Below are 55,073 nucleotides of genomic sequence, written 5' to 3'. Positions count from 1 at the left end.
TCCAGCACGACCGGGAGTTCGTCGTAGTCGACGTCGACCGCTTCCAACGCGTCGTGCGCCTCCGCGGCGGACCGCGCGACCACGACCGCGACCACTTCACCCGCGAAGTTCACCTCGTCCACGGCCACCGCCGGCGCGGGCGGGGCCAGCATGTCCTCGGTGATCGGCCACGCGCACGGCAGGCTGCCCTGCTCCTCGGCCAGGTCCCGCCCGGTGAACACGGCCAGCACACCGGGCATCCGCACCGCCGCCGTGACGTCCACGGACGTGATGCGCGCGTGGGCGACGGGACTGCGCACCAAGGCCATGTGCAACATGCCCGCGAGCCGGATGTTGTCGGTCCACCGCGCCGCGCCGGTGATCAACCGCGCGTCTTCCTTGCGCCGCCGGGCTTTGCCGACTTCGACCGTCATTCCCCACCGCCCAGGTGCAACGGAGTCCGGTCCACCAGCGAGCGTTCGTCGACCTGCTCGGCTTCCGGGCCGGCTCCGGGGCTCATCCGCCGGGCGGCGTCGCGGACGGCTTTCACGATGTTCTGGTAGCCGGTGCAGCGGCAGAGGTTGCCCTCCAGCCCGTGCCGCACGGCGGCGTCGTCGGGGTCGGGGTCGTCGGCGAGCAGGTCGAGGGCCTGCATGATCATGCCGGGCGTGCAGAAGCCGCACTGCAGCGCGTGGTTGTCGTGGAACGCCTGCTGGACCGGGTGCAGCTGCCCGTCGCGCGCCAACCCTTCGACGGTGGTGACCTCACACCCGTTGGCCTGCACCGCGAGCACGGAGCACGACTTGACGCTGTGGCCGTCCAGGTGGACCGTGCACGCCCCGCAGTTGCTGGTGTCGCAGCCGACCACGGTTCCGGTCTTGCCGAGCGCGTCGCGGAGGTGGTGCACCAGCAGCGTCCGGGGCTCGACCTCGTCGCTGTAGCTCACCCCGTCCACGGTGACGGTGATCCGCATGAACCCTCCAAGCCCGTTGGTGATGGGGGTCACACGCGAGCCTGCTACCACTTGCCACGTCAAACAACCCTCGCCCCCGAACACCACACCGCCGGGCGCACACCGCCACCGTCATCCGGCGGCGAGGCCGATCGGCAGTGCTCCAAGAGCCCTAGGGCAAGCGGTGGATGGCGCCATCGGTCCGGGTCAGCCGCTCGCCACCGCCGCCCCACCGCAGTGCGATGATCTCCGCCGCGATGGACACCGCCGTCTCCTCCGGCGTCCGCGCCCCCAGGTCCAACCCGATCGGCGAGGACAGCCCGGCCAACTCGCTCTCCGTCATCCCGGCTTCCCGCAACCGCCGCATCCGGTCCTCATGGGTGCGCCGAGACCCCATCGCGCCCACGTAACCGAGCTTCAGCCGCAGCGCGACCTCCAACAACGGCACGTCGAACTTCGGGTCGTGCGTCAACACGGCGACCACGGTCCGCTCGTCCACCCGCCCGGCGTCGGCCTGCGCCCGCAGGTAGCGGTGAGGCCAATCCACCACGACCTCGTCCGCTTCCGGGAACCGGGTCTTGGTCGCGAACACCGGCCGCGCGTCGCACACCGTCACCCGGTAGCCGAGGAACGCGCCCAGCCGCGCCACGGCGGCGGCGAAGTCGATGGCGCCGAACACCAGCATGCGCGGCGGAGGTTCGAAGGAGTTCACGAACACGGCCATGCCCTCGCCGCGCCGCTGCCCGTCCGGTCCGTAGTGCAGGGTCGCGCTCCGGCCGGCGGCGAGGAGTCCCCGGGCGTCGTCGGCGATGGCGTCGCGCGCCCGTGCGGACGGCACGTCACCGGCCACCCGGTCGGGCCACACGACCAGCCGCCGGCCGACCCACTCCGGGTGCTCGACGACGGTCGCGACGGCCACCGGCTGCTCCGCCCGGACCGTGTCCAGCACGTCCGGCAGCTCCGGGAAGGTCTCCCGCGACACCGCCTCCACGTAGACGTCGATGATCCCGCCGCAGGTCAGACCCACCGCGAACGCGTCGTCGTCACTCACCCCGTACCGCTGGAGGACGGGCGTCCCCTCGCGCACGACGTCCTGGGCCAACTCGTAGACCGCGCCCTCGACACAGCCGCCGGACACGCTGCCCACGACCTCGCCGTCGGCGCCCACCAGCATCGCCGCGCCGGGCGGCCGGGGCGCCGAGCTGAACGTGGCGACCACCGTGCCGACGCCGACGGTCTCCCCCGCCGCCACGCGCCGGGCGAGTTCGACGAGCACATCACGCACCGCTTACCTCCTCGAGCAGGTGCCGCAGGGCGTCCAGGCTATGCCCGACGATCAACCGGTCCAGGCGGGGCCGGGCGGCGACGACGCCGGACCGGACCGGCGCGCACCCGTCCTTGCCGGCGTGCGGGTTCACCCCACCGCGTCCCGCCCTCGGGCCGGGCACGGCCCGCGCGGCGGCGACCGGCCGGCTGCTCGGGGTCGCGGCGCGACAGTTGTCGGGTGGTGTCAGCCGGGTGCCGAGCGTGCGCACCTCCGCCCCTGGGAGCACCCGCACCCGGTCCGGCCCGCACTCGACCCCGTCCGCGCGCAAGGCGTGCGCGAACCCCACGAGCCCGTTCAGCGGCCCGGTCACCCTGCGATTGTGCGCTCGGCGGGGGTAGTCAGCAGACTGGCCGAAACGACCCGCTGGACGTCCTGCCGGTACTTGGGGACGGTGCCGGGCTACCGGGAAGCTTCGGCTTCTTCGGCGTTCACCGGCCCCGCGGCTTCGAGAGCCCGAAGGTGGAGGACAGCCGCCGGTGCATGCGCAGGAGGACACCAGGCCGGCAGCGGACGCGCCACCAGCAGAGGCCGCTGGGCCCGCGGGCTCGGCGAGCGCGGGCTCGGCACCTGCGGCGTCAGCGCGCGGGCTCGGCGAGCGCGGGCTCGGCACCTGCGGCGTCAGCACGCGGGCTCGGCGAGCGCGGGCTCGGCAGGTGCTGAGGCTGAGCGGGGCTGGGTGGGAGGGGGTTGAGGTTGGGAAGTGGCCCCCGGTGGGTTGGGGGGTGTCCTCGGGCTTCACCGCTCGGACACAGCTCGTCGGAAGCGGCCCGGCGGGAGCCCGTGTTCGCGCTTGAACGCCGCCGCGAACGAGAACTGCGACGCGTAACCCACCTCCCGCGCCACCGCAGACAACGTCAAATCCGTGTCCCGCAACAACTTCGCCGCCGTCACCAACCGCCACCACGACAGGTACGCCATCGGGGTCTGCCGCATGACGTGCGTGAACCGCTCCGCGAACGCCGCCCGCGACATCCCCGCCTCCGCCGCCAGCGCCGCCACCGTCCACGGCACCCCCGGCATCCGGTGGATCGCGTGCAACGCCGGCGCCAGCGACCGGTCCCGCAGCGCCGCCAACCAGCCCCGCCGGTCCCCCGACGCCTCGAACCACGCCCGCAGCAGGTGCACCACCACCGCGTCCAGCAGCCCGGCCACCAGCGCCGACGACCCCGGACCCGGCGACTCCAGCTCCCCCACCAGCAGGTCGACCGTCCGCAGCAGCTCCGGACCACCCCGGTGCACGGTCGCCGACAACCCCCGCAGCAACGGGTGGACGTCCGCCAGCTCGTACGCTCCGCACAGCGTCACCGTCGTCGGGTCCTCCGGCTGCTCGTACGCCACCCGCGAACCCGGCGCGCACGCCTCGGCGGTCACCGGCGTGCCCACCCGGTCCGCCAGCACGTGCCCGCGCCCGTCCGGCAGGAACACCACGTCCCCCTGCCGCAGCCGCACCGGCAGGTCGTCGTCCGGGATCAGCCACGCCTCCCCGCGCACCACGACGTGGAACCCGGACGCCCCCGGGACCCGGTCGAACCGCTGCGCCCACGGCGCGCGCCACCCGACCCGGGCCGCGACCGGCCGTCCGGTCCGCATCACCGCGATGACGTCGCTGAGCATGTCCACGGTGTCAGACGATCACACAAAAAATCGGACTCGAACGCATTGAGCGTCCAACTGTGGATACCTAGCGTCCGGACCCATGAGAAGCGCGCGCATCCACGAGCACGGCGGTCCCTCGGTCATCCGCATCGACGACGTCCCGGTGCCGGTACCGGGCGAAGGCGAAGTGCTCGTCCGGATGGCGGCGACGTCGTTCAACCCCACGGAGATCGCGGTGCGCGAGGGGCGGTTCCCGGTCGCGTTGCCGCACACGCTCGGGTGGGACGTCGCGGGCACGGTCGACGGCCGGGCGGTGGTGGGGTGGGTCGAAGGGCCGCCGCGGAGTACGTCGTCGCGCCGGCGGACCGCCTGGTCGACGCGCCCACGAGCATCCCGCTGGCCGACGCCGCCGCGCTGCCGCTGGCCGGGCTGACCGCGTGGCAGATGGTGTTCGAGCACGCGGAAGTCCAAGCGGGGCAACGGGTTCTGGTCAACGGGGCGGGTGGCGGGATCGGCGGGTTCGCGGTGCAGTTGGCGCGGCGCGCGGGGGCGCACGTGACGGCGACCGCGAGTGCCCGGTCGGTGCGCGCAGTGACCGCGCTGGGGGCGGACGAGGTCGTCGGGTACGGGCCGCGGGGGCGGTTCGACGCGGTGGTGAACCTCGTGCCGGACGCGCAGATCGCGCACCTGGGCGGCCGGGCGGTGTCGGCGACCCTGAGCGACGTGCCCGGCGCCCACGTGGTCGTGCGGTGGGACGCCGGGCAGTTGGCCGCGCTGGTCGGGCTGGTGGACGCGGGTGTCGTGCGGGTCGACGTGTCCGAGCGGCGCACCCTGGAGGAGCTGCCCGAGGTGCACCGCCGGGCGGGCGCGGGGTTGACCCGGGGGAAGGTCGTGGTTGAACCCTGAGGGTGGGTTCAGGGTGTGTCCCCGATGTGCGGCAAGGCGCTGAACAACACCATTGAGCTATGACGCACGACGTGCTCAACCAGGCCACCGACAAGGTCAAGAAGCTCCGCCGCAGCCGGAACGACCGGATGGTCGCGGGTGTGTGCGGTGGCGTTTCCGAGCTCATCGGGGTGGACGCGGCCATCCTGCGGATCCTGCTGGTCGCCGCGACGCTCTTCGGGGTGGGCGCCGGTGCGGTGCTCTACCTCGCCATGTGGATTCTCGTGCCGGAGAAGGAGGTCGACCAAGCGCACTAACGGGGGCAGGCGTACCAACCGGGGAGGCGTACCAACCGGGAGGCGTACTAGCGGGGGTGGCCTGGCACACCGGGGAGCATCTGCCACGGGCGCGGGCCGGACAGGGGCCGGTACTCGACGCCCAGGGCGTCCAGCCTCGGCAGGTGGTGGTGGGTCAGGCGGGAGCGGAACTCTTCGGCGTCGCGGAGCGCGGGGGTGCTCGGGGACGTCACGGGGGACAAGGGGGTTGCCGGGGTGGTGTGGGGTACGGGGCTCCACACCACCTCGGCGAAGGCGCACAAGCGGGGGAAAGCCGCGTAGTCCAGCCGCCGCGGGGAGTCGAGGTGCTCGGTCCACAGGTTCGCCTGCGCGCCGAGCACCCGATCCGCGGCCGCCGGTTCGTAGGCGTAGACGTCCTCCCAGGTCAGGACGGTGCCGACGGGGATGGGTTCGTCGTCGCGGTCGGACTGGCGGTAGTCCAGGTACACGTGCTTCTCCGGGCACATGACGACGTCGTGGCCCCGCTCGAGGGCGGTCAGGCCGGCTTCCTCGCCGCGCCAGGACGCGATCACCGTCTTCGTCGGCAGCGGTCCGACGCCGAGCACCTCGTCCCAGCCGTACGGCCGCCGGCCGCGCCGCACCAGGTGCTGGGCGATGCGCCGGACGAACCGGCCGTCGCCGCCCTCGGCCTCGTCGCCGCCCAGCCCGATCACCTCTGCCGGGAAGACGTCCAGCAGCTCGTCGAAAACCTGCCGGTAGAAGTCCACAGTGGACTCGTCGGCCTTGAGGACGTTGGGGTTGACGCCCCAGTCGGTCCAGACGCCACCGCCTTGCACGCCCAGTTCCGGGTAGGCCGCGATGGCTGCCTGGCTGTGGCCCGGGACGTCGATCTCGGGCACCACCGTGATGTGCCGTTGCGCCGCGTAGGCGACGACTTCGCGCAGGTCGTCCTGGGTGTAGTAGCCGCCGTGTGGTCGGTTCGTCCGGCCGCCGTAGCGCCGGTCACCGTAGCGGGAGGACGGGCGCCAGCCGCCGATCTCGTGCAGGCGCGGGAACTTCTTCGACTCGAACCGCCAGCCCTGGTCGTCGGTCAGGTGCAGGTGCAGGACGTTGAGCTTGTGCACGGCCAGGAGTTCGACGTAGCGCAGCAGGTCCGGCTTGGGCAGGAAGTGCCTGGCCACGTCGAGCATCACGCCGCGCCAGGCGAAGCGGGGACGGTCCTCCACCACGCACACCGGCAGGGTCGGCGGGCCGCCGATCGGCGCGGCGCGGAAGGCGTCCGGGCCGCCGAGCTGGCGCAGGGTCTGCCGCGCGTAGAACTCGCCGGCCGCGTCCGCCGCCTCGACGGTGACGCCCTCCGACGAGACGGTCAGGCGGTAGGACTCGGGTGGGCCGTCGTACGGGCGGACGTCGACCGTGCCGTCGAAGACGAGGGAACCCTTGCCCTGGTTGAAGGACACCGGCTTGGGTATGATCACGACTTCACCGCTCCCGCGAGTCCCGCGACGAGTCGCCGCTGCACCAGGACGAAGAACACCAGCACCGGGATCGTCATCAGCGTCGACCCGGCCATGATCGCGCCCCAGTCGTTCTGGTCGGGCTTGATGAACACCTGGAGCGCCAGCGGCAGCGTCTGGTTCTCCGCCGCCGAGATGATGAAGGTCTTGGCGAACAGGAAGTCGTTCCACGCGTGGATGAACGACAGCACGCTCGTCGCCACCAGGCCCGGCGCGACCAGCGGCAACAGCACCTGCCACAGGAAGCGGAAGCGGGACGCGCCGTCGAGGGTCGCGGCCTCCTCCAACTCCACCGGCACGGCGGCGACGAACCCGCGCAGCATCCAGATCGCGAACGGCAGGCTGAACGCGAGGTGCACCAGCACCAGCGAGCCCAGGTGGTTCAGGCCGAACGCGGGCGCCACGTCCCGCACCGACTGCATGACGAAGAACAGCGGAATGGTCAGCGCCTCGACCGGCACCATCTGCACGACCAGCAGCATCACCAGCAGGGTCGTGCGGCTGCGGAACCGGAAGCGGGTCAGCGCCGTCGCCGCCAGGAACGAGATCAGCAGGCTCAGCAGCACCACGGCCAGCGCCACCACCAGGCTGTTCACCAGGTACCGCCCGAAGCTCTGCACGGTCAGCGCCCGCACGAAGCTGTCGAACGTGGGCGCGAGCGTCCACGGCCGCGGGTCGGCGGAGATGACCTCGTGCTCGGGTTTGAGCGCGGTGAGCACCATCCAGTACAGCGGGAACGCCACCACGCCCGCGATGAGGACCGTGACGCCCTCGACCAGTCCGCGCCTCACAGCTGTTCCCCCGACTTCCGCAGCGCCCGCAGGTACCCGAGCGTGATGAGCAGCAGGAGCACGGTCGTCACCACGCCGATGCTCGCGCCCAGCCCGTACTCCGAGGCGGCGAACGCCTGCTGGTAGGCGTAGACGTTGAGCACGAGGTTGCGCCCGGCGATGCCGCCGCCGCTGGTCATGATGTAGATCTGGGTGAACACCTTGAAGTCCCAGATGATCGACTGGATGGTCACCACGATCAGCAGCGGGCGCAGCAGCGGCAGGATCACCGAGCGGGCCGTGCGCAACGTCGACGCGCCGTCCAGGGCCGCCGCCTCCAGCACCTCGCCCGGGATCGACTTGATGCCCGCGTACAGGGTCACCATGACGAACGGGAACGAGCACCAGATCACCTGCGCCGCGACCAGGCCGAACGCGATCCAGCGGTCGTAGGTCCAGGAGAACCCGGTGGTGCCGAGGAGTTCGTTGACGAAGCCGAAGTTGGCGTCGAACAGGAACAGCCAGATCGTCGAGCCGGCCACCGCCGGGGTGGCCCACGCGCCGAGGGCGGCGAGGAACAGCGTCATCCGCGCCCACGTGCGGACGCGGGTGGCCAGCACCGCCAGCGCGGCGCCGACCAGCAGCGTCCCGACCACGCACACCGCGGCGAACCCGACGGTCTGGCCCAGGACGGTCCAGAACTTCGCGTCCGACAGCAGGGTGGCGTAGTTGGCCAGCCCCAGGAAGGTCAGCGGCGCGCCACCGCTGACCTGCTCCTGGCCGTAGTCGAACAGCGAGATCAGGACGAGCTGGTAGATCGGGTAGCCCATGAGGCCCACCAGCACCAGCAGCGCCGGGGTCAGGTAGGCGAAGGCGATCGGGCCGTCGCCCCGTTTCCTCTTCCACCGCGGCCGGCGCGGCGCTTCGGGGTCGACCCGCACCCCGGTCGCGGGGCGCGGGTCGAGGTGGACGTCGGTCATGAAGCGAACGCCGCGTTCATCGCGTCGGCCGCCTTCTTGGCCGCGACGTCGAGGTCGTTGCCCGCGGCGGCCACCTCCTGGATGAGGGTCGGCAGCACGGCCTGGGCGTCGATCTTGGCCCAGTTCGGGGTGACCGGGACGAACTTGGTGCCCGCGTTCAGGGTCTTGATGAACGGCTCGACGGCGGGCTGCGACTCGGCGACCGCCTTCTGCACGTCGGCGAAGGTCGGCATGTTGCCCATGGCGTCGAACATCTTGCGCTGGTAGGTCTTGCCGCCCAGGAGCTGGACGAACTCCTTGGCCAGCGTCTTGCGCTCACTGCCCTTCATGACGCCGAGCAGGTTGCCGCCGGAGAACGCGGGCGCGATGGAGCCGGCCGTCTTGCCCGGCAGCGGCACGACCGCGTACTTGCCCGCGGCGCTGGAGGCGTCCACGGACTTGCGGTTGAAGTCGCCGCCGATGACCATCGCCGCCTTGCCCGCGCGGAACGCCTCGACGCTGGCGTCGCCGCCGTTGCCGGCGCACTGGGCGGGCGGGCAGATGTCGTCGGCGATCAGCTCGGTGTACTGGCGCAGGCCCGCCTTGGACTCGGCGCTGTCGATGGTGGAGACGTACTTGTCGCCGTCCTTGCGGGCGATGTCGCCGCCGTTGGCCCACACGAACGGCATGGCGCCGTAGGTGTACTTGCCGCCGGCGGAGATGCCGAGCATGTCCGGCTTGGACTCGCGGACCTTGCGGGCGATGGGCGCGATCTCGTCCAGGGTCGTCGGGGGCTTGAGGCCGAGTTCGTTGAAGACGTCGGTGCGGTAGTAGAGGGCGCGGACGCCGACGTACCAGGGCAGGCCGTAGACCTCGCCGTCGACCTTGCCGGTGTCGAGGACGGCGGGCAGGAGGTCCTTGGCGTCGGCCCAGCCGGACAGGTCGAGGTCGGTGAACCCGCCGCCCGCGACGTAGCCGGCGAGGTCGGTGTTGCCGAACTCGGCGACGTCCGGGGCGCTCTTGGGGTCGCTGAAGGCGGCCTTGAAGCGCTCGGCGCGGGTCTGGACCTGGATGTACTGGACGTCGACGGTGACCCCTTGGTGGGCGTTCTGGAACTCGGTCACCGCCTCCTTGACCACGGCCTCCTTGGGACCCCGGTTGACCTCGTCGAACAGCCAGACGCGGAGCTGCCCGGTCTGCTGGTCGGCGCCGGTCGCGGCCGGGCCGGACTGGACCGGGGCGCACCCCGTCACGGCGAGCACCGCGGCGGCGAACCCCGCCGCCGCGGCCACCCTGTTGGCAACTCGCATCTCGTCGACCCCTTGTTGCGTCACGTGCAACGGCTATTTCATGGGAAGCAACGGGGATGCTAGTGTCCGAGTCCGCGAACGGTCTAGACCAGATTCGCCCAGGTCCGGACGGCATCGGCGGACAGCGACGCGGCCCACCCGCCGGGCCGAACCGCGCTCCCGACGTGGAAGGCCGTGGCACCCAAGGCTTTGAGCGGTCCGACGTGCTCTTGCTTGAGGCCGCCGCCGACGAGGAGCGTGACCCTTTGCCGGCGGGCGGCGAGGTCTGCGAGGACGTCCATGCCGTCCGCGACGCCCTTGGGTGAGCCGGCCGCGAGGACGGTGTCGCAGCCGAGGTCGGCGACGACGTCCCAGGCCCGGCGGGGGTCGGCGGAGTTGTCGAGGGCGCGGTGGAAGGTCCAGGCGCAGCCGTCGATTTCTTCGAGGACGGCGCGGCAGGCTTCTTCGTCGATGTTGCCGTGGGCGTCGAGGAAGCCGAGGACGAATTCGGTCGCGCCGGCTTCCCGCGCGGTGGCGGCGGCGCGGCGTAGGCCGTCGAGGTCGCCGGGCGTGAACCCGGCGGCGTCGCGGAGCATGACCCGGACGGGCAGGTCGGTCGCCGCGAGCACGCTCTTGAGCAGGGCGGGCGGGGGCGTCAGGCCGTCGGCGGCCATGTCGGTGACGAGTTCGAGCCGGTGCGCTCCACCGGCCTGGGCGGCTTCGGCATCAACCGCGTCGAGAGCGATAACCTCAAGCATGGTCTAGACCATAGTCGTCAGCGGGGCCGGTGGAACGGTTGCGCCGGGGGCGAAACCGGGTCCGTTCAACGGACTGTCGCGGTGCGATGGGGGTATGTCGATCGCACACCTCAGCGACCCGCACCTGCGCACCGACGCCGTCGCCGCCGAACCCGCCGCCGCCCTGCACCGCGCGCTCGGGGCCGTGCTGGCGCTGGACCCGCGGCCGGACTGCGTGGTGATCACCGGCGACCTGTCGGAGTACCGGCACGACGCCTACACCCAACTCGCCGGCCTGCTCGACGGCTACCCGCTGCCCGTCCACCTCGTGATGGGCAACCACGACGACGCGCCCGGTCTGACGCGGGTCTTCGGCGGCACACCGTTCCTCGGCGGCACGCACGACACGCGGTACGTCGTGGACCACGCGGGCTTCAGCGTGATCGTGCTCGACTCGTGGCGGCCGGACAGCGCGGGCGGGCTGCTGGGCGCGGAGCAACTCGCGTGGTTGGACGAGGTGCTGGCCTCTCGGGAGCAACCCGCGTTCGTGTGCCTGCACCACCCGCCGTTCGACGTCGGCATCCCGTTCCTCGACGGCATCCGGCTGGAAGACGGTGACCGGCTCGCGGAGGTGCTGCGGAGGCACCCCCACGTCGCGCGGGTGCTGGTCGGGCACGTGCACCGGGCGGTGACCGCGCCGTTCGCGGGCACGGTGGTGTGCGTCGCCCCCAGCACGCACCGGCAGAGCAGGCTCACGCTGCGGCCGGACGGGCCGATGGGCTTCCTGCACGAGCCACCGGCGTTCCTGCTGCACCTCACCGACGGGGCCACCCACGTCGTGCCGGTTGGGGCACTCGTCGGTGGGTGGCGGCCTACAACATGATCGTCGGCGTGACCACCGTGCGGCCCGGTTCGCCGCGGGAGTTCACCAGGTGCACCACGATCTGCGTGGTGCCCGCGGGCACGTCCGACAGCACGAACCGGCCGCCGTCGTCGGCCTTCGTCGTGCTCGACTCGTGCTCGGCCACCCGCACCTCCACGGTGTGCTCACCCGCGGGGACGAGCCAGCCGTCGATGCGGTGGCGCGCGCCGGTCGAGGTGAAGTTCACCATCAGGGTCAGGTTGTCGACCGTGAACGTGATGGTCCCCGGGTTGCCGCCGCGGACACCCGCGAACGACCCCGCCCGCTCCCAGCGGGCCACCTCCACGTCCAGGTTCTCCAGGGCCACCGCGAACTGGATGCGTTCGACCAGCCCCGCCGGTGGCGCGTCCAGCTCGTACACCAACCGGTTCAGCTCGGTGAGGACAGCGGTGTCCTCATGGCCTCTGCGGTCATCGCGCGGGTCGATGTCGTTCACCGCGATCCTCCTTCCGCGTCAAGATGTGCGCGCAACGTCGTCAAGCACCGGCCCCTGGTCGGACCGATGCTCCCGCGTGGCATGGACAGTGCTTCGGCGACCGCGCGGTACTCCGCCCGCCCGGCCAGCACGGTGAGTCGCAGGAGTTCTTGGCACTTCTGCGACAAGCGGCCGAAGGCCCGCCACAACCGGTGGTCCCGGTCGTCGACCAGGGCGGCGTCCTCCGGCAACCCGTATTCGCTCTCCAACTGCTCCGCCAGCTCGTCGGAAAGCGCCGCTTCCCGACGACTGGGGGTCCAGGTGCGCTGCGCTTCCCGCCGCGTCGCCACGACGAGCCACCCCGCCAGCGCGCGGGGTTCGACCAACCGGTCCAGGTGGCGCAGCAGGGCCAGCCACACCGTCTGCACCACGTCCTCCGCGGTGCTGCGGTCCAGGCCGTGCCCGCGCGCGACGTGCCAGACCAGCGGCGTCAGGTCCGCGATCAGCACGTCCAGCGCCCTCCGGTCGCCGTCGCGGGCGGCGACGACGCAGGCAGCGTGCCGGTCCGTCCCGTCCAGACCCTCCCAGGGTGGCCGCTCACCAGCCGTGCGCAGCTCTCCCACGGTCGTCACCTCCTCCTCGACATCCCCCAGCCGGAGCTGATCGTTCCACGTCACGTGTGTCGGCGGTCCGCGATGCCCCCCTCGCACCGCGGACCGCCCTTCACCACGGGCGGCGTCCGATCGGCACCCCTCGAAGCCGACCGGACTCGCCGCCCCCCTCCCCCGAGTGGTCAGTGGGACGGCCGCCGGCCGTCGGTTCGGTTGTCCATCGCGTTCCTCCCGGGTCGAGGTTCGGTCATGAGATAAGGAGTGAGTAGATCTACGCTGGATACACAGCCTGTCGTTAACAGTTCACGGTCAGCGAACCGATCATGGGTTCGCGCAGGTGGGTGGCACACTTCCCGGCGTGTCCACACGCCGGGCCCGGGTCGACCACGAGGGCGCCCGGGTGACACCGCTCGAACTGTTCTTCGACCTGGTGTTCGTGTACGTGATCAACCAGGTGACCCAGCTGATGGCCGCCGACCCCACGGTCCGTGGCGTGGTGCGCGGCATGCTGCTGCTCGCCCTGCTCTGGTGGTGCTGGTGCTGCTACTCGTGGCTGGGCAACCGGGTGCACGCCCGACGACGACGGCGCGCGGATCGTGCTGTTCGCGGCGATGGCCGTGATGCTGGTGGCGTCGGTGACCCTCCCCGAGGCGTTCGACGACCTGCCGGGAGGTCTGCCCGGTCCGCTGGTGTTCGCGGCGTGCTACCTGTTCGTGCGGGTGCTGCACCTGGTGTCGTACTGGCGCTTCTCGCACGGTGACGCCGCCCTGCGCCGGCAGCTCGCGGTGACGTGCCTGCCGATGTTGTCGGGCACGGTGGTCCTGGTCTCGGCATCGTTCACTTCGGGGCTGACGCAGACGGCGCTGTGGGCGCTGGCGCTGGCCGTCGACTACGGCGGGGTGCTGCTGACCGGGGTGTCCGGGTGGCGGGTGCACTCGGCCGTTCACTTCGCCGAGCGGTACGCGCTGATCGTGCTGATCGCGTTGGGCGAGTCGATCGTGGCGGTGGGGGGTGGGCGTCGCGGACCTGCCGGTGTCGTGGCCGATCATCTTCGGGATCGTGTGCGGGTTGATCATCGCGGCGGCGCTGTGGTGGGCGTACTTCGACGTCGTGGCGCCGACGGCGGAGCGCGTACTGCACGCGGCGACCGGAGCGCGGCGGGCCGCCCTGGCCCGGGACTCGTTCACGTACCTGCACCTGCCGATGATCGCGGGGATCATCCTGCTCGCGCTGGGGCTGAAGAAGACCATGAACTACCTGGGCGGGGCGGACGGGCACACGCCGGGCGAGCACCTGCACGGGGTGGGGCCGTACGCGCTGTACGGGGGCGTGCTGCTGTACGTGCTGGGGCACATCGGGTTCCGGCTGCGGAACCTGGGGACGGTGAACGGGGTGCGGGTGGCGATGGCCGTGGTCCTGGTGGCCCTGACCCCGGTGGCGCTGCTGGTTCCGGCTTGGGCGGCGTTGGGGATCCTGACGGCGGCGTGCGTGCTGTGGATCGCTGTCGAGGTGCGGGTTTACGGCGGGGCGCGCCGCGAGATCCGCGAACGCATCCACGCGCCGGCGGAGCACTGAGGGCCATCACCCCATCGTGTGAGATGTCATTTTCGGCACCAACTGCGGGCTCGTGCGTCCCGTGAGGTGAGGAACGCGGGGGGACGGGGCGGGCCTGGGGCGAGGGCGAGGGCGAGCAACGCAGGGTCGAGCCGGGCCAGGCCAGACCGGACCGGGCTGGACCGGACCGCGCCGGGCCTGGCCGCGCTGGACCGGGCTGGGTTGAGCTGGGCCGCGCTGGACCGGGCTGGGTTGGGCTGGGCCGGACTGGGCCGAGGGCACGGCCGGGACGGGGGGCTGGCGGCAGGGCTTGAGCTGCCAGTTGCGGCGCTGGCGGCTGCGGTCGGTGGCCGGGGACGGCGAGGGCTGGGGCTGGGCTCGGCCGGCAGAGCCCGGCTTGCGCCAGCGAATCTGGAGCCAACGGTTCAGGCCGGCCTAGATCGGCGAGGGCGCAGGCAAGGCCAGGGGCCGGAGGCGCAGCGAGGCGGCGCGGCGGCGGCTCAAGCGACGGCGCGGTGGCACCAGCCCGCAGCACGGCGGCCCAGTAGCGCGGCGCAGTGACGCGCCGAGGCGAGGCGACGCGGCGACGCGGCGGGGCGGCGGGGCGACGGCCAGGGGTGAGGGCTGAGTGCGGTAGGGGTGGGGTGGTTGTGGCGGGTTGGGGTTGTCCGGGCTTTTTGCGCATACCGGTGAAGTGCGGCTCTCGGCGGGCGGTGCGAGGTCGGCTTGGGTGCATCGGGAGAGGGCCGGTGGGGAATCCGCAATTCTGCGCGGGCGGGTTAGGGCCGGTTGTCCGGTTGGCCGCGTGCATTGCGCAAAGCGAAAGCGGTGCGTGAAAGCCCCGACGCCGCGGGAAAGCCGGAAACAGGCCCAGAAGACAGGCCCAGAAGACAGGCCGAGAGAACAGGTCCTGGGAACAGGCGCCGAGTACAGGCACCGAGAACAGGCACCGGGAACACGCCCCGGAACACGTCCGGGAACGGCGAAGGGGCCCGGTCCGCGAACGGACCGGGCCCCTCGTGCCGCTTGGATCAGAAGTCCATGCCGCCCGCGTCCGGGACGGCCGGCGCGCCGGAGGACTTCTCCGGCTTGTCGGCCACCACGGCCTCGGTGGTCAGGAACAGCGCGGCGATGGAGGCCGCGTTCTGCAGAGCCGAGCGGGTGACCTTCGTCGGGTCCGGCACGCCGGCGGCGAGCAGGTCCTCGTAGACGCCGGTCGCGGCGTTGAGGCCGTGGCCGACGGGCAGGCCCTTGACCTTCTCCACCACGACGCCGCCCTCGAGGCCGGCGTTGATGGCGATCTGCTTGAGCGGCGCCTCGACGGCGACCTTGACGATGTTGGCACCCGTGGCCTCGTCGCCCTCCAGCTTCAGGCCCGCGAAGGCGGCCTCGGCGGCCTGGAGCAGCGCGACGCCGCCACCGGCGACGATGCCCTCCTCGACGGCGGCCTTGGCGTTGCGCACCGCGTCCTCGATGCGGTGCTTGCGCTCCTTCAGCTCCACCTCGGTGGCGGCGCCGGCCTTGATGACCGCGACACCACCGGCGAGCTTGGCCAGGCGCTCCTGGAGCTTCTCGCGGTCGTAGTCGGAGTCCGACTTCTCGATCTCGGCCCGGATCTGGTTGACCCGGCCCTGGATCTGCTCGGCGTCACCCGCGCCCTCGACGACCGTGGTCTCGTCCTTGGTCACGACGACCTTGCGGGCCTTGCCCAGCAGGGACAGATCGGCGTTCTCCAGCTTGAGGCCGACGTCCTCGGTGATGACCTGGCCACCGGTCAGGATCGCGATGTCCTGCAGGATGGCCTTGCGGCGGTCGCCGAAGCCCGGGGCCTTGACGGCGACGGACTTGAACGTGCCGCGGATCTTGTTGACCACCAGGGTCGCCAGGGCCTCGCCCTCGACGTCCTCGGAGATGATCAGCAGCGGCTTGCCGGACTGCATGACCTTCTCCAGCAGCGGGAGCAGGTCCTTGACCGACGAGATCTTGGAGCCGTAGAGCAGGATGTACGGGTCCTCCAGGACCGCTTCCTGGCGCTCCGGGTCGGTGACGAAGTAGCCCGAGATGTAGCCCTTGTCGAAGCGCATGCCCTCGGTCAGCTCGAGCTCGAGGCCGAGCGCGTTGCTCTCCTCGACCGTGATGACGCCTTCCTTGCCGACCTTGTCCATGGCCTCGGCGATCAGCTCGCCGATGGTCGAGTCGCCCGCGGAGATGGACGCCGTGGCGGCGATCTGCTCCTTGGTCTCGACCTCCTTGGCGGTCTTGAGCAGCTGCTCGGTCACGGCCTCGACGGCCTGCTCGATGCCGCGCTTGAGGCCCAGCGGGTTGGCGCCGGCGGCCACGTTGCGCAGGCCCTCGCGGACCAGGGCCTGGGCGAGCACGGTGGCGGTGGTGGTGCCGTCACCGGCGACGTCGTCGGTCTTCTTCGCCACTTCCTTGACGAGCTCGGCCCCGATCTTCTCCCACGGGTCCTCGAGCTCGATCTCCTTGGCGATCGAGACGCCGTCGTTGGTGATGGTCGGCGCGCCCCACTTCTTCTCGAGCACGACGTTGCGGCCCTTCGGGCCCAGCGTCACCTTGACGGCGTCGGCGAGGGTGTTCATGCCACGCTCGAGACCGCGGCGGGCGTCCTCGTCGAACGCGATCATCTTGGCCATTGCGGTGTGTTCCTCCGCCTTATAAACGACTCATGGGGCCACTGCGGACAGGTGCCCGCAGCGGAACACGGTGCTTGGCCAGGCTCGGTGCCCGCGACGGACGACCCACCCGTTACCACCGGGTGCGCCTCACCGTCCCAGCCTGCGTGCTGGCACTCAGGTGTTCCGAGTGCCAGCACCGTGTTTAGCACTCACCGCCGTCGAGTGCAAGAACCCCAGGTCACCGGGATGTCTTGACGGGCACGCTGGTGGGCAGCGGCTTCGAGCTGGTCGTGGTGCCGCCGACGTCGATGGACTGCCCGGAGCTGGTGGACTGCGGCGGGCGCGGCGGTTCGTCCTTGGGCGTGAGGATCAGCACCACGATGACGATCGCGATGATCGCCACCACGCCCGCGACCACCGGCGCGAACCACGCGGGCCGCTCCTTCTTGGTCGAGGTGAACGCCGAGGCGCCGCCCATCTGGGTCGGCGGGCGCAGCCGCACCGGTTCGGCGAGGAACCCGGGCTGGTTGGCGAAGCCGGGCGGCGGCTGCTGGGCCGGCATGCCACCGGACGGGGGACCCACGACCGGGGTCGGCCCCGAGACGGGGGCGTCGACCCGGCGGGGCGAGCTGGTCACGGTCGCCGCGCCGCCCAGCGCGGTGCGCACGGCCGAGATCAGCTCCTGGCACGACCCGAAGCGCTGGTCGGGGTTCTTGGCGGTGCCCTTGCGCAGCGCGTCGTCGATGCCCGGCGGCAGCGCGACCAGCGAGGTCAGCGCCGGGATCTCCTGGCCGAGGTGGCCCTGGATGACGTCCTGCACACCGCCCTGGAACGGGGGCCGCCCGGACAGGCACGCGAACACCATGCACGCCAGCGCGTACTGGTCGGTGCGGCCGTCGAGGGGCTCGCCGCGCAGGTGCTCGGGCGCGGCGTAGGTCGGGGAGCCGAGGAAGTCGCCGGTCCGGGTGCGGTGGCCGGTGGCACCGCGCCGGGTCAGGCCGAAGTCCGCGAGGTAGACGTGCTCGCGGGACGCTTCCTTGGTGGTGACCAGCACGTTCGCCGGTTTCACGTCGAGGTGGACCAGGCCCTTGCCGTGCAGCATGTCCAGCGCTTCGGCGACCTGGCCGAGCAGGGTGAGCGTGCGGGCGGGCGAGATCGGGCCGTCCTTGATGTGGGAGGCCAGGTCCTGGCCGTCGACCAGCCGCATCGCGATGTAGAGCAGGCCGTCGACCTCGTCGAAGTCGTACAGCGGCACGATGTTGGCGTGGTCGATCGCCGAGGTGTTGCGGGCCTCGTCCACGAACCGCTCGCGGAACTCGGCGTCGGCGGTGAGGTGCTCGCCGATGACCTTCAGCGCGACCTTGCGGCCGAGCCGGACGTCCGTGGCCTTGTAGGTCACGCTCATGCCACCGCGGCCGAGCACCCCGTCGATGCGGTAGTGGCCCAGCCGTCGCCCAGACAGGTCCTCCGACACGCGAGGCAGCCTAACGTCCGGCCGAACGGGCGTGCGGGCGGTTCCGGGTAAGTCCGGTCACGACACGCGTCACGACGGGTGTCACGGCGGTCGCGGGAAACGGCCCGACCCGCCGCGGGGCGGGCCGGGCGGGGTTCACGATGCCTTCCGGACGTCCGCCGCCTGGCTGCGGCCGTCCCGGCCCGCCTGGATCTCGAACTCCACGCGGTCGCCCTCGGCCAACGTGCGGAAGCCTTCCATTTGGATCGCCGAGTAGTGCACGAAGACATCGGGCCCGCCGTCGGCGGCGATGAAGCCGTACCCCTTCTCCGAGTTGAACCACTTGACCGTGCCGACAGCCAAGACGTCCTCCTTCGAGAAATACCTGAGCAAACCGCCACGCTAGAGGCACGAGGGGGTTCGCCGATACCTCCTTATGGAGTCATGCGCGCACGCTGAATCCGTTGTCGCGCAACCAAGTGACGAGTCCGCGCGGACTGCGCGTGCGGGTCAGCACCAGGCCCGGCCCGGCGAAGTCGAACGCGAGCCCGTCGCCGGTGCGGACCGATTGCGGCAGGTCCGGGGTGAGGGCGCGCAGGCGGCACTGGACGGTGTCGGCGAACCCGATGACGTGCCCGGCGTCGAGGGTGACCAGTTCGCCCGCGGCGAGGGTGACCACGTCGAGGGTGCCGTAGCAGCTGAGCACGACCGAGCCGGTGCCGCGGAAGTGGGTCAGGAAGCCGTTGTCGCCGCCGTGCAGGGCGCGCACCGGGGGCGCGGCCGGGTCCAGGGCGACGGTGACGGCGCCCGCCAGCCAGGTGTTGCGGGCGACGCACCAGCCGGTGGTGCCGTCGAGTTCCAGGACGTGCAGGTCGCCGGGCAGCGGGGGCGCGACGTCGACCCAGCCCCCCTCGGGACCCGCGGTGCACAGGGCGGCCTTGACGCCGGGCGCCTTGCCCCTGGTGTCGACGGCGACGCCGTAGCTGGTCGCGACCAGGGACGACCGTTCGACGAGCACCGGCTCGGCGGGCGCGAGCACCAGCCTGGCCACCCCGAACGTCGGCGTGTGTCGCGTGCGGACCTGCACCGGACTCCCCCCTACTGCGATCACCCTGCGGCCGGTCGGAGCAGTTTCGCACGGGCGCGGCAGGATGGTGGCCGTGTCGAACCCCTTGACGCGAGTCGCTGATCACCGTGCGCGCGTGGCGGACCTGGTCGGCGTGATGCCGGTGGCGGACCTGCCCGTCGCGGACTGCCTGGGCCTGGTGCTGGCCGCCGACCTGGTGGCGCCGATCCCCCTGCCCCCGTTCGACAACTCCGCGATGGACGGCTACGCGGTGCGCGCCGCCGACGTCGCCGAGGTGCCGGTGACGCTGCCGGTGGCCGACGACATCCCGGCGGGGAAGACGTCGCTGGTGCCGTTGGAGCCGGGGACCGCGCAGCGGATCATGACCGGCGCGCCGGTGCCGCCCGGCGCGGACGCCGTGGTGCAGGTCGAGTGGACCGACGGCGGGACGGCGGCGGTGCGGGTGGACCGGTCGGTGGTCGTCGGGCAGAACGTGCGGACGGCGGCGGACGACGTGGCCGTGGGCGCGACCGTGCTGACCGCGGGCACGCCGCTGGGTCCGGCGCAGCTGGGGTTGGCGGCGGCGCTGGGGTTCGCGGTGCTGCCGGTGCGCAGGCGGCCCCGCGTGCTGGTGCTGTCGACCGGGTCGGAGCTGGTGTCGCCGGGGACCGAGCTGCTGCCGGGGCAGATCTACGAGTCCAACGGCGTGATGCTCGCCGCGGCCGTGCGGGAGGCGGGCGGCGAGGCGGAACTGCTGCGGTTCGTGCCCGACGACGTGGACGCCTTCCACGCGGCGGTCGGCGCGCGGATCGCGGAGTTCGACCTGCTGCTCACCTCGGGCGGGGTGAGCGCGGGCGCGTACGAGGTGGTCAAGGACGCGTTCACCGGGCGGGGCGTGGAGTTCACGAAGGTCGCGATGCAGCCGGGCGGGCCGCAGGGCGCGGGCCGCTACCAGGGGGTCGCGGTGGCGACGCTGCCCGGCAACCCGGTGAGCGCGCAGGTGTCGTTCGAGGTGTTCATCCGGCCGGCGCTGCGGGCGGCGATGGGGTTCGCGCAGGTCGAGCGGCCCACGGCGATGGCCAGGCTGAGCGCCGGCCTGACCTCGCCGGCGGGGCGCACCCAGTTCCGGCGCGGCAAGTACGACCCGGTGTCCGGGCAGGTCGTCACGCCCGTGGGCGGGCCGGGGTCGCACCTGCTGTCGGCGCTGGCGATCAGCGACTGCCTGATCGAGGTGCCCGAGGAGGTGACCGAGCTGGCCGAAGGTGCCGAGGTGCTCGTCCGGTTCCTCTGAGCTCAAGCTGCGCGCGGAGCCCGAGGGCGTGCCGCTGACCCGGGCCGAGCAGCTTCGAGCGGAGTGGCCGGAGATCGTCCGGTTGGCGCGCGCGGCGCACGTGGCGCACTTCGCGGGCATGCCGGCCGAGGCGGGCTGGCAGAGCGGTGTAGCGCCGTCGGGCACGCTGGACGAGCTGCTGACCGGACTCGAACAGGGCCGGCTGCGGGAGTTGGCGCCGCAGATCCTCAGCGAGGACGTGCCGGCCGAAGAGCACGACGACGCGTTGGTCGAGGTGGTGACCCGGTTGCCGGGCGCGGTGCTGCTGGACGAGTTGGTGCGCGCGGGCCGGGCCGAGTTCCCGTTGGACTGGGGCGGGCCGTGGCAGGTCGTGCTGGCGGACGGGACGACGGTGGACACACCTGAAGTGGTCGCGTCGGCCGTTCAGGGTGCTACGAACGTGCCGATGGTGCGCGAACGAGTGAGCGCGTTGTGTGACAGAGCGCTCACACGCTGACATTGAGTACGCCATGTGACCCGGATTACACTCGAGTCATACTCGTCCGGTGGTGCGCGTGCGTTCGTCGGGGGACGCACGGGCACGCCGGACGGGGCCGGGTGCCGCCGGCGTAGCGTGTGGCCGGTCGAATGACACGAGCCCCGACCCGAGAGAGCCATGACCGTCGATCGCGACAACAACAGTGGTGCCGTCTCCCACTTCCTCGACCTCGCCAAGGGGATCGTCCCCCCGATGAACCCCGCGGGTCGCCCGTTCGTGGTGGGCGCGGCCGTCGCCACCCTCCTGCTGCGCCGGTTCTCCAAGCGCGCGGGTGTCGTCGGCGCCCTGCTGACCGCCTGGGTGGCGTGGTTCTTCCGCGAGCCCAAGCGGACCACGCCGACCCGGCCCGGCATCGCCGTGGCGCCCGCCGACGGCACGGTGTCCCACGTCGTCGAGGCGGTGCCGCCGGCCGAACTGGGCCTGGGCGACGTCCCGATGACCCGGATCAGCGTGTTCCTGTCGGTGTTCGACGTGCACGTCCAGCGCGTGCCGGTGCCGGGCACCGTGAAGCAGGTGTCCTACCGGCCCGGCAAGTTCCTGTCCGCGGACCTGGACAAGGCCAGCGAGGACAACGAGCGCAACACCGTGTGGCTGCGGTCCTTCGACGGCCACGACGTCGTGGTGGTTCAGATCGCGGGCCTGGTGGCGCGGCGGATCGTGTGCCACGTGGCCGAGGGCGACAAGGTCGCGGCCGGCCAGACCTACGGCCTGATCCGGTTCGGGTCGCGGGTCGACCTGTACGTGCCGGCGGGCAGCCGCGTGCTGGTCGAGGCGGGTCAGAAGACCATCGGCGGCGAGACCGTGCTCGCCGAACTCCCGGAGGGCTGAGGCCGATGGCTCCCAGCGGCCCCGGGGTCCGGCTGCTGCCCAACGCCATCACCGTGCTGGCGATGTGCGCGGGCCTGTCGGCGGTGTACTTCGCCATCAACGGGTTCTACGGCGCGGCCATCGCGTCCATCGCCATGGCGGCGGTCTTCGACGGCCTCGACGGCCGGATCGCCCGGTTGCTGGACGCCACCAGCAAGATGGGCGCCGAGCTGGACTCGCTGGCCGACGCCATCTCCTTCGGCGTCGCGCCCGCGCTGGTCATCTTCGTGTGGAAGTTCGACACCAGCCGCGAGGGCTGGGTCGTCGCGCTGATCTTCGCCGTGTGCATGGTGCTGCGCCTGGCCCGGTTCAACACGCTGCTGGAGGTGGAGCAGCCGCCGTTCGCGAAGGAGTTCTTCGTCGGCGTGCCCGCGCCGGCCGGCGGGTTGTTGCTGCTGCTGCCGCTGATCCTGGACGAGCAGTTCCGCCGCGGCGGCTGGTGGTCGGAGCCGTGGGTGGTCGCGGTGTGGACGGTGGCGATCGCGCTGCTGCTGGTCAGCCGCATCCCGACGCTGTCCGTGAAGACGATCAAGGTCCCGCCGCGCGCGGTCGCCCCGCTGCTGGTGGGGGTCGCGCTGCTGGCGGCGGCGATCATCACGTTCCCGCTGGTGGCGCTGATCGCGGCGTCGCTGCTGTACCTGGCGCACCTGCCGTACTCGGTGCGGCGGTACCGGTGGCTGGCCAAGCACCCGGAGGCGTGGTCGGTGCCGGCGGCGGACCGTCGCGCGATCAAGCGGGCGCACGGCGTGGCGGCTCGGCGGTTGGGCCTGCGGCAGCCGTTGGGCGGCCGGGTGGCGGGGGCGGCGATGCGTGCCGTTCGACGGCCGCGCCGGACCGTGGACCCGACCCAGGTGGCCGCGGAGACCAACGGCCAGCCGGGCGGCAAGCGCCGCGGCTGGCGGCAGATCGGCCTGCGCCGCCACCACCGGTCCTAGAGCCCTTTGGCTTCGGCACCACCGGCCCTGGAGCCTTTTTGGTTCGGCACCCACCGGTCTTAGAGCCTTTTGCCGGCACCACCGGCCCTGGAGTCCTTTTGTCGGCTCCAGCGGCTGTAGAGCTCTTTTTGTCGGTACCCCGCGGGATGATCGAACCGGGGGCCGGAGGCCACGCTGAACGGCCCCGGCGGGACCTCACCCGCCGGGGCCGTTCGCTGTCCTAGGCTCTTGTCGTGATCACGTTGACGGCCCGCCTGTCGCCTTCCGCCCTCGACACGCGCCGCGGTGTGGTGCGGATGCACCCCGAGGTGCTGGACGCGTTGGGGTTGCGGGCCTGGGACGCCGTCAAGCTGACCGGGTCGCGGGTGTCCGCCGCCCTCGCCGCCGCCGGGGACGGGCCGCCCGGGGTGGTGTTCGTGGACGACGTGACGTTGTCCAACCTGGGTGTGGTCGAGGGGTCCGAGGTCGTGGTCACGCCGGTCGAGGTGGCCGGGGCGCGGGTGGTGACCGTGGCCGGGTCGCGGCTGGCGAGCACGTCGTTGACGCCCGAGACGTTGCGGATGGCGTTGACCGGCAAGGTGCTGACGGTCGGGGACGCGGTGTCGCTGCTGCCCCAGGACCTCGCGCCGCCGCCGGGCGTGGACGTCAGCGAGACGCGGCGGAAGCTGTCCAACGCGATCGGCATGACGTGGACCAACGAACTGCTCACGATCACGTCCGTCGACCCCGCCGGGCCGGTGGCGGTGCAGCCGTCGACCGTGGTCGGGTGGCGGGACGGGGCGCGGACGGGTGATCCCTCGCCGAAGCCGGTCGCGCCGGCGCCGCCGGTGGAAGCGGTGCCGATCGCGGACCTGGTCGGGCAGCAGGACGCGGCCCGCCGGCTCACCGAGTGGCTGGACCTGACGTTCAAGCACCCCGAGCTGCTGACCCGGCTGGGCGCGGCGCCCCGGCTGGCGGCGCTGGTCAGCGGGCCGGAGGGCGTGGGCAAGGCGACCTTGGTGCGAGCGGTCGCGCAAGGTGTCGGTGCGGCGGTGGTCGAGGTGGCCGCGCCGAGCATCGCGGTGCTGGAGGCGAACGCGACCGTTGCGCGGCTGACCGACGCGTTGTCGTCGACCGGGTCGCCCGCGGTGTTGCTGTTGACGGACGTCGAAGCCCTGCTGCCGGCGGCGGACCCGCCCCCGGTGGCGACGGTCGTGCTGGACGCGTTGCGGGAGGCCGTGTCGCGGCCCGGGTTCGCGCTGGTGGTGACCAGTGCGCACCCCGAGGCGGTGGACCCCCGGCTGCGCGTGCCGGAGCTGGTGGACCGCGAGCTGGTGCTGCCGCTGCCGGACGGGGTCGGGCGGACCGAGTTGCTGCGGGTGCTGCTGCGGGACGTGCCGCTGGAGCCGGACGTGGACCTCGGGGTGGTCGCGGACCGGACGCCCGGGTTCGTCGCGGCGGACCTGGTGGCGTTGCGGCGGGAGGCGGCGGTGCGGTCGGCGCTGCGGCAGCGGGACGTCGCGGAGCCGCACGTGGCGCAGCAGGACCTGTTGGGCGCGTTGGAGACCGTGCGGCCGATCTCGATGTCCACTTCGGACACGTTGCGGACCGGCGGGCTGACGCTGGACGACGTCGGCGACATGACCGAGGTCAAGCAGGCCCTCACCGAGGCCGCCCTGTGGCCGCTGCAGTACCCGGACTCGTTCGCCCGCCTGGGCGTCGCGCCGCCGCGCGGCTTGCTGCTGTACGGGCCGCCGGGGTGCGGGAAGACGTTCCTGGTGCGGGCGCTGGCGGGGAGCGGGCGGCTGAACGTGCTGTCGGTCAAGGGCGCCGAACTGATGGACAAGTTCGTCGGGGAGTCGGAGCGGGCGGTGCGCGAGTTGTTCCGCCGTGCTGCCGAGGCCGCGCCGGCGTTGGTGTTCCTGGACGAGGTGGACGCGTTGGCCCCGCGGCGGGGGCAGTCGTCGGACTCTGGGGTTGGTGACCGGGTGGTGGCGGCGCTGTTGACTGAGTTGGACGGCGTCGAGCCGCTGCGGGACGTGGTGGTGCTGGGCGCGACGAACCGGCCCGAGCTGATCGACCCGGCGCTGCTGCGACCGGGCCGGTTGGAGCGCTTGGTGTACGTGCCGCCGCCGGACGCTGCGGCGCGGGCCGAGATCTTGCGGGCGTCGTCGCGGAACACGCCGTTGGCCGGAGATGTCGACTTGTCGGCTTTGGCGGAGGAGTTGGAGGGGTACTCGGCGGCCGACTGCGCGGCTTTGGTGCGGGAGGCGGCGTTGACCGCGATGCGGGAGTCGCTGTCGGCGGCAGAGGTGACTTCGGACCACTTGGCGAGGGCGCGGGCGGCGGTGCGGCCTTCGCTGGACCCGGCGCAGTTGGCGGCTTTGGAGGCTTACGCGGAGTCCCGCCAGAGCTGAGCTTCAGGAGGGCTGGGCTTTCGGAGGGCTGGGCTTTCGGAGGGCTGGGCTTTCGGAGGGCTGGGCTGCACGAGGGCTGGGCCTGGGGAGGAGCGGGCCCGAGAAGAGCGGCTGCGGGTGGGACGGCTGCGGCGCAAACGCTTGCCCTGGTGCCGGCCTGCTGGTTCGCTGCCGCCGGGCGCGGCCACCGGCCCTCGTGGGCGTGGCCTCCGGCCCCCAATGCCATTGTCCCAGAGGGGTACGACAGTTCTGCGGTTCGAACGTAGCCCGGTGCGACCCGAACGCACACTGGACGGGTTTTGAGTCCGCCGCCACCGCTGCCGGGCGTCAGATCTTGCCGGAAGGACCCTGGTAGTCGTTGGTCACGATGACGATGATGCCGGGGTGGGCGGCTTCGATGCCGTCGAAGCGCGGCTTCACCTCGGCGCGCAGGGCTCGGGCCAGTTGTTGCGCCGCCGCTTCCTCGTCCGTGCCCGGGCGGAAGTAGACCGTGGTCGTGGGGATCACGCCCTGGGAGTAGTTGCCCGTCTCCACGACGTCCCAGCCGACCTTGCGGACGTCGTCCGACGCGCGGGCCGCCAAGTTCTGGATGTTGCTGTTGTTGTAGACCCGCACCGGGGGCTTGTTGGTCGGGGTGACCGGGGGTGGCGGGGTCGTGGTGGCGGCAGGGGTGCCGGGCGAGGGGGACGTGGTGGTGGCCGGCGGGGTCGTGGGGGAAGCGGTTGTCGGTTGGGCGGAGTCCGAAGTGCCGGGAGGCTGGGTGTCGGACGGTTGGGACGCGGTGGTGGACGGCTGGGCGCCTGGCTGGTCCTCGTCGCCGCCGGTGAACAGGGTGGCCACGCCGATCACCAGGGCGACCGCGGCCACGCCGATCAGGGCGAGGCCGGCGGCGCGGGCGGTGTGGGCGGAACGTGCGGGCTCCGGGGTGCTCATCGGCGTTCGACACCCGGGTGCTCAACGCCGAAGCGGCGGGCGGCTCGGGCCCGTTGCCTGCCGGTCCGGGACCGGCGCAGGCGCTTCACCAGCATGGGGTCCGCGGCCAACGCCTCTTCCTTCTCCAGCAACGCGTTGAGCAACTGGTAGTACCTCGTCGGGGACAGGTCGAACAGCTCCTTGATGGCCTGCTCCTTGACGCCCGCGTACTTCCACCACTGGCGTTCGAAGGCCAGGATCGCCCGCTCCCGGTCGTCCAAACCGTCGTCCGGCCCCTCCGCCGGCGCCAGTGCCTCTGCGGCGTCCATCTGGCTCCTCAGCCCTACCTGGTGCGTCGGTGCCATTCAATCACGTGATCTTGGCCCGGGTCGTCTCATCGCCTCGGCGCGTCCTGTGGACGGATACGCTTGTCGCCATGTCAGTCCACCCCATCGTCATCGCCGGCGAACCCGTGCTCCACCGCCCGACCAAGCCGGTCGAGGTCTTCGACGACGAGTTGCGCGCGTTGATCGACGACATGTTCGAGACCATGGCGGCGGCGCACGGGGTGGGCCTCGCGGCCAACCAGATCGGCATCGACAAGCGGGTCTTCGTCTACGACTGCCCCGACGACCAGGGCGTCCGCCACCGCGGTGTGGTGGTCAACCCGGTGCTGGAGACCTCCGAGGTGCCGCTGGGCATGCCCGACCCGGACGACGACTACGAGGGCTGCCTGTCGGCGCCGGGCGAGTCGTACCCGACGGGGCGGGCGTCGTGGGCGAAGGTGACCGGGTTCGACGGCGACGGCAAGCCGGTCGAGGTCGAGGGCACCGGGTTCTTCGCGCGCTGCCTCCAGCACGAGACCGACCACCTCGACGGGTACCTGTACCTGGACCGGCTCGTGGGGCGGCACAAGCGGGCGGCGAAGAAGATGCTCAAGGCCAACGGGTGGGGCGTCCCGGGGCTGTCCTGGGACCCCGCGACCTCCGCGGACCCCTTCGCGGGCGACGAAGACGACGACTGACCACCAGGAGTCCAGGGGAAGGCGAAAACGCCTGGACAAGAGGGTGACGATGGCTGCATGTGGAGCAGCATCGTCGCCTTCGCGGCGGCGTCCTTCCTGATCGCGTTGTCGCCCGGGCCCGGTACGGCGCTGGTGCTGCGGCAGTCGGTCCGGGGGCGGGCGGGGGCGCTGGCCACGGTCGCGGGCATGGAGGTCGGGGTCGCGGTGTGGGCGGTGGCCGCGGCGCTCGGGCTGTCGGCGCTGCTCACCGCCTCGGAGATCGCCTACCACGGGCTGCGCGTCGCGGGCGCCGCCTACCTGATCCACCTCGGGGTGTCCGCCCTGCTCAAGGCAGGCGCGCCGCTGCCGGAGGCGGAACCGGCCCGGCACGCGCTCCGGGCCGGGCTGGTGGTGAACCTGGCCAACCCGAAGCTGGGCGCGTTCGCGCTGTCGTTCCTGCCGCAGTTCCTGCCGGCGGACGCGGGGCGGGGTGCGCTGCTGGTGTTCGCGCTGGTCTGGGTGGCCGTCGACACGCTGTGGTACCTGGTCGTCGTGGGTGTCCTAGACCGGGTCCGCGGCCTTCTGTCCCGGGCGCGGGTCCGGCGGGCGGTCGAGCGGGTGTCCGGGGCCGTGCTGGTCGGGCTTGGGCTTCGGCTGGTGCTCGACCCGCGCTGACCGGCGCCACGGCAGTTCCGGGAACCCGGCCAGCTCGACGTGGGTGGTGCAGGCGGCCAGTTCGGCGTACGCGCCGGCCAGGACGTGGGCCCGGATGCGCCGCACCTGGCCGACCGTCGGCAGCTCTCCCACCAGCAGGAACGGCAGGAGCAACCGCCACGCCCCGACCACGCTCGCCCGCCGCCGGTGCGGTGCGCGCAACACCGCGCGCGCCACCCGCAACGCGTGCTCGCCGGCGGTCATGGCGCGCGGGTAGCCCGCGTGGTCCCACGCCCAGCGCAGTTCGTCGGCCGTCGCGCACCGCACGCAGTCCACCGGACCGGTGGCCGGCTCCTCGCCGCAGTGCGCGCAGGTCACCAGGGTCATCGCCCAGTCGGTGCAGGTCCACGGGTGCCGGCCCACCTCGTCGGCCAGCACCAGCTCGGCCAGCTCCTTCTCCCCCGCGCCGCCCTCGGCGAGCTTCTCCGCGGCCAGCAGCTCCTGCCAGTCCAGCAGCCAGTACTGGTCGACCAGCTCGGCGCAGTACCGGCAGCCGGGGTAGCTCCGGCCCGCCGGCTCGCCGCACGACGGGCACGGCGACACCGCGGCGGGGCGCGCCACGCGCCGTGCACCGGGCGGGAAGGGCTGGTGATCAGCCACGCGGAGAAAGGTACGCGCAAAGGGCCACCCTTGGCATCCGCGTGACGGCGACCGGACCGGGCCGGCCTTGGCATCGGCGCGGTGGCCTGGCTATGGTCAGGCGGACAACTCAACAAACGCGGGAGCTTGCGCCACAGCGGGCTGAGAGGGCGGCTGGAGACGACTCCGGTGCCGCCGACCGCCTGAACCTGACCGGGTAATGCCGGCGTAGGGAGGAATGTCGTGACGGCACTTGACGACCGTTCGGTGAAGCCGACTGTCACCACCGGCCCGATCTCGGGCTCGCGCAAGGTCTACCGCGAGGTGGCCGACGGGGTGAAGGTCCCGTTCCGCAGGGTGGGGCTCACCAACGGCGAGCACGTCGACCTCTACGACACTTCCGGTCCGTATACCGACTCCGAAGCCACCATCGACGTCCACAGTGGACTGCCCAAGCTGCGCGCGGACTGGATCGCGGCGCGCGAGCCGGTCAACGGGGCGGTGACCCAGTTGGCGTACGCCAAGGCCGGGATCATCACGCCGGAGATGACCTTCATCGCCGCGCGCGAGAACATGAGCCCGGAGTTCGTGCGGGAGGAAGTGGCCATCGGCCGCGCGGTGATCCCGTTGAACCGCAACCACCCCGAGGCCGAGCCGATGATCATCGGCAAGAAGTTCCTCGTGAAGATCAACGCCAACATCGGCAACTCCGCCGTGACCTCCTCGATCGAGGAGGAGGTGGAGAAGATGGTGTGGGCCTCCCGCTGGGGCGCCGACACGATCATGGACCTGTCCACCGGCAAGCGCATCCACGAGACCCGCGAGTGGATCATGCGCAACTCGCCGGTGCCGATCGGCACGGTGCCGATCTACCAGGCGCTGGAGAAGGTCAACGGCGACCCGGCGAAGCTGTCCTGGGAGGTCTACCGGGACACCGTCATCGAGCAGGCCGAGCAGGGCGTCGACTACATGACGGTGCACGCGGGCGTGCTGCTGCGGTACGTGCCGCTGACCGCGCGCCGGGTCACCGGCATCGTCTCGCGCGGCGGGTCGATCATGGCCGCGTGGTGCCTGGCGCACCACAAGGAGAGCTTCCTCTACACGCACTTCGAGGAGCTGTGCGAGATCCTGCGCACCTACGACGTGACGTTCTCGCTGGGTGACGGCCTGCGGCCGGGCTCGATCGCGGACGCCAACGACGAGGCCCAGTTCGCCGAGCTGCGCACGCTGGGCGAGCTGACCCACATCGCGCGCGCGCACGACGTGCAGGTGATGATCGAGGGCCCCGGCCACGTCCCGATGCACAAGATCGCGGAGAACGTGCGGCTGGAGGAGGAGTGGTGCGGCGAGGCGCCGTTCTACACCCTCGGGCCGCTGGCCACCGACATCGCGCCCGCCTACGACCACATCACCTCGGCGATCGGCGCGGCGCAGATCGGCTGGCTGGGCACGGCGATGCTGTGCTACGTCACGCCCAAGGAGCACCTGGGCCTGCCCAACCGGGACGACGTGAAGACCGGCGTGATCACCTACAAGATCGCGGCGCACTCGGCGGACCTGGCCAAGGGCCACCCGGGCGCGCAGGACTGGGACGACGCGCTGTCCAAGGCGCGCTTCGAGTTCCGGTGGGAGGACCAGTTCAACCTGTCGCTGGACCCGGACACCGCGCGCTCGTTCCACGACGAGACGCTGCCCGCGGAACCGGCGAAGACCGCCCACTTCTGCTCGATGTGCGGGCCGAAGTTCTGCTCCATGAAGATCACCCAGGACGTCCGCAAGTACGCCGAGGAGCGCGGGCTGTCCACTGTGGAGGCGATCGAGGCGGGGATGGAGGAGAAGTCGCACGAGTTCTCCGACCACGGCAACAAGGTCTACCTGCCGGTCGTGACCGACTGATGACCGTCGCACCACCGAAGGCCCTCACCATCGCCGGGTCCGACTCCGGCGGTGGTGCGGGCCTGCAGGCCGACCTGCGGACGTTCTTCGCGTGCGGCGTGCACGGCATGACCGCCGTGACCGCCGTGACCGTGCAGAACTCCTTGGGCGTCACCGGGTACACCGAGATCCCGCCGGAGACCGTGGCGGCGCAGATCGAGGCCGTGGCCGGCGACATCGGGGTGGACGCGGCGAAGACCGGGATGCTCGCGTCGGCGGCGATCATCGAGGCGGTGGCGGACGCGTGCGATCGGGTCCACATCGGACGGTCGATCCCGTTCGTGGTCGACCCGGTGGCCGCGTCCATGCACGGCAACCAACTCCTGCGCGACGACGCCCTGGACGCCTTGCGCACCAAGCTGTTCCCGCGCGCGACCCTGATCACCCCGAACCTGGACGAGGTGCGGCTGCTGACCGGCGTCGACGTGCGCTCGCACGACGACCAGCGGAAGGCGGCCGAGGTGCTGCTGGGGTTCGGGTCGAAGTGGGTGCTGGTCAAGGGCGGGCACCTGTGGGACGACCCGGGGTGCCTGGACGTGCTGTACGACGGTTCGGAGTTCATCGAGTTCCCCGGGCCGCGCTACGACGTCAAGCACACCCACGGCAGCGGTGACACGCTCGCGTCGGCCATCACTTCGCGGTTGGCGCGCGGCGAGGACGTGCCCACGGCGGTGGCGTTCGGCAAGGAGTTCATCGTGAAGTCGGTGGCTGCGGCGTACCCGCTGGGTGGGGGCGTCGGGCCGGTGTCGCCGCTGTGGCGGCTGGAGGAGTAGAGGGCTAGCGTCGCGAAGCCGCGTCGGCTTGTCGCGCCGATTTCCCGGCGATCAGCTTTTCCGATCGTCGGGAAATCGGCGCGACGATCGGACTCCATGGCGGCTTCGCCGCGACGCCGGAGGCGGCGCCGTGCAACACTGCAGCGTGGACCGTGAACGGATCACGCTCACCGGCGCGCCTGAAACGATGCTGGCCACCCTTTATGGGCGTGCGTTGGACAGCCGTTCCCGCAAACCGATCTTGAATGACGTTGCGGCGGCTGACGCAGTTAGGCGCATCGACTACGACTTCCGGCGCACGGGGATGAACGCCTCCAGCGCGGCCGGTGTCGCCATGCGGGCCAAGAAGTTGGACGACTGGACGCGGGACTTCCTGCGCGCCAACGAGAACGCGACCGTGCTCCACCTGGCCTGCGGCTTGGACACCCGCGTGTTCCGGCTCTCCCCCGGCCCGCACACGCGCTGGGTCGACGTCGACCTCCCGCAGGTCGTGACGCTGCGGGAACGGCTGCTCCCCGTGCCGGACGGCGACTACCGGCTCATCGCGTCCTCGGTCACCGACGACGCGTGGCTGGCCGAGGTGCCCGACGACCGGCCCACCGTGGTCGTCGCCGAGGGCCTGACCATGTACCTGCGTCCGAGCGAGGTCGAAGCGCTGATCAAGCGGGTGGTGGGCCGGTTCCCGAGCGGCGAGTTGCTGTTCGACGTCTACGGGTCGTTCGGGATCAGGATGCAGAAGCTGGTGCCCGCCGTGCGGAGGTCCGGCGCGACCCTGTTCTGGGGCCTCGACGAGCCGCGCGCGATCGAGGCGTGGGGTGTCACGCTGGTCGAGGACGTGCGCAGCCTGGAGCTGCCGGAGATCGCGGACATGCCCGCCTCGGGCCGTGTTCCGCTGCGGATCATGGCCAAGCTGCCGGGGTTCCGGGACGTGGGCCGCATCCTCAGGTACCGCTTCCAGGCCAACCGATCGGAGACTCGTGCGTCTCATATGGCATGAGCGCACGACAGGACGCCTACATCGCGGAGCTGGTGCTGAGCCAACCCGAAGTGGTCGCCGGGTTGTTCCTCGGGTGCCTGGGGTTCGGCACGGTGGCCGTGTTCCTGGCCAGGTGGCGGGGGTGGCGGCCGGTGCCGGCGGCGCTGGCGGGGTTCGGGTTGGCGTTGGCGCTGGCCGTCACGCTGGGCAGACCGGGTGTGCTGGACGCGGGCGTGCTGAGGACCGACCCGATCGGTTGGTGCGTGGCCAACGAGTTCTCGCTCACCGGGTCGTTGCAGCGCCTCAACCTGCTGATGCTCGTCCCCTTCGCGTTCTTCGCGACCATCGCCACGAAGCGCCCGTTGACCGTCCTCACGCTGTCCGCCGGGTTGAGCGGTGTCGTGGAATTCGCGCAGGCCACGACCGGTCTCGGGGTGTGCGAGGCGCAGGACTTCGCGAACAACACCGTGGGCGCGGCCGGTGCCGTGCTGGCGGGATGGCTCATCACAGCCGCGACAGATAGCGCGCGTAGAGCGCCGGAAGATCGACCCGTTCGGGATCCAGCAGCCACAAGGTGACCGCGCCTTCGAGGAACGCCGCGAGTTCGACCGCCGCTTCCTCGCCCAGCAACGCGGCACACGCCGACCTCAGGGCACGGCTGCGCGTGAGGAACCGTTCGCGCACCTCGGAGCCCAGGGCCGCGAGGTGTTCGGCCTGCAAGACGATGTGCAGCGTGGCCAGACCCGCGTGCTGCGCGGTGTGCTCGGCGTCTGCCAACAGGGCCGCGATCAGGCCTCCCTTGCCGCCGTCGAGGTGTCCGGAGACCCGAGCCGCCGCCCGCGCGTCGAACTCGTCGAGGACGGCCCGCAGCAGGTTCTCCTTGGACCCGAAGTGGTGGATCACCGCCGACGGGGTCACGCCCGCACGCGCGGCGATCGCGGCGACCCCGGTGCCCGCGTAACCCTGCTGCCCGAACAGCTCGATCGCGGCGTCGACCATCGCGCGTCGCCGCTCGACGCCGCGCTTCTGCACCTGCCCCTTGACCCCTGCGATGCGGGGGAGTTTATCCGGGTGCGGGCGCGGGCCGCCGTCATTAACCTGCACGACCATGCAGGAAAATGAGCTGAGGACCGAGGTCGTCATCGACGCCCCGGCGGCGGTGGTGTGGGCGGTGCTGACCGATTTCAGCCGGTACCGGGAGTGGAACGACCTGATCGAGTACGTGTCCGGTGAGGCGGAGGAAGGGGCGGAGGTGCGGACGCGTGCGGCGTGGGGGTCGCCCGCGGAGCGCGAGTTCGAAGGCCGGATCACCACGGTGGAGCCGCCGGGGTTGCTCGCCTCGGAGGGCGGGGACCCGGAGTTGTTCTTCGGGCGGCACCGCTGGGAGTTGAGCGACGAGGGCGCGCGGACGCGCCTGGTGAACCGCGAGGTGTGGAGCGGGGCGCTGGCCGACGCGGTGTACGCGGAAAGCAAGGACGTGCTCACGGCGGAGTTCGACGCGTTCAACCGGGCCCTGAAGGCCGAGGCCGAGCGACGCGCCTAGCCGACCTCGCCGACCAGTTCCTCCAGGGCGGGCAACGCGTTGACCAGGGCCGTGCGGTGCTCCGGCGACAGCTCCTCGATCCGGCGTTGCAACTCCTGCACGCGGGCCGAGCGGACGCCGGACACCATGGTCACGCCCTCCGGGGTGGGCGTGGCGAGCCAGGCGCGGCCGTCCTGGGGGTCCGGGTCGCGCTTGACGTAACCGGCCTCGACCAGGGCCGCGACGATGCGCGACAGGGTCGGCGGCGCCACGCCCTCCTTCGCGGCCAGGTCGCCCAGGCGCATGGGGCCGCAGCGGGCGAGGGTGGCCAGCGCGGACACCGCGCCGGGGCCCAGTCCCGGGGAGCCGGTTCGGCGCAGCAGCCGGGACAGCCTGCCGATCGCGAGGTACAGCCGGGCGGTGGCGTCCTCGACCTGCTCGGCGGCCATCGCACCTCCTACTGACATGAAGGATGGGATGAAGCATCCATCATGCCGGGTGCGCGGAGGACCGCCACCGCCCGTCGGGTGATCAACGCATCAGACGTCCGGCGCAGGACTCGACGCGTGGGCCCAGAACCGCTGCGGGATGCGGCCCGCCAACCGCGCCAGCCTTCCCGCTTCCACGCCGGCGCGCATGGCCGCGGCCATCCGGGCCGGGTCCTGCGCACGGGTCACCGCAGTGGCCAAGAGCACAGCCGAACAGCCCAGTTCCATGGCCAGGGCGGCGTCCGAGGCGGTGCCGATGCCCGCGTCGAGGATCACCGGGACGCCCGCGCGGGCCACGATCAGCTCGATGTTGTGCGGGTTGCGGATGCCCAGGCCGGTGCCGATGGGCGAGCCCAGCGGCATGACGGCCGCGCAGCCGACGTCCTCCAGGCGGCGGGCCAGGACCGGGTCGTCGTTGGTGTAGGGCAGGACCACGAAACCGTCGTCCACCAGCCTTTCGGCGGCCTCGACCAGTTCGATCGGGTCGGGCAGGAGGGTCTGCTCGTCGGCGACGACCTCCAGCTTCACCCAGTTCGTCTCCAACGCCTCCCGCGCCAGCCGGGCGGTCAGCACGGCCTCGGCCGCGCCCCGGCAGCCGGCGGTGTTGGGCAGCACGTCGATCCCCAGGCGGCGCAACAGGTCCAGCACGCCGCCGCCCGAGGAGTCGAGGCGGCGCATGGCGACCGTCGTCAGCTCGGTGCCCGACGCCACCAGCGCCTTCTCCAGCACGGCGAGGTTCGCCGCGCCGCCGGTGCCCATGACCAGCCGGGACCCGAACTCGCGCCCGGCGATGACCAGCGGATCGTCCACGTTCAGCCTCCCTGCACAGCGGTGAGCACTTCGACGGCGGCGCCCTCGGGCACCGGGGTGGACGCCCAGGCGGCCCGCGGCACGACCTCGCCGTCCAGCGCGACCGCGACCCCGGCGGCCGGCGCGCCCAACAGGTCGAGCACGGCCGCGACGGTCGCGCCGTCGGCCAGTTCCCGTTCCTGACCATTCACCCGAGCCTTCACCCGTGTCCTCCTTCGCGAGCTTCCCGGAGCAGGTCGAGCACCCGCCGCGCCGTCACGGGGGCGAGCAGCAGGCCGTTGCGGTGGTGGCCGGTGGCGGCCAGCACGCCGGGTTCGAGCCACCGGACGACCGGCGCGTTGTCCGGGCTGCCCGCGCGGAACCCGGCGGCGCACTCGGCCAGCGCGTACTCGGCGATCCCCGGCCACACCACCTCGGCGTCGCGCACCAGGTCCCGCACGCCGCCGACGGTGACGTCCGGGTCGAACCCGGCCTCGTACTGGGTGGCGCCGAGCACCAGCCCGTCTTCGCGCGGCACCAGGTAGACCGGGCGGCCGGAGACGTGGGCGCGGATGGTGTGCTTCGGGGGCGGCAGCGCGCCGGGTCTCGTTCTCAGTCGCAGGATCTCGCCCTTGACCGGCCTGATCACGTCTTTGAGGGCGGGGTGCAGGTCGCGGCTCCACGCGCCCGCCGCGATGACGGTGACCTCGGTGTCCACAGTGGACTGTTCGGTGAACCGGACACCGTTCTCCGCGCACGCGCGGCGCAGCGCGTCCAGCAGAACCCGGTTGTCCACCGAGAGATCGCCGGGAACAGACAGTCCACTTCGGACGGACGGCCCCAGTCCGGGCTCCAGCGCGCGCAGCTCACGCCTGGTCACGCGGTCGGCCTTGCGGCCCATCCGGCCCAGGTACGCGCACAACTGGTCCAGGACTTCCGAGTCCGCCGCGTCGACGGCCACCGCGAGCGTCCCGACGGGGCTCAACGGCACGTCGAGCGCCGCCGCGAACCCCGGCCACAGCTCCAGCGACTCCACGCCCAGGGCCAGCACGTCCTCGTCGCCGGGCCAGGCCTCGGTGATCGGCGCGAGCATCCCGCCCGCCACCCACGACCCGCCGTGCGGCGACGCGCGGTCGACCACGGTCACGTCGAACCCGTCGCGCGCCGCGAACCACGCGGCGGACAACCCGATGACACCGCCGCCCACGACGGTGACCCCACTCGCACTTGCCAAGGCACTCACGCTCCCTGCGCCGGCATGACCCGGATCAGGTTCGACGGTCGGAGCGAACCACGCTCCCTCTCAGCCCGGTGATCTCCAGGCTCCCGTGCGGACCACGTCCACCGTAGCGCACGATTCCGGCCGGCGGTTACCGTGCCGGGCGTGCCAGGACTCGACGGAACGCAAATCAGGCGGCGGCTCGCCGACTCGCTGCTCTACCTCTGCACGCCGACGCGGCCCGACCTCGCCGACTTCGCGGACGCGGTGCTCGCGGGCGGCGTGGACGTCGTGCAGTTGCGCGACAAGGGCCTGGAGGCCAAGCAGGAGATCGCGGCGCTGGAGGTGCTGGCCGAGGCGTGCGCCCGGCACGGCGCGCTGCTCGCGGTCAACGACCGGGCCGACGTCGCGCACGCCGTGGGCGCGGACGTGCTGCACCTGGGCCAGGACGACCTGCCGGTGCCGGCCGCCCGCCGCATCCTCGGCGACGACGTGGCGATCGGCCGCTCGACGCACGACGTGGACCAGGCGCGGGCGGCGGCCGTCGAGCCGGGCGTGGACTACTTCTGCACCGGCCCGTGCTGGCCGACCCCGACCAAGCCGGGCCGCCCCGCGCCGGGCCTGGACCTGGTCCGCGCGACGGCGGGTACGACGGACCGGCCGTGGTTCGCCATCGGCGGCATCGACCGGGACCGGTTGCCCGAGGTCCTGGACGCGGGGGCGTCGCGGGTGGTGGTCGTGCGCGCCATCACGGACGCGGAGGACCCGAAGGCCGCCGCCACATCGTTGAAACTTCAACTAAAGGGCGTACAGTCGCAGGCGTGATGCCTGTGCTGTACCTGGGCCACGGGGCTCCCCCGCTGGCCGACGACGAGCGGTGGACCGGCGAGCTGCGGTCGTGGTCCGCGACGTTCCCGCGCCCGGAGTCGGTCCTCGTGGTGTCCGCGCACTGGGAGGCGATCCCGCTGACCCTGGGCGCGACCACGACCGTGCCGCTGACCTACGACTTCTGGGGCTTCCCGCAGCGGTACTACGAGGTCACCTACGAGGCCCCGGGCGCGCCCGAGCTGGCCGCTTCGGTGGCCGAGCTGGTGGACGAGCCGGTGTACCAGGACGAGGCGCGCGGGCTCGACCACGGCGCTTACGTGCCGTTGAAGGAGATGTTCCCGGAGGCGGACATCCCGGTGCTCCAGATGTCCATGCCGACCCTCGACCCGCGCCGGTTGTTCGAGGTGGGCCGCCGGTTGGCGCCGCTGCGCGACCAGGGCGTGCTGATCGTGGGCAGCGGGTTCATGACGCACAACCTGAGCTGCGTCGACATGCGCCAGGGGCCGGACTGCGCGCCGCCGTCGTGGTCGGCGGAGTTCGACGACTGGGCGGGGCGGGCGCTGGTCGGCGGTGACGTGGACGCGTTGCTGGACTTCCAGCACAAGGCGCCGGCGGCCGGCATCGCACACCCGCGGACCGAGCACTTCGCCCCGCTCTTCGTGTCTTTGGGCGCGAGCGCGGATCAGGAAGCAGCGACGACGGTCGAGGGCTTCTGGTACGGCCTCTCGAAGAGGTCCGTGCAGTTTTCGTGACCGCGAGGCCGTCGTCGGCTTGTCGCGTCGCCTTTCCCGACGATCAACCTTTCCGATCGGCGGGAAACGCGGCGCGACGAGCCGACTTTCGGGCGGCTGAGCCCCGCGCCGGAGGCGCGCCATCCAACACCGCAGCACCCCTCGGGCCTGAGGGGAGGAGGGACAGGCCCGAGGGGTGCTTTCACGCGGTGCGCGGTCCGCAGGGGGAAGTGACCGCGCGCCTCAAGTGCGTCAGCCGATGGTCAGGCGCAGGCCGTAGACGCTCAGGATCTCGTTGACCGGCTGGAAGTACGTGGTGCCGCCGGAGGAGCAGTTGCCGGAACCGCCGGAGGTCACGCCCTGGGCCTGGCCGAAGCTCGTGCCCGCGACCCACGAGCCGCCCGAGTCGCCCGGCTCGGCGCAGGCGTTGGTGCGGGTCAGGCCGTAGACCGTGCCCTGCGGGTAGTTCACCGTCGAGTTCTTGGCCTGGACGGTGCCGCAGCGCCAGCCCGTGGTGGAGCCGGAGCGGCAGATGGTCGCGCCGACGGCCGCCTCCGACGAGCCGCGGACGATCACGTTGGTGCCGTTGTAGCGGTTCACCCACGGCCGCGAGGTCCAGCTGGAGTTCGTGGCGACCCAGCCGTAGTCGTTGCCGGGGAACGACGAGCCGCGGAACGTGCCCTGGGACACGCGGTTGTAGCCGCTGGTGGTGGTGCCGACCCGGCCGCAGTGCCCGGCGGTGACGAACCCGCCCGACACCGAGAAGCCGACCGAGCACCGGCCGCCGCTGCCCATGTAATACGCGTCACCACCGCGGGTGTCGTACAGGGTGGTCGGCGAGTGCTCGACCTCGACGACCCGGACCGCCGGGCTGACCGCCTTCGCGGCCGCGAGGAACTGGTCCGCCGCCGCGTCGCAGACGTGGCGGTTGACCTCGACCACGACGGAGTTGCTCTTGTCGTCGACGCGCCAGCCGGTGATGGCCTGGGGCGCGGAGAGGGTGTCCAGGGCGGTCTTGGTCCCGATCAGCGCGCGCTGCGAGAACGGGACGACCTGGGCTTCCGCGCCGTGCGCGCGGACGGCGTCGCTCTTCGCGGCGTCGGTGACACCCACGGTGAGCTTGCCGGTGGCGGAGTCGATCCACGCGCCGGCGAACGCGTCGCCCAGCGCCTCGCGGACCTTCGCCTCGGCTTCACCCGACCTGGCGTCACTCGCCAGACGGACCTTGGCCTGTTCCGCGTTCAGGCCGAGGTCGCGTTGCACCGCTTGGAGCAACTCGGCCGGGTAGCTCTCCGTGTCGGACGCGGTTGTGCCATAGGGGGCGGCAGGGCCCGCAATCGCCGGTACGCTGAGAGCTGTAGCCGCGCCGGTGGCGAGCAAGACAGCCGCGGCGAGGCGGGCCGCACTCGTGCGGTTCATTTAGGCGTCTCCCTCATCTTCGGGTGCAGGGAACCCGAGAGCCTGGTTGCAGGGACCGCTCTCGGGGGCTCTTAGGGGGACGGGTGGTGGGGCGGCGGCAGGGGTCGCCCCACCCCTTTTCTTTCTCCGATGGTGCGGGCTCTTCCCGTCACGCGCACCACGGCCGTCGTCACGTCGCGCTCGACCCGGGCACCGGGCGCTCGCAGCTCCCGCACGTGGCGCCTCCCTTCCCGGTCGCTACTGACCAGTAGTCGCCCGTTCGAGCGACGTTATCAGGCTGTTACCTATGACGGCACAGTCCATCTGAGCGCGAAGTGTGTCACAGCTCACGACGGTTTGACTGCGCTGTGTAGCGTTTGACAGTTAACTCTCACTCAAGGTAATGAGACGATCACCGATTTGGGGTGTTTTGCCAGAAGTGAGGACTCCGGCGCTTCATGGCCCTGGAGTGTGAACGCTGCTGCGACGATCGGGTGAGGCAGGAGAACTGGCCGTGGTCGTCGGAGTAGTCGTCGACGTCGGCGGTGTCGTGGTTGGCGCAACGGACGACCCGGTGGTCGTCGTGGGGCTCGGCGCCGTAGTCGTGGTGCTCGGGGCAGTGATCGTGGTGCTCGTCGTGGATTCCGGTACGTCGACCCGTTCCGGGACGGGTTGCCGGCGGGTCGTCGGCACCGGGCTCGGCACGGCGGTCCCCCGCACCTGCTCGGCCCCGCCGAACACCACGACCCCGACCACGAACACCAGCGCGGCGCTCAACCCGGCCGCCGCCCACCGCACCCGCGTCCGTTCGATCGAGTGCTGGTAGAGCGCGGCGCCGACGGTGCTCACCACGCTCGCCACGGCCGCCCCGACCACGGTCCCCGCCAGGTCGAGCCGCGCCCCGAGCACGGCGGCGGTGACCGCGCCCAACGCGCCCGCGACCACCTGCGCGGGCTTGATCTCCAGCTTCTTGTCCTGGTCCACCATCTCCTCCGGTGGACGGGTAGCCGGCGCGGGCGGTTGGTTTCCCGTGAGGATCGTCTCCATGCGACTCGTGACGATCGACGACATCCGCTCCGCCGCCGCCGCACTGGAGGGCGCGGTGGTGCGCACGCCGCTGCTGCGGTTCGACGAGGGGCTCATGCTCAAGCCGGAGAGCCTGCAGGTGGTCGGCGCGTTCAAGATCCGGGGTGCGTACAACGCGCTGGCCCGGCTCGCGCCGGACGTGCGGGCGCGGGGTGTGGTGGCGTACTCCAGCGGCAACCACGCGCAGGCCGTGGCGTACGCGGCGCGGCTGTTCGGGGTGCCGGCGGTGATCGTGGTGCCGGACAACGCGCCGGCGGTGAAGGTCGCGGCGACCCGGTCGCACGGCGCGGAGGTCGTGCAGGTGCCGATGGCGCAGCGGGAGCAGCGGGCGTACGAGTTGGTCGAGGAGCGCGGGGCGACCCTGGTGCCGCCGTTCGACCATCCGGACGTGATCGCCGGGCAGGGCACGGTCGGGCTGGAGATCGTCGCGGACCTGCCGGACGTCGAGACGGTGCTGGTGCCGGTGAGCGGCGGTGGGTTGATCTCCGGGGTGGCGACGGCGGTGAAGGCCCTGCGGCCGGCGGCCCGGGTGGTCGGGGTGGAGCCGGAGCTGGCGGCGGACGCGGCGGCCTCGTTGCGGGCGGGCGAGCTGGTGCGGTGGTCGGCGGCGGACCGGGAGCGGACCGGGGCAGACGGGTTGCGGGCGCAGCCGTCGGAGCTGACGTTCGCGCACATCCGGTCGTATGTGGACGACATCGTGACCGTGTCGGAGGCGGAGATCGCGGCGGCGGTGGGGCGGTTGGCCCGGCAGGCGCGGCTGGTGGTGGAGCCGAGCGGGGCGGTGACGACGGCGGCGTACCTGAAGTCGCCGTCGGCGCGGACGGTGGCGGTGGTTTCGGGCGGGAACGTCGACCCGGAGGTCTTCGCGACGATGCTCTAGGTGCGAACACGCGGCGGGGCGGTTGGAGCGGCGGCAGGGCGGCGGCGCTCCAGCCGCGGGCGACGGCGCGGCGGCCGGCGCCGTGACGCGGCGCGGCTCGGGACGGCGGCGCGGCTCGGGACGGCGGCAGGGCGGCGGGGCGGCTGGGGCGGCGGCAGGGCGGCGGCGCTCCAGCCGCAGGCGACGGCGCGGCGGCCGGCGCCGCGGCGCGGCTCGGGACGCGGCTCGGCTCGGCGGCTCGGCGGCTCGGCGAGGCGGCGTGGCAGGCGCTGCCCGGGCGCACGCTGCCGGCTGGGGCGCAGCAGCGTTGCGCAGCAGGGCGGGGAGGCGCGGCGAGGGGGCGGCGGCACAGCTCGGCGGGGAGGCTCGGCAGGCGCTGCCCGCAGGGGCGCTGCCGGGGGGCGAGGCGGGGTTGCGCGGCGGCGGGGTGCGCGTGGGCCGGCTGCCGCCCCCGGTTTCCATTGTCCCACCGGGGTACGACAAATCCGGCGGCCGGCGGGGTGGTGTTCTAGCTGCGGACGCGGGGTGGTGGGGCGTCTACGCCGCAGGAGAGGCACTCTTGGCCGGGTTCCTGGGGGCGGAGGACGTTGTTGTCGGTGCCCAGGGCCAGCAGCCCGCCGATCGCCGACGCCACCGCGCACAGCAGCAACGCCATCTGCCACCCGTTGGTCATCGCCACCGGATCGGCGTACGAGTCGCCGGTCAGCCCCACCGCCGCCGGCAGCACAGCCACCGCGAGCAGGCTGCCGGTGCGTGCGACCGCGTTGTTCACCCCGGAGGCCACGCCCGCGAAACGGTCCGGAGCCGCCGCCAGCACGGTCGCGGTCACGGGTGCCACCACCACCGCCAGGCCCACTCCGAACACGAGGATTCCGGGCAGCACGCCCGTCAGGTAGCTCGCCCCGGGTTCGGCGAGCCGAAGCAGGAGCATTCCAGCTGCCACGAGTAAAGGTCCGATGACTAGCTGTGCGCGTGGCCCGATCCGCTGCGCCACCCGGCCCGACGTGGCGGACAGTACGAGCATCAGCGCGGTGATCGGCAGACCGGCCAATCCGGCCGCCATCGGCGAGTAGCCGAGAGACACCTGGAGTTGCAGGACCATCAGCACCATGACCCCGCCCAGCGCCGCGTACACCAGGAGCGTCAGGGCGTTGGCCAGCACAAATGTTCGATCGCTGAACAATTGAGGTGGCACCAGCGCGTCCCGGCCGCGCCGCTGGAGCAGCACGAACACGACCAGCCCGACGACCCCCACCACCGCCGCGCCGACCACCAGCGGGTCGAGGCCGCGGGCGGGTGCTTCGACCAGCGCACCGGTGATGCCTGCCAACCCCAAAGCTCCGACTACTGACTCGACGACGTTCGGCCGGCCGGTCATCTCGTCGTTCCGCGACTCGGGCACCTTCGCCCGCGCGAGCCACACGCACACCGCCGCCACCGGCAGGTTGACCAGGAACGCCAGCCGCCACGACCAGACCTGCACGAGCAACCCGCCGAGCAACGGCCCGACCGCCGTGGCGACACCCGACAGACCGGACCAGGCCCCGATCGCGCGGGCGCGGTCGTCCGGCACGAACGCGGACTGGATGATCGCCAGGGACCCGGGCGTGAGCAGCGCCCCGCCGACCCCCTGCAACACCCGCGCGGCGACCAGCAGTTCGGTGTTCGGCGCGAGCCCGCACAGCAGCGACGCGATGCCGAACCAGACCACGCCGAAGACGAACACGCGGCGCCGGCCGTACCGGTCGCCCAGCGAGCCCGCGATCAGGATCAGCGCGGCGAGGGAGAGCAGGTAGCCGTCGAGGATCCACTGGAGCCCGGCGACGTCCGCGTCGAGTTCGGCCCCGATGCGCGGGAGGGCGACGTTGACGATCGTGCTGTCGAGCATCGCCATGCCGGACCCGAGGATGGTCGCGGCGAGCACGGCCCTAGCCCGCGGAGTACCCCAGACAACCGTGTTCGCCACAGCCCCATTGTGGCCTTCGCCCGATCAAGCCGCCGGCCTCCGGCCCCGACGCCGCCGGCCACCTGACACCGCCGCCGGCCACCTACACCGACACCGCCGCCGGCCTCCGGCCCCCGACGCCATGGTCCCACGCCCCACCGACAATTCCGCCGCCGACAACCCCGCCCGAGCCGGGGGGCGGCGCGGTCCGACACGATCAGTCGGACACCGGGCGGTTGAGGGTCGCCACGAACTTGTAGCGGTCGCCGCGGTACACCGAGCGGACCCACTCGACCGGGTTGCCCTCGGTGTCGAAGGAGTGCCGGGACAGCAGGAGCATCGGCAGGCCGATGTCCGCGCCCAACAGCTCCGCCTCCTCCGGCGACGCCAGGGCCGTCTCGATGGTCTCCTCGGCGTGCCCCATCTCGACCCCGAACCGCTCCCGCAGCACCTGGTACAGCGACGCCCCCGGCGCCAGGTACCGCCGCAGCCCCCGGAACCGCCCGAGCGCCAAGTGCGTGGTCTCGATGGCCATCGGCTCACCGTCGGCCAACCGCAGGCGGTGCAAGCGCAACACTTTCGCGCCCGCCCGCACACCCAGCAGCCGCGCCAGTTCCGCCTCCGCGGGCATCTCCGACGCCTCGATCAACCGCGACGACGGCTGCCGGCCCTGTGCCTTCATGTCCTCTGTGTACGACGACAGCTGAAGTCGTTGCGCCACTTTGGGTTCCGCCGCGAACGTGCCCTTGCCCTGCACGCGCAGCAGCCGTCCTTCGACGGTCAGCTCGGCCAGGGCCTGCCGCACGGTCGTGCGCGACACGTCGAACTCCGCGGCGAGCGAGCGCTCGGTCGGGATCGGTGATCCCGGCGGCAGCGCGCGCAGCAGGTCGAGCAGGTGCCGCTTGAGGCCCCAGTACTTCGGCTCGCGCTGTGCGCGAGACCTGGCGTCGACGCCGGTTGCCGGGCTCGTCTCCAGCATGCCTTCCTCCTCGACCGGTCAGTGCTCTCCCACACAACAGGATGCCTTGTCCACCTCGGATCGTGTCCTCGAACCCCCGGACAACCCCCGACATCGTCCTCCAGACCCCCGTCCGCGAGCCGCGAATTGGTCCGATGACTTTGCAACGTCTCGGCAACGTCCTTGACAGGTCCTGTGGCGAGGCACACTCTAGGCCGCATTGGTCTACACCACTTTGGTCGTTCCGGTCAGCGGGACCGGGGCATTGGGAAAGGGCGCACACGTGAAGGGCTGGAGAGGACTGGCCGTAGGTGCCGCCGCACTCGCGGTGGCCGTGGCCGGATGTGGCACGAGCACCGACAAGGGCAGCGGCAACTCCGGTGAACCCAAGACGCTGACCGTCTGGTTGATGGACGGCTCCGCGCCGACCACCCTGACCGACGCGTTGCACAAGGAGTTCCAGGACTCGAACCCCGGCGTCACCGTCAAGTACGAGATCCAGAAGTGGAACGGCATCCAGGAGAAGCTGACCACCGCTCTGACCAGCAACAACCCGCCGGACGTCATCGAGCTGGGCAACACCCAGACGGCGAAGTTCGCGGCTGAGGAGACCCTGCTCGACCTGAGCGGCGACGTCTCGACCCTCAACGGCGACCAGTGGCTGTCCGGCCTCAAGGACTCCCTGACCTGGGACGGCAAGCAGTACGGCATGCCGTTCTACGCCGCGAACCGCACGGTGATCTACCGGACCGACCTGTTCAAGGCCGCGGGCGTCGAGAACACCCCGAAGTCCCGTGACGAGTGGGTCGCGGCCATCGAGAAGCTGAAGGCCGCCAACGCGGCGGACCCGGAGTTCCAGGCCCTGTACCTGCCGGGCCAGTCCTGGTACGCGCTGCTGTCCTTCATCTGGGACGAGGGCGGCGACGTGGCCAAGGCGCAGGGCTCCGCGTGGGCCGGCGCGCTGAACACCCCCGAGGCCAAGGCGGGCGTCGACTTCTACAAGAAGCTGGTCGACACCTCCGGCACCAAGGCCCCGAAGGACGCCGACGAGGCCACCCCGCAGCAGTTCGAGGTCTTCGCCAAGGGCAAGACCGCGATGATGATCGGCCTCCCGTGGGAGCTGGGCAGCGCCGTCAAGGCCGACCCGACCCTGAAGGACAAGACCTCGGCGTTCCCGATCCCGTCCAAGACCTCGGGCAAGACCGCGCCGGTCTTCCTCGGCGGCTCGAACCTGGCCGTCCCGGCGGGCTCGAAGAACCAGGACCTGGCCAAGGCCTACCTGAAGCTGCTGAGCAGCAAGAAGTACCAGGACATGCTGGCCGAGGGCGGCGCGGTGCCGGGCACCTCGAAGGACACCGCCAAGCTCGCCACCACCCCGCTGGGCAAGGCGCTCGCCGAGTCCGCCCCGAACGGCAAGGTCACCCCGACCACGCCCGCCTGGGCCGCGGTCGAGGCCGGCCAGAACCCGCTGAAGGACATGCTGACCGCCTACCTGACCGGCGCGAAGTCGCTGGACCAGGCCACGGCCGACGCCAACGCCGCCCTCTCCAAGACCCTGGGCGGATGACCTCAGCATGACGGCGGTCCACACCACCGACGCCGCGGTGCCGACGACCTCGTCGGCACCGCGGCGTGCCGCACCGGGCGGCGCGCCGCGCCGGCGGGGCAGCGCCTTCGACCGGACGCTGCCCTACCTGCTGCTGGCCCCCGCGCTGGTCGCCATCCTGTGGCTGATCGGCTGGCCGGTCCTGTCCCTGCTCGTGACGAGCTTCCGCCAGCTCAACCTCAAGGAGCTGACCCGGGGCCAGGTCGTCTGGGTCGGCGTCGACAACTACGCGAAGATCTTCGCCGAGCCGGAGTTCTGGACGATCACGGTCCGCACCGTGGTGTTCACGGCGGCCGTGGTGGCGGTCTCGGTGGTGGCGGGCCTGCTGATCGCGCTGCTGATGCGGCAGATCAGCCCGGTGGTGCGGATCGCGCTGCAGGTCGCGATGCTGCTGGCCTGGGCGATGCCGCTGCTCGCGGCGACCACGGTCTACCAGTGGATCTTCGACCAGCAGTACGGCATCCTCAACAAGACCCTGGTCAAGCTGGGCTTCGACTCCTTCGCCGGGTTCTCGTGGTTCACCACCGGCACGTCCACGCTGTCCGTGATCGGACTGCTGATCGTGTGGCAGGCGGTGCCGTTCCTGGCGTTCTCGCTGTACGCGGGCGTGATCGGCATCCCGCGCGAGCAGTACGAGGCGGCCGGCATCGACGGGGCGTCCGCGTGGCAGACCTTCCGCGCCGTCACGTGGCCCGAGATCCGCCCGCTGCTGCTCATGGTCACGTTCCTGTCCCTGCTGTGGGACTTCAAGGTCTTCGCCCAGATCTGGGCGTTCAAGAAGGGCGGCCCGGACGGCGCGAGCACCACGCTGCCGGTCTACCAGTACCTGGAAGGCATCTCCAAGAGCCACTTCGGCGTGGCCGCGGCGGTGTCGGTGGTGATGATGGTCCTGCTCGGGCTGCTCACCTTCCAGTACCTGCGCCGCCTGCTCCGCCAGGAGGGGTCACTGTGACGAAGAAGGTCACGGCCAACGTCGTCGGCATCGTCCTGGCGGTGTTCTTCGCGTTCCCCGTCTACTGGATGCTGTCCTCGGCGTTCAAGCCGACCAAGGACCTGGTGTCCACCGACTACGACCTGATCCCGCTGTCGGTCACCGCGACCAACTTCGCGACGGCGTGGAACAAGCCCGGGTTCCTCAGCTCGATGGGCAACAGCCTGTTCGTGACGCTGGGCGCGGTGGTCGCGTCGATCGTCGTGGGCCTGCTCGCCGCGCTGGCGATGTCCCGGATGCGGTTCAAGGGCCGCAAGCAGTTCGTGCTGCTGATGCTGGTCGCGCAGATGGCGCCGTTCGAGGCGCTGCTGATCCCGATGTTCCTGATGATGCGGGACCTGGAGCTGCTGGACCGGCTGCCGTCGCTGATCCTCATCTACTTCGCGGTGACCCTGCCGTTCTGCGCGTGGACGCTGCGCGGGTTCGTCAACGGCATCCCGCTGGAGCTGGAGGAGGCCGCGATGGTCGACGGCTGCGGCCGGTGGGGCGCGTTCCGCCGCGTCACGCTGCCGCTGCTCGGCCCGGGCCTGGTGGCCACCTCGGTGTTCGCGTTCGTCACGGCGTGGAACGAGTTCCTCTACGCCCTGTCGCTGATCAAGGACCAGACCAAGGAGACGCTGCCGGTGTGGCTCTCCGGGTTCCAGAGCGCGTTCGGCACCGACTGGGGCGGCGCGATGGCCGCGTCGGCGCTGTTCACGCTGCCGGTCCTGGTGTTCTTCCTCGTCGTCCAGCGCAAGATGGTCACCGGTGTCACCGCCGGTGCCGTGAAGGGGTAGGCGCATGTCGTTGCACCAGCTCGCCGCAGCTGTGCTGCTTCCGGGTTTCCACGGCACGACCGCACCGGACTGGCTGCTCAAGCGGGTCGCGGACGGACTGGGCGGGGTGGTGCTGTTCGGCCGCAACGTCGTGGACGACGAGCAGGTCACGGCGCTGACGGCCGCGTTGCGCGGGGTGCGGCCGGACGTCGTGATCGGCATCGACGAGGAGGGCGGCGACGTCACCCGGCTCGACGCGGGGCGCGGGTCGGAGGTGCCGGGCAACCACGCGCTGGGCGCGGCGGACGACCTCGCGCTGACCCGCGAGGTGGCGGCGTCGGTCGGGGCGCGGCTCGCGGCGTGCGGGGTGAGCCTGGACCTGGCGCCCTCGGCGGACCTGGTGCTGACGCTGGAGGACCCGGTGATCGGCGTGCGGTCGTTCGGGTCGGACCCGGCGAAGGCGGGCGCGCACGTGGCGGCGTTCGTGGAGGGCATGCAGGCGGTCGGCGTGGCTGCGTGCGCCAAGCACTTCCCGGGCCACGGCGCGTCCAGTGTGGACTCGCACCTGGCCGTGCCGGTGCTGCCGCGCACGGAGGAGGAGCTGCGCGAGGTCGAGCTGGTGCCGTTCCGGGCGGCGGTGCAGGCGGGGGTGCGGTCGATCATGACCGGGCACCTCGTGGTGCCGGCGTGGGGCGACGCGCCCGCCACGCTCAACCCGCGCGCGGTGGCCGTGCTGCGCGACGAGCTGGGCTTCACCGGGGCGATCATCACCGACGGGCTGGACATGAAGGCCGTTGGCGGTGACCTGGCGGAGGGGTCCGTGCGGGCGCTGGTCGCCGGGGTGGACGCGTTGTGCCTGGGCGGCGAGCCGTTGGACGACGCGGGCATCCAGTGGCTGGTGGACAGCATCGTGGCGGCCGTGGAGCGGGGCGAGCTGTCCCGGGAGCGGCTGGAGGAGGCGGCGCGGCGCACGGCGGCGCTGGGCACCCCGCCGGCGGCCGTGGACGGGCACGACCCGGAGATCGGGATGCGCGCGGCGCGGCGGGCGATCGAGGTGACCGGGTCGTTGACGCTGTCCGGGGCGCCGCTGGTGCTGGACCTGGCGGTCGAGCCGTCCATCGCGGTGGGGGACGTGCCGTGGGGGCTGGGGCCGTACCTGGCCGAGCTGGTGCCGGGGACTGTCACGTCGAACGCCAGGACTGTCGACGAGGTTGCGGCGCAGGCGGACGGGAGGACCATCGTGGTGGTGACGAGAGAGGCACATCGCCACCCGTGGGCTCGCGACCTGGTCCTCTCGCTGGTTAGTATTGGTCTAGACCTAGTGCACGTCGAGACCGGCGTGCCGGGTCCCGACCTGGGCACCGCTGCCCGCGTGAACACCCACGGCGGTTCACGGGTGTGCCTGCGTGCCGCGGCAGAGCGCATCGCCGCCAGCTGAGAAAGGGCTCCGATGACCGACCACCAGCCCGGCAGGCACATGGCGGCCGAGATCGACCAGCAGCCCGCGATCTTCGCGGACCTGGTCGCCCGGCGCTCCTCCATCGCGGCCGTCGCGGACGCGATCCGCGCCCGTCAGCCGCGCTTCGTGCTGCTCGCGGCACGCGGCTCGTCCGACCACGCGGCCCTGTACGCGAAGTACCTGACCGAGGTGCTGCTCCAACTGCCCGCCGGTCTGGTGTCCCCCTCCACCACGACGCTCTACGGCGCGCAGCCCGACCTGCGCGACGTGCTGCTGGTGTCGGTGAGCCAGAGCGGCGGGTCGCCCGACCTGCTGGAGGTCACCGAGTCCGCGCGGGCGCGCGGGGCGCTGACCGTGGCGGTGACCAACACGGCGGACTCCCCGTTGAACGGCGCGGCGGAGCTGTCGGTCGACGTCGGCGCGGGCGTCGAGCAGGCCGTGGCGGCGACCAAGACGTACTCGGCGACCCTGCTCGCGCTGTACTTGTTGGTCGACGCCATCCGTGGTGGAAATGGGGCGCACGCGGCGGCGCTGGGCGACCAGGCCGCGGCGGCGCTGGAGCTGTCGGCGGACGCGGTGGCCGAGGCCGTGCAGCGCTACCGGTTCGTGGACCGGGTGCTGACCACTGGCCGGGGGTACTCGCTGCCGTCCGCGTTGGAGGCTGCTTTGAAGCTGGCCGAGACCAGTTACCTGGCGGCTCGGGCGTACTCGGGGGCGGACCTGCTGCACGGTCCGGTGGCGGCGGTGGACCCGGAGACGGCGGTGCTGGCGATCACCAGTGCCGGGCGGGGTGGGGACGCGCTGCACGACGTCCTTGACGTGGTGCACGGGCGGGGCGCGGACGTCGTGGCGGTCGGGTCGGCGGCGGACGAGGTGTCGGCGGTGCTGCGCATCCCCGTGCCGGAGACGGCCGAGGAGGTCGCGCCGATCCTGGAGATCCTGCCCGTGCAGCGCCTGGCCCACGGCTTGGCGTTGGCGCGCGGCGGCGACCCGGACAGCCCGCGCGGCCTGAAGAAGGTCACGCGCACCCGCTGATCGTTGGCGCTTCGCGCTTTCGGGATGGACGCGCCGGCGCGCTTTCAAGATCAAAAGCTTGAAGCGTAAAAGCGGCGCTCGCCGCGCGGCAGGCCCCCGGGGGGTGGAAGGGCGTCGGTTCGTCCCCCGTACGGCCTGCCGGAGGCAACCACCCTTCGCCCTTCTTGGCAACCGGTAAAGCTGGTTGCCAAGAAGGGCGAAGCGCGGTTGGGCTGCGCCCAGGCCGTACGGGGGACGAACCGAGACCCTTCCTGTGGCTTGGCAGCCCGACCAAAAGCTGCGCCTTCGGCGCTGAAGCGCGCGGCCCGCACCCCCTCCCCGAGGGTGCGGGCCTTTGCGGTTACTGGCGGGCGGCGGCGAGTTCCGTGGTCACGTCGATCGAGGTGTCGGCCGTTGCGTCGAAGACGACCTCGCCGTTCACCCAGACCTTGCGGGGCTTGAGGTGGTCGTCCCACCAGACCAGGTCGGCGACCGCGCCCGGCGCCAGGCGGCCCAGGGTGGGTTCGCCGAGCACGTCCGCCGGGACGATCGTGGCCGACGCCAGCGCGTCCGCCAGGTCCACGCCGACCGAAACGATGTTGCGCACGGCCCGGTCCAGGGTCAGGGCGCTGCCGGCGATGGTGCCCTCGGGCGAGCGCGGCACGCCGTCCTCGGTCAGGACCACGTCCGCGCCGCCGAGCTGGTAGCGGCCCGGAGGCATCCCGGCCGCCGCGACCGCGTCGGTCACCAGGGCGACCCGGGGGCCGGCGGCGTTGAAGACCAACCTGCACACGTCGGGGCCGACGTGGGCCAGGTCGGCGATCAGGCCCAACGTGAACCGGTCGTCCACCAGGGCCACGCCCGGCACGCCGGGTTCGCGGTGCCCGAGGGGGCGTTGGGCGTTGAACAGGTGGGTCACCATGCGCGCGCCGGCCTCGGCCGCCGCCCGCGTCTGCTCGCCGGTCGCGTCGCTGTGCCCGACGGCGACCAGGACGCCCGCCTCCGACAAGCGCCGCACGGCCTCCAGGCCGCCGGGCTGCTCGGGCGCGAGGGTCACCATGCGCAGGTGTCCGCGCAGGTCGTCGGCCAGCAGCAGGTCGATCTCGCCCGGCCCGGGGTCCACCATCAGCGCCGGGTCGTGCACGCCCGCGCGCTTGGGCGACAGGAACGGCCCTTCCAGGTGCACCCCGAGCGGCACCGCGCCGGAGCCGGCGGGCAGCGCGGCCGAAGCCGCCAGCACGGCCCGGGCCTGGCGCAACGCCTCGGGGACGGGCGCGGTGATCAGCGTGGGCACGAAGCGGGTCACGCCGGTCTGCGGGAAGGCCTTGGCGACGACGCGCATGCCCTCGTCGTCCACCTCGGCGAAGTCGACGCCCACCGCCCCGTTGACCTGCACGTCCACCAGGCCCGGGGTGAGCAGCCCGTCGGCCAGCACCTCGGCGTCGGCGGGCGGTTCGCCCGTCACGACCTCGACCACCCGTCCCGCCCTGATGCGCACGCTGGCGGGACCGGTGATGGTGCGACCGAGCAGTGCTCGCGGAGCTGCGACAACCGTGTCCAAGGTCCCTCCTCAAATGGTCCAGACCATTATGGCCGGAAGCGGCGGGCGGCGTCACGCGTGGTTAGAAGATAACCGAATATACGTCCCAAAAGTCATCAAGTCTCTTAACACGGGCCTGGGCGCACGACCGTCACCGGTTGGCTCATACTTGGGGCCAGACATCCGAGGTCTACGGAGGTTCCGGCGTGGCGGTCACCGACGACGCGATCCTGCGCGTGAAGGAAATGATCACGTCCGGTGAGCTGAAGCCGGGCGACCGACTGCCGCGCGAGGCGGACCTGGCCGAGCGCCTGGGCCTGTCCCGCAACTCGCTGCGCGAGGCCGTGAAGGCGTTGTCGCTGGTCAGGGTGCTGGACGTGCGGCAGGGCGACGGGACCTACGTCTCCAGCCTGCGCGCGGACGACCTGCTGGGCGCGCTGTCGTTCGTGCTGGACCTCCACCGGGGCGAGGACTCGGTGCTGGAGGTCCTCCAGGTCCGGCGCATCCTCGAACCGGCCGCCGCGGCGATGGCCGCCCAACGGGTCGGAGCGGAGGAGATCGCCTCCCTGCGCACCCTGTGCGACGCCGCCGAGCACGCGCGGTCGGTGGAGGAGCTGGTGGAGCACGACCTGGAGTTCCACCGCGCCATCGCCCAGTGCTCGGGCAACGCCTACCTCGCCCAACTCCTGGACACCCTGGCCGGCCCCACCGTCCGGGTCCGCATTTGGCGCGGCATCACGCAGGCCGGCGCGGTGGACCGCACCGTGGCGGAACACCGCGCCATCGTCGACGCCCTGGCAGCTCACCAGACCGAGCTGGCCCGTTCGTGGTCGACGGTCCACGTGGCCGGTGTCGAGCAGTGGCTGTCCGACCTCGCCTGAGTCCCTAGCTGAACGCGGCGGCGATGATCCGCATCGCCGTCGGGGAGCGGTCGCCGCCCATGCGGAGGGTGTTGACCGAGTAGACCAGGGTGCGCGAACCGTCGAGGGTCCCGGCCACGCCGTTGTTGTAGCCCGGACGGTCACCGGACTTGCCCCACACCACGAGGCCGCCGCCCAGGTCCAGGCGGGAGATGCCCAGCGCGTGGGACGCGCCTTCGAACGGCACGGTCATCAGTTCCGCTCGGGCGCGGTCGGTCAGGAACGGGCCGCGCAACAGGGCGTTCAGGAAGCGGTCGAGGTCGCGGGCGCTGGAGATGATCTCCGCCGCCGCCCACTGGAGGGTCGGGTTGACCTCGGTGACGTCCACGTACCCGTCCGCCGTCGCCTCATAGCCACGCGCGTGGACGCCCCGGATGCGGGTCTCGGCACCGGGCAGGTACGTGTCGTGCAGCCGCAACGGGCGCAGGACCAGCTCGCGGACGGCGTCACCGTACGGCCGGCCGGTCACCTCCTCGATCACCAGACCGGCCACCAGGTACCCCATGTTCCCGTACTCCTGGCGCTCGCCCGGCACGAACCGCGGACCCGCCGCCGCACCCATGCGCACCAGCTCCACCGGGTCGAACGTGTCGTAACGGTGCTCGAAGAACCACGCCGGGTCCTTGTGCGGCAACCCGTGCCCGGCGATGCCGTGCGTGTGGTTGAGCAGCTGACGGACGGTGATCGGGTGCACGAACGTCTTCGGCAGCAGGTCCGGCAGGTAGTGCTGCACGGTCTGGTCGAGGTCGAGCGTCCCCCGCTCCTGGAGCTGGAGCGCCGCCGCCGCGGTGAACAGCTTGGTGATGCTGCCGACCCGGAACCGGCCGTCCGGGTGGACCGGCGCGGACGTGCCGATCCGCGCCACCCCGCCGCTGCCCCGCCACGCCCCGGCCGTGCCGGACACCCGGGCGAGCGCGCCGGACGCGTCCGGACCGGGCTGGACGGCCGCGGCGAGCGCCTCGGGCTTCAGCGGCGGCACGGTCGCCGCCTGGGCGGGCACGGCGGTGAAAGCCAGGGCCGTCAACGGGATCAGCAGGAGTTTTCGCATGCGGGCAGCCTGCCGCCGGCACCCACCAAGATCCATCCGGGAAGCCCCCGGTCCGGCGGTGGGGATGTCCCTAGGACAACCCGTAGACCTCGACGGCCGTGCCCGCGAACAGCCGCTCCCGCTCGGCCGGGGTCAGCTCGGCGGCCAGTTCCCGCGCCGTGTTCAGAACCTCGCCGTAGGACGCGGCCGGCAGGCACACCGGCCAGTCGGAGCCGAACATCAAGCGCTCCGGGCCGAAGGCGTCCAGGACCACTTCGAACCACGGCCGCAGGTCCGCCACCGTCCACGTCCGCCAGTCCGCCTCCGTGACCAGCCCCGACACCTTGCACGTCACGTTCTCGTGCGCGGCCAGCGACCGGATGCCCTCCGCCCACTCGTTGGACGAACCCCCGCCGGCGATGGGCGGCTTGGCGCAGTGGTCGAGGACGAAGGGCAGGTCGGGCAGGGCCGCCGCCGTTCGCCGGGCCGCCGGGAGCTGGTGCGGGCGGATCACCAGGTCGTAGACGAGTCCCTGGGCGGCCAGCCGGGTCAGGCCGTGTCGAACGTCCTTGCGGCACAACCACTCCGGGTCCGGTTCGCGCTGGACCTGGTGGCGGATGCCGCGCAGCCACCGTCCCCCGGCACCCTCCGCCAGCTCCGCCAACGCGTCGCCCACGGCCGGTGACATCAGGTCCGTCCAGCCGACGACCGCGCCGATGATCTCGTGTTCCTCGGCCAGCGCCAGGAACTCCGGCGTCTCCTCGGCCACGGTCACCGTCTGCACCAGCACGGTCCGGGTCACCTCGGGAGCCACCGCCACCAGGTCCGCCACCCCGAACGACCGGCGGATCGCACCCATCGGCGGGTCGGTGATCCAGTCCTGGTCGCGCACCGACAGATCCCACACGTGGTGGTGGGCGTCGACGATCACAACAAGCCTTCCGCACGCAGGTCGTCCCACAACCCCCCGGGCACGGCCGGGTGGGCCGCGTTCGCCCGGACCTCCGCCGCCGACCGGGCCCCCACCAGCACCGACACCACCGCCGGGTGCCGGAACGGGAACGCCAGCGCGGCCTGCGGCAGGGTCACGTCGTGGCGCGCGCACACCGCGGCGATCCGCCGGGCGCGGTCGAGCAGGTGGGCGGGCGCGGCGGCGTAGTCGTAGGTGGCGTCCTCGGGGACCTCGGGACGGGCCAGCATCCCGGAGTTGAACACGCCCGCCGCGACGACCGCGACACCGCGCTCGACGCACAGGTCGAGGAAGTCCGCCGACGACTGGTCCAGCAGCGTGTACCGGCCGGCCAGGAGCACGACGTCGATGCCGGTCTCGCGGACGAACCACTCGGCGGTCTCCCAGTGGTTCAAGCCGACGCCGACGGCCCGCACCACGCCCTGGTCCCGCAGCGCCGCCAAAGCGGGGAACGCCTCGGTGGCCGCCTGCTCGCGGAACTCGGGCTGCAAGTCCACGTCGTGCAGCAGGACGACATCGACTCGCTCCAGCCCCATCCTGTCCACAGAGGACTCCAGCGACCGGCGCACGCCGTCAGCGCTGAAGTCCCACACCCGGCGGTGGGTGGCGGGGACGGCGAACCCGTTGGCCAGGTCGTCGCCGTCGCCGTCGATCGGCTCCAGCAGTCGCCCGACCTTGGTCGACACCACGTACTCGTCCCGCGGGCGCACGGCCAGCGCCGCGCCCAGCCGCCGTTCGGACAGGCCGAGACCGTAGTGCGGCGCGGTGTCGAAGTACCGGATGCCGGTGTCCCAGGCGGCGTCCACCGCCTCCACCGCCTGTTCCGGCGTGACCTCCGAGTACAGGTTGCCGATCGGCGCGGCACCAAAACCGAAGCGGGACAACGGGATCACGGCAGCTCCTGCCACGTCGTGTTCACTCCTGCACCTTGCCGGTAGCGTAACGGGTCACGACCAGCGCGAGGATGATCACCGCGCCGTAGGAGGCGTTGATGTAGAACCCGCTGACGCTCAGCAGCCGGAGGATGTTCTCCACCAGCCCGAGCATCAGCACGCCGGACAGCG

At 72.0% G+C, this 55,073-nt stretch carries 59 protein-coding genes, 1 pseudogene and 2 riboswitches (1 of these 62 running past the window's edge); of the genes and pseudogenes, 28 read left to right on the top strand and 32 right to left on the bottom strand.

Features of this window, described 5'->3' with window-relative positions; all coding sequences use genetic code 11:
• From RIN75_RS11205 to RIN75_RS11185, 5 genes are all read right to left on the bottom strand, one after another.
• A protein-coding gene (locus tag RIN75_RS11205) for a xanthine dehydrogenase family protein molybdopterin-binding subunit (protein WP_309111774.1) crosses the window boundary here: on the bottom strand, positions 1-413 show its 5' portion. The gene continues 1,948 nt to the left of window position 1, outside the view; only the first 413 of its 2,361 coding nucleotides appear in the window; the start codon lies at positions 411-413; its stop codon lies beyond the left edge, outside the window.
• A complete protein-coding gene (locus tag RIN75_RS11200) occupies positions 410-952 on the bottom strand; it encodes a 2Fe-2S iron-sulfur cluster-binding protein (RefSeq protein WP_309111773.1) in 543 nt (180 codons plus the stop codon). The genes RIN75_RS11205 and RIN75_RS11200 overlap by 4 nt, the downstream gene beginning before the upstream one ends.
• Before the next feature lie 151 nt (positions 953-1,103).
• Entirely contained in the window at positions 1,104-2,216 is a 1,113-nt protein-coding gene (locus RIN75_RS11195) for an XdhC family protein (protein WP_309111772.1), read from the bottom strand.
• Positions 2,209-2,568: a hypothetical protein gene (locus RIN75_RS11190; RefSeq protein WP_309111771.1), complete on the bottom strand. Its 360-nt coding sequence runs from the start codon at positions 2,566-2,568 to the stop codon at positions 2,209-2,211. Before RIN75_RS11190 ends, RIN75_RS11195 begins: the two co-directional genes overlap by 8 nt.
• A gap of 425 nt (positions 2,569-2,993) precedes the next feature.
• Positions 2,994-3,872 carry an AraC family transcriptional regulator gene (locus RIN75_RS11185; RefSeq protein WP_309111947.1) on the bottom strand — a complete coding sequence of 293 codons (879 nt, stop codon included), beginning with the start codon at positions 3,870-3,872 and terminating at the stop codon, positions 2,994-2,996.
• An 82-nt stretch (positions 3,873-3,954) separates the two neighbouring features.
• Between RIN75_RS11185 and RIN75_RS11180 the strand changes: the two genes are divergently transcribed.
• The 3 genes from RIN75_RS11180 to RIN75_RS11170 are packed head-to-tail and all read left to right on the top strand — an operon-like array spanning position 3,955 to position 5,056.
• Positions 3,955-4,287 (top strand): alcohol dehydrogenase catalytic domain-containing protein, encoded by a 333-nt coding sequence (locus RIN75_RS11180; protein ID WP_309111770.1) that lies wholly within the window; start codon positions 3,955-3,957, stop codon positions 4,285-4,287.
• Complete coding sequence (locus tag RIN75_RS11175; RefSeq protein ID WP_309111769.1) at positions 4,176-4,760, top strand: zinc-binding dehydrogenase; 585 nt, start codon at positions 4,176-4,178, stop codon at positions 4,758-4,760. Before RIN75_RS11180 ends, RIN75_RS11175 begins: the two co-directional genes overlap by 112 nt.
• Positions 4,761-4,819: 59 nt before the next feature.
• A complete protein-coding gene (locus RIN75_RS11170) occupies positions 4,820-5,056 on the top strand; it encodes a PspC domain-containing protein (RefSeq protein ID WP_309111768.1) in 237 nt (78 codons plus the stop codon).
• Positions 5,057-5,103: 47 nt separating this feature from the next.
• Here RIN75_RS11170 and RIN75_RS11165 read toward each other — a convergent pair whose 3' ends face one another.
• The 5 genes from RIN75_RS11165 to RIN75_RS11145 form a co-directional block, all read right to left on the bottom strand.
• The gene (locus RIN75_RS11165; protein ID WP_309111946.1) at positions 5,104-6,510 is read right to left on the bottom strand and encodes a beta-N-acetylhexosaminidase; all 1,407 of its coding nucleotides are present in this window, start codon (positions 6,508-6,510) and stop codon (positions 5,104-5,106) included.
• Positions 6,510-7,343, bottom strand: a complete 834-nt coding sequence (locus tag RIN75_RS11160) for a carbohydrate ABC transporter permease (RefSeq protein WP_309111767.1) — start codon at positions 7,341-7,343, stop codon at positions 6,510-6,512. The genes RIN75_RS11165 and RIN75_RS11160 overlap by 1 nt, the downstream gene beginning before the upstream one ends.
• Complete coding sequence (locus tag RIN75_RS11155; RefSeq protein WP_309111766.1) at positions 7,340-8,302, bottom strand: sugar ABC transporter permease; 963 nt, start codon at positions 8,300-8,302, stop codon at positions 7,340-7,342. Before RIN75_RS11155 ends, RIN75_RS11160 begins: the two co-directional genes overlap by 4 nt.
• Positions 8,299-9,591 carry an extracellular solute-binding protein gene (locus tag RIN75_RS11150; RefSeq protein WP_309111765.1) on the bottom strand — a complete coding sequence of 431 codons (1,293 nt, stop codon included), beginning with the start codon at positions 9,589-9,591 and terminating at the stop codon, positions 8,299-8,301. The genes RIN75_RS11155 and RIN75_RS11150 overlap by 4 nt, the downstream gene beginning before the upstream one ends.
• A gap of 83 nt (positions 9,592-9,674) precedes the next feature.
• Positions 9,675-10,328 (bottom strand): copper homeostasis protein CutC, encoded by a 654-nt coding sequence (locus RIN75_RS11145; RefSeq protein WP_309111764.1) that lies wholly within the window; start codon positions 10,326-10,328, stop codon positions 9,675-9,677.
• A gap of 94 nt (positions 10,329-10,422) precedes the next feature.
• On the opposite strand from RIN75_RS11145, the gene RIN75_RS11140 reads away from it, so the two are divergent.
• On the top strand, positions 10,423-11,190 hold the full coding sequence (locus tag RIN75_RS11140) for a phosphodiesterase (protein ID WP_309111763.1): 768 nt from the start codon (positions 10,423-10,425) through the stop codon (positions 11,188-11,190).
• On the opposite strand, the gene RIN75_RS11135 is transcribed toward RIN75_RS11140, so the two are convergent.
• Positions 11,180-11,602: a carboxypeptidase regulatory-like domain-containing protein gene (locus tag RIN75_RS11135; RefSeq protein ID WP_375295941.1), complete on the bottom strand. Its 423-nt coding sequence runs from the start codon at positions 11,600-11,602 to the stop codon at positions 11,180-11,182. The genes RIN75_RS11140 and RIN75_RS11135 overlap by 11 nt on opposite strands.
• A gap of 59 nt (positions 11,603-11,661) precedes the next feature.
• On the bottom strand, positions 11,662-12,267 hold the full coding sequence (locus RIN75_RS11130; RefSeq protein ID WP_309111945.1) for a sigma-70 family RNA polymerase sigma factor: 606 nt from the start codon (positions 12,265-12,267) through the stop codon (positions 11,662-11,664).
• A gap of 325 nt (positions 12,268-12,592) precedes the next feature.
• Between RIN75_RS11130 and RIN75_RS11125 the strand changes: the two genes are divergently transcribed.
• The 3 genes and pseudogenes from RIN75_RS11125 (at position 12,593) to RIN75_RS11120 (ending at position 13,830) form a co-directional block, all read left to right on the top strand.
• Positions 12,593-13,015 (top strand): low temperature requirement protein A, encoded by a 423-nt coding sequence (locus tag RIN75_RS11125; protein WP_375295937.1) that lies wholly within the window; start codon positions 12,593-12,595, stop codon positions 13,013-13,015.
• Positions 12,897-13,217: pseudogene (locus RIN75_RS44060) on the top strand (low temperature requirement protein A); the annotation flags it as partial. The gene RIN75_RS11125 and the pseudogene RIN75_RS44060, both read left to right, overlap by 119 nt.
• Before the next feature lie 49 nt (positions 13,218-13,266).
• The gene (locus RIN75_RS11120) at positions 13,267-13,830 is read left to right on the top strand and encodes a low temperature requirement protein A (RefSeq protein ID WP_309111761.1); all 564 of its coding nucleotides are present in this window, start codon (positions 13,267-13,269) and stop codon (positions 13,828-13,830) included.
• Positions 13,831-14,840: 1,010 nt separating this feature from the next.
• Here RIN75_RS11120 and groL read toward each other — a convergent pair.
• The 4 genes from groL to RIN75_RS11100 form a co-directional block, all read right to left on the bottom strand.
• A complete protein-coding gene (gene groL, locus RIN75_RS11115) occupies positions 14,841-16,463 on the bottom strand; it encodes a chaperonin GroEL (RefSeq protein WP_309111760.1) in 1,623 nt (540 codons plus the stop codon).
• A gap of 220 nt (positions 16,464-16,683) precedes the next feature.
• Positions 16,684-17,919: a protein kinase gene (locus RIN75_RS11110; RefSeq protein ID WP_309111759.1), complete on the bottom strand. Its 1,236-nt coding sequence runs from the start codon at positions 17,917-17,919 to the stop codon at positions 16,684-16,686.
• Between the two features lie 135 nt (positions 17,920-18,054).
• Positions 18,055-18,261 (bottom strand): cold-shock protein, encoded by a 207-nt coding sequence (locus RIN75_RS11105; protein WP_121223452.1) that lies wholly within the window; start codon positions 18,259-18,261, stop codon positions 18,055-18,057.
• A 79-nt stretch (positions 18,262-18,340) separates the two neighbouring features.
• Entirely contained in the window at positions 18,341-18,985 is a 645-nt protein-coding gene (locus RIN75_RS11100; RefSeq protein ID WP_309111758.1) for an AIM24 family protein, read from the bottom strand.
• A gap of 64 nt (positions 18,986-19,049) precedes the next feature.
• Here RIN75_RS11100 and glp point away from each other — a divergent pair, with 64 nt between their 5' ends.
• The 5 genes from glp to RIN75_RS11075 all read left to right on the top strand — a co-directional run bounded on the left by glp (position 19,050) and on the right by RIN75_RS11075 (position 24,991).
• Entirely contained in the window at positions 19,050-20,255 is a 1,206-nt protein-coding gene (gene glp / locus RIN75_RS11095) for a gephyrin-like molybdotransferase Glp (protein ID WP_309111757.1), read from the top strand.
• A complete protein-coding gene (locus RIN75_RS11090) occupies positions 20,227-20,751 on the top strand; it encodes a hypothetical protein (RefSeq protein ID WP_309111756.1) in 525 nt (174 codons plus the stop codon). Before glp ends, RIN75_RS11090 begins: the two co-directional genes overlap by 29 nt.
• Positions 20,752-20,910: 159 nt before the next feature.
• Positions 20,911-21,621, top strand: coding sequence for a phosphatidylserine decarboxylase (locus RIN75_RS11085; RefSeq protein WP_309111755.1), 711 nt, complete (start codon positions 20,911-20,913; stop codon positions 21,619-21,621).
• A 5-nt stretch (positions 21,622-21,626) separates the two neighbouring features.
• Entirely contained in the window at positions 21,627-22,595 is a 969-nt protein-coding gene (gene pssA / locus RIN75_RS11080) for a CDP-diacylglycerol--serine O-phosphatidyltransferase (RefSeq protein WP_309111754.1), read from the top strand.
• A gap of 233 nt (positions 22,596-22,828) precedes the next feature.
• Positions 22,829-24,991 (top strand): AAA family ATPase, encoded by a 2,163-nt coding sequence (locus RIN75_RS11075; protein WP_309111753.1) that lies wholly within the window; start codon positions 22,829-22,831, stop codon positions 24,989-24,991.
• Between the two features lie 327 nt (positions 24,992-25,318).
• Here RIN75_RS11075 and RIN75_RS11070 read toward each other — a convergent pair whose 3' ends face one another.
• Positions 25,319-25,924, bottom strand: a complete 606-nt coding sequence (locus RIN75_RS11070; RefSeq protein WP_309111752.1) for a LytR C-terminal domain-containing protein — start codon at positions 25,922-25,924, stop codon at positions 25,319-25,321.
• Positions 25,921-26,232, bottom strand: a complete 312-nt coding sequence (locus RIN75_RS11065) for a DUF3263 domain-containing protein (protein ID WP_309111751.1) — start codon at positions 26,230-26,232, stop codon at positions 25,921-25,923. The genes RIN75_RS11070 and RIN75_RS11065 overlap by 4 nt, the downstream gene beginning before the upstream one ends.
• Positions 26,233-26,339: 107 nt before the next feature.
• On the opposite strand from RIN75_RS11065, the gene RIN75_RS11060 reads away from it, so the two are divergent.
• Positions 26,340-26,927, top strand: a complete 588-nt coding sequence (locus tag RIN75_RS11060) for a peptide deformylase (protein WP_309111750.1) — start codon at positions 26,340-26,342, stop codon at positions 26,925-26,927.
• Between the two features lie 57 nt (positions 26,928-26,984).
• On the top strand, positions 26,985-27,581 hold the full coding sequence (locus RIN75_RS11055; protein WP_309111749.1) for a LysE family translocator: 597 nt from the start codon (positions 26,985-26,987) through the stop codon (positions 27,579-27,581).
• Here RIN75_RS11055 and RIN75_RS11050 read toward each other — a convergent pair.
• Positions 27,468-28,220, bottom strand: coding sequence for a hypothetical protein (locus RIN75_RS11050; RefSeq protein WP_309111748.1), 753 nt, complete (start codon positions 28,218-28,220; stop codon positions 27,468-27,470). The genes RIN75_RS11055 and RIN75_RS11050 overlap by 114 nt on opposite strands.
• A 108-nt stretch (positions 28,221-28,328) precedes the next feature.
• A riboswitch (TPP riboswitch) is annotated at positions 28,329-28,452 on the top strand.
• On the opposite strand from RIN75_RS11050, the gene thiC reads away from it, so the two are divergent.
• From thiC to RIN75_RS11030, 4 genes are all read left to right on the top strand, one after another.
• Positions 28,443-30,095, top strand: coding sequence for a phosphomethylpyrimidine synthase ThiC (gene thiC / locus RIN75_RS11045; RefSeq protein ID WP_309111747.1), 1,653 nt, complete (start codon positions 28,443-28,445; stop codon positions 30,093-30,095). (Overlaps the previous riboswitch by 10 nt.)
• Positions 30,095-30,907, top strand: coding sequence for a bifunctional hydroxymethylpyrimidine kinase/phosphomethylpyrimidine kinase (thiD, locus tag RIN75_RS11040; RefSeq protein WP_309111746.1), 813 nt, complete (start codon positions 30,095-30,097; stop codon positions 30,905-30,907). The genes thiC and thiD overlap by 1 nt, the downstream gene beginning before the upstream one ends.
• Positions 30,908-31,052: 145 nt before the next feature.
• A complete protein-coding gene (locus tag RIN75_RS11035; RefSeq protein ID WP_309111745.1) occupies positions 31,053-31,904 on the top strand; it encodes a class I SAM-dependent methyltransferase in 852 nt (283 codons plus the stop codon).
• Entirely contained in the window at positions 31,901-32,461 is a 561-nt protein-coding gene (locus RIN75_RS11030) for a VanZ family protein (protein WP_309111744.1), read from the top strand. Before RIN75_RS11035 ends, RIN75_RS11030 begins: the two co-directional genes overlap by 4 nt.
• Here the strand turns inward: RIN75_RS11030 and RIN75_RS11025 are convergent.
• Positions 32,388-32,993 (bottom strand): helix-turn-helix domain-containing protein, encoded by a 606-nt coding sequence (locus tag RIN75_RS11025; RefSeq protein WP_309111743.1) that lies wholly within the window; start codon positions 32,991-32,993, stop codon positions 32,388-32,390. The two genes, RIN75_RS11030 and RIN75_RS11025, sit on opposite strands and share 74 nt — an antisense overlap.
• On the opposite strand from RIN75_RS11025, the gene RIN75_RS11020 reads away from it, so the two are divergent.
• Entirely contained in the window at positions 32,992-33,426 is a 435-nt protein-coding gene (locus RIN75_RS11020) for an SRPBCC domain-containing protein (RefSeq protein WP_309111742.1), read from the top strand. The genes RIN75_RS11025 and RIN75_RS11020 overlap by 2 nt on opposite strands.
• On the opposite strand, the gene RIN75_RS11015 is transcribed toward RIN75_RS11020, so the two are convergent.
• The 4 genes from RIN75_RS11015 to thiO form a co-directional block, all read right to left on the bottom strand.
• Positions 33,423-33,854, bottom strand: coding sequence for a MarR family transcriptional regulator (locus tag RIN75_RS11015; RefSeq protein ID WP_309111741.1), 432 nt, complete (start codon positions 33,852-33,854; stop codon positions 33,423-33,425). The two genes, RIN75_RS11020 and RIN75_RS11015, sit on opposite strands and share 4 nt — an antisense overlap.
• Before the next feature lie 90 nt (positions 33,855-33,944).
• Positions 33,945-34,703 carry a thiazole synthase gene (locus RIN75_RS11010; protein WP_309111740.1) on the bottom strand — a complete coding sequence of 253 codons (759 nt, stop codon included), beginning with the start codon at positions 34,701-34,703 and terminating at the stop codon, positions 33,945-33,947.
• A 2-nt stretch (positions 34,704-34,705) separates the two neighbouring features.
• Positions 34,706-34,906 (bottom strand): sulfur carrier protein ThiS, encoded by a 201-nt coding sequence (gene thiS, locus RIN75_RS11005; protein WP_309111739.1) that lies wholly within the window; start codon positions 34,904-34,906, stop codon positions 34,706-34,708.
• Positions 34,903-35,916, bottom strand: coding sequence for a glycine oxidase ThiO (gene thiO, locus RIN75_RS11000; RefSeq protein WP_309111738.1), 1,014 nt, complete (start codon positions 35,914-35,916; stop codon positions 34,903-34,905). The genes thiS and thiO overlap by 4 nt, the downstream gene beginning before the upstream one ends.
• Positions 35,911-36,022: riboswitch (TPP riboswitch) on the bottom strand. (Overlaps the previous gene by 6 nt.)
• A 44-nt stretch (positions 36,023-36,066) precedes the next feature.
• On the opposite strand from thiO, the gene thiE reads away from it, so the two are divergent.
• Together thiE and RIN75_RS10990 are read left to right on the top strand one after the other, a co-directional pair.
• Positions 36,067-36,726: a thiamine phosphate synthase gene (gene thiE / locus RIN75_RS10995; RefSeq protein WP_309111737.1), complete on the top strand. Its 660-nt coding sequence runs from the start codon at positions 36,067-36,069 to the stop codon at positions 36,724-36,726.
• Entirely contained in the window at positions 36,726-37,481 is a 756-nt protein-coding gene (locus tag RIN75_RS10990) for a class III extradiol ring-cleavage dioxygenase (RefSeq protein ID WP_309111944.1), read from the top strand. Before thiE ends, RIN75_RS10990 begins: the two co-directional genes overlap by 1 nt.
• Positions 37,482-37,712: 231 nt before the next feature.
• On the opposite strand, the gene RIN75_RS10985 is transcribed toward RIN75_RS10990, so the two are convergent.
• Both RIN75_RS10985 and RIN75_RS10980 read right to left on the bottom strand, forming a co-directional pair.
• On the bottom strand, positions 37,713-38,879 hold the full coding sequence (locus tag RIN75_RS10985; protein ID WP_309111736.1) for a S1 family peptidase: 1,167 nt from the start codon (positions 38,877-38,879) through the stop codon (positions 37,713-37,715).
• A gap of 435 nt (positions 38,880-39,314) precedes the next feature.
• Positions 39,315-39,845, bottom strand: coding sequence for a hypothetical protein (locus tag RIN75_RS10980; RefSeq protein ID WP_309111735.1), 531 nt, complete (start codon positions 39,843-39,845; stop codon positions 39,315-39,317).
• 58 nt (positions 39,846-39,903) lie between these two features.
• On the opposite strand from RIN75_RS10980, the gene RIN75_RS10975 reads away from it, so the two are divergent.
• A complete protein-coding gene (locus RIN75_RS10975) occupies positions 39,904-40,824 on the top strand; it encodes a threonine/serine dehydratase (protein WP_309111734.1) in 921 nt (306 codons plus the stop codon).
• A gap of 508 nt (positions 40,825-41,332) precedes the next feature.
• Here the strand turns inward: RIN75_RS10975 and RIN75_RS10970 are convergent.
• Positions 41,333-42,790 (bottom strand): MFS transporter, encoded by a 1,458-nt coding sequence (locus tag RIN75_RS10970; RefSeq protein WP_309111733.1) that lies wholly within the window; start codon positions 42,788-42,790, stop codon positions 41,333-41,335.
• A gap of 196 nt (positions 42,791-42,986) precedes the next feature.
• Entirely contained in the window at positions 42,987-43,748 is a 762-nt protein-coding gene (locus RIN75_RS10965) for a GntR family transcriptional regulator (protein ID WP_309111732.1), read from the bottom strand.
• Between the two features lie 262 nt (positions 43,749-44,010).
• On the opposite strand from RIN75_RS10965, the gene RIN75_RS10960 reads away from it, so the two are divergent.
• Genes RIN75_RS10960 through RIN75_RS10940 form a run of 5 tightly spaced genes read left to right on the top strand, consistent with a single transcriptional unit; the run spans position 44,011 to position 49,573 of the window.
• On the top strand, positions 44,011-45,294 hold the full coding sequence (locus tag RIN75_RS10960) for a sugar ABC transporter substrate-binding protein (protein ID WP_309111731.1): 1,284 nt from the start codon (positions 44,011-44,013) through the stop codon (positions 45,292-45,294).
• A 7-nt stretch (positions 45,295-45,301) separates the two neighbouring features.
• Complete coding sequence (locus tag RIN75_RS10955; RefSeq protein WP_309111730.1) at positions 45,302-46,285, top strand: sugar ABC transporter permease; 984 nt, start codon at positions 45,302-45,304, stop codon at positions 46,283-46,285.
• A complete protein-coding gene (locus tag RIN75_RS10950) occupies positions 46,282-47,100 on the top strand; it encodes a carbohydrate ABC transporter permease (protein WP_309111729.1) in 819 nt (272 codons plus the stop codon). The genes RIN75_RS10955 and RIN75_RS10950 overlap by 4 nt, the downstream gene beginning before the upstream one ends.
• 4 nt (positions 47,101-47,104) lie before the next feature.
• Positions 47,105-48,517, top strand: coding sequence for a glycoside hydrolase family 3 N-terminal domain-containing protein (locus RIN75_RS10945; RefSeq protein ID WP_309111728.1), 1,413 nt, complete (start codon positions 47,105-47,107; stop codon positions 48,515-48,517).
• Positions 48,518-48,529: 12 nt separating this feature from the next.
• Positions 48,530-49,573, top strand: a complete 1,044-nt coding sequence (locus RIN75_RS10940; RefSeq protein WP_309111727.1) for an SIS domain-containing protein — start codon at positions 48,530-48,532, stop codon at positions 49,571-49,573.
• Between the two features lie 340 nt (positions 49,574-49,913).
• Here RIN75_RS10940 and nagA read toward each other — a convergent pair whose 3' ends face one another.
• On the bottom strand, positions 49,914-51,113 hold the full coding sequence (gene nagA, locus RIN75_RS10935) for an N-acetylglucosamine-6-phosphate deacetylase (protein ID WP_309111726.1): 1,200 nt from the start codon (positions 51,111-51,113) through the stop codon (positions 49,914-49,916).
• A gap of 185 nt (positions 51,114-51,298) precedes the next feature.
• Here nagA and RIN75_RS10930 point away from each other — a divergent pair, with 185 nt between their 5' ends.
• A complete protein-coding gene (locus RIN75_RS10930; protein ID WP_309111725.1) occupies positions 51,299-51,973 on the top strand; it encodes a FadR/GntR family transcriptional regulator in 675 nt (224 codons plus the stop codon).
• A 4-nt stretch (positions 51,974-51,977) separates the two neighbouring features.
• Here the strand turns inward: RIN75_RS10930 and RIN75_RS10925 are convergent, their stop codons facing one another.
• The 3 genes from RIN75_RS10925 to RIN75_RS10915 form a co-directional block, all read right to left on the bottom strand.
• Positions 51,978-53,060: a serine hydrolase domain-containing protein gene (locus tag RIN75_RS10925; protein WP_309111724.1), complete on the bottom strand. Its 1,083-nt coding sequence runs from the start codon at positions 53,058-53,060 to the stop codon at positions 51,978-51,980.
• Between the two features lie 70 nt (positions 53,061-53,130).
• Positions 53,131-53,967, bottom strand: coding sequence for an amidohydrolase family protein (locus RIN75_RS10920; RefSeq protein ID WP_375295940.1), 837 nt, complete (start codon positions 53,965-53,967; stop codon positions 53,131-53,133).
• Positions 53,967-54,902 (bottom strand): aldo/keto reductase, encoded by a 936-nt coding sequence (locus RIN75_RS10915; RefSeq protein ID WP_309111722.1) that lies wholly within the window; start codon positions 54,900-54,902, stop codon positions 53,967-53,969. The genes RIN75_RS10920 and RIN75_RS10915 overlap by 1 nt, the downstream gene beginning before the upstream one ends.
• Positions 54,903-55,073 lie beyond the last annotated feature (171 nt).

The organism is Saccharothrix sp. (assembly GCF_031180885.1).
GTDB lineage: Bacteria > Actinomycetota > Actinomycetes > Mycobacteriales > Pseudonocardiaceae > Actinosynnema.
This window is presented reverse-complemented; position numbering and strand designations above follow the sequence as displayed.

Excerpts from the sequence above, each read along its gene's own strand:
- RIN75_RS11065 (WP_309111751.1), bottom strand. The coding sequence starts at position 26,232 with ATGGACGCCGCAGAGGCACTGGCGCCGGCGGAGGGGCCGGACGACGGT.
- RIN75_RS11020 (WP_309111742.1), top strand. The coding sequence starts at position 32,992 with ATGCAGGAAAATGAGCTGAGGACCGAGGTCGTCATCGACGCCCCGGCG.
- RIN75_RS10980 (WP_309111735.1), bottom strand. The coding sequence starts at position 39,845 with ATGGTGGACCAGGACAAGAAGCTGGAGATCAAGCCCGCGCAGGTGGTC.
- RIN75_RS11180 (WP_309111770.1), top strand. The coding sequence starts at position 3,955 with ATGAGAAGCGCGCGCATCCACGAGCACGGCGGTCCCTCGGTCATCCGC.
- RIN75_RS11200 (WP_309111773.1), bottom strand. The coding sequence starts at position 952 with ATGCGGATCACCGTCACCGTGGACGGGGTGAGCTACAGCGACGAGGTC.
- RIN75_RS11015 (WP_309111741.1), bottom strand. The coding sequence starts at position 33,854 with ATGGCCGCCGAGCAGGTCGAGGACGCCACCGCCCGGCTGTACCTCGCG.
- RIN75_RS10955 (WP_309111730.1), top strand. The coding sequence starts at position 45,302 with ATGACGGCGGTCCACACCACCGACGCCGCGGTGCCGACGACCTCGTCG.
- RIN75_RS10990 (WP_309111944.1), top strand. The coding sequence starts at position 36,726 with ATGCCTGTGCTGTACCTGGGCCACGGGGCTCCCCCGCTGGCCGACGAC.
- RIN75_RS10965 (WP_309111732.1), bottom strand. The coding sequence starts at position 43,748 with ATGCTGGAGACGAGCCCGGCAACCGGCGTCGACGCCAGGTCTCGCGCA.
- RIN75_RS10945 (WP_309111728.1), top strand. The coding sequence starts at position 47,105 with ATGTCGTTGCACCAGCTCGCCGCAGCTGTGCTGCTTCCGGGTTTCCAC.
- RIN75_RS11030 (WP_309111744.1), top strand. The coding sequence starts at position 31,901 with ATGAGCGCACGACAGGACGCCTACATCGCGGAGCTGGTGCTGAGCCAA.
- RIN75_RS10940 (WP_309111727.1), top strand. The coding sequence starts at position 48,530 with ATGACCGACCACCAGCCCGGCAGGCACATGGCGGCCGAGATCGACCAG.
- RIN75_RS11025 (WP_309111743.1), bottom strand. The coding sequence starts at position 32,993 with ATGGTCGTGCAGGTTAATGACGGCGGCCCGCGCCCGCACCCGGATAAA.
- RIN75_RS11145 (WP_309111764.1), bottom strand. The coding sequence starts at position 10,328 with ATGCTTGAGGTTATCGCTCTCGACGCGGTTGATGCCGAAGCCGCCCAG.
- RIN75_RS11085 (WP_309111755.1), top strand. The coding sequence starts at position 20,911 with ATGACCGTCGATCGCGACAACAACAGTGGTGCCGTCTCCCACTTCCTC.
- RIN75_RS10985 (WP_309111736.1), bottom strand. The coding sequence starts at position 38,879 with ATGAACCGCACGAGTGCGGCCCGCCTCGCCGCGGCTGTCTTGCTCGCC.
- RIN75_RS11150 (WP_309111765.1), bottom strand. The coding sequence starts at position 9,591 with ATGCGAGTTGCCAACAGGGTGGCCGCGGCGGCGGGGTTCGCCGCCGCG.
- RIN75_RS10975 (WP_309111734.1), top strand. The coding sequence starts at position 39,904 with ATGCGACTCGTGACGATCGACGACATCCGCTCCGCCGCCGCCGCACTG.
- thiD (WP_309111746.1), top strand. The coding sequence starts at position 30,095 with ATGACCGTCGCACCACCGAAGGCCCTCACCATCGCCGGGTCCGACTCC.
- RIN75_RS11155 (WP_309111766.1), bottom strand. The coding sequence starts at position 8,302 with ATGACCGACGTCCACCTCGACCCGCGCCCCGCGACCGGGGTGCGGGTC.
- RIN75_RS11055 (WP_309111749.1), top strand. The coding sequence starts at position 26,985 with ATGTGGAGCAGCATCGTCGCCTTCGCGGCGGCGTCCTTCCTGATCGCG.
- RIN75_RS11140 (WP_309111763.1), top strand. The coding sequence starts at position 10,423 with ATGTCGATCGCACACCTCAGCGACCCGCACCTGCGCACCGACGCCGTC.
- groL (WP_309111760.1), bottom strand. The coding sequence starts at position 16,463 with ATGGCCAAGATGATCGCGTTCGACGAGGACGCCCGCCGCGGTCTCGAG.
- RIN75_RS11060 (WP_309111750.1), top strand. The coding sequence starts at position 26,340 with ATGTCAGTCCACCCCATCGTCATCGCCGGCGAACCCGTGCTCCACCGC.
- RIN75_RS10925 (WP_309111724.1), bottom strand. The coding sequence starts at position 53,060 with ATGCGAAAACTCCTGCTGATCCCGTTGACGGCCCTGGCTTTCACCGCC.
- RIN75_RS11070 (WP_309111752.1), bottom strand. The coding sequence starts at position 25,924 with ATGAGCACCCCGGAGCCCGCACGTTCCGCCCACACCGCCCGCGCCGCC.
- pssA (WP_309111754.1), top strand. The coding sequence starts at position 21,627 with ATGGCTCCCAGCGGCCCCGGGGTCCGGCTGCTGCCCAACGCCATCACC.
- RIN75_RS11170 (WP_309111768.1), top strand. The coding sequence starts at position 4,820 with ATGACGCACGACGTGCTCAACCAGGCCACCGACAAGGTCAAGAAGCTC.
- glp (WP_309111757.1), top strand. The coding sequence starts at position 19,050 with ATGGTGGCCGTGTCGAACCCCTTGACGCGAGTCGCTGATCACCGTGCG.
- RIN75_RS11185 (WP_309111947.1), bottom strand. The coding sequence starts at position 3,872 with ATGCTCAGCGACGTCATCGCGGTGATGCGGACCGGACGGCCGGTCGCG.